The sequence below is a fragment of the Streptomyces sp. NPDC005017 genome (genome assembly GCF_042873115.1).
Classification (GTDB): Bacteria; Actinomycetota; Actinomycetes; order Streptomycetales; family Streptomycetaceae; genus Streptomyces.
Window position 1 is genome coordinate 1 of sequence record NZ_JBIALD010000010.1, and the last position, 54931, is coordinate 54931.

The following is a 54931-nucleotide window of genomic DNA, read 5'->3' on the forward strand; positions in this document are numbered from 1 at the left end:
CGGTTACATTCCGAACCCGGAAGCTAAGCCTTACAGCGCCGATGGTACTGCAGGGGGGACCCTGTGGGAGAGTAGGACGCCGCCGAACAATTATTGGAGAAAACCCCCGTACCGTAAACCGGTACGGGGGTTTTCTGCGTTTCGGATACTGTGGCCGACATGAGCTACCAGGTTCGTTCCATACGTGCCGACGAATGGCCGGCGGCCAGGAGGCTTCGGCTCACGTCGTTGCAGGATCCCGTGGCGCATCTCGCCTTTCTGGAGACCTACGAGCAGGCCAGGGCCCGGCCGGACGCCTTCTGGCAGGAGCGGGCCGCCGGTGCGGCCGAGGGTGCGACCGGGGCCCAGCAGATCATCGCCGAGGGGCCGGACGGCGAATGGGTCGGCACGCTGACCGTGCTGATCGAGGAGGCCGGCTCGACGGACTGGGCCGGTTTTCCGGTGGAGCGGAAGCAGGGGCATGTCGTCGGCGTCTTCGTGGAGGCCGCCTGCCGGGGCATCGGGCTCACCGAAGTCCTCTTCTCCGCCGGCCTGGACTGGGCCTGGGCGCAGGGCGCCGAGCGGGTGCGGCTCCTCGTGCACGAGGAGAACACGCGGGCACAGGCCTTCTACCGGAAGACCGGCTTCGTGCCCAGCGGGGTGATCGTGCAGCTGAGCGCGGCCCCCGACGAGAAGGAGCTGGAGTTCGTCATCGAACCCGGCACCGACTGACGGGTCTGACCGCCGTCAGACCGGCATCTCGTCGTGCGGCCAGCGGGAGCGGGCCTGTTCCCGGGAGCGGAGCAGGGCCAGCGTGCGCAGGCCGCGGTCGGCTCCGGTCGTGAGCAGATCCGGGAGCTGGGGGAGCGGGGCCACGGCGGCGATGTCGTCCAGGACCAGGGTCAGTGGTGGGTCGAGGCGACCGGAGGATGACCGTTCGGCCATGCGCCGGCCGCGCTCGACCACGCTTGCGACGAGGGCCGTCAGCAGGGGCATCGCGCCGGGGTTGGTCCGGGGGTCCTCGATGGACTCGCCGACCACATAGAGGCTTCCCCCTTCGGCGATGAAGGAATCCAGTGCCAGGGCGTCGGGTCGATTGGGTGTGCAGGCCTCGCGGATGTTGACCGTGGACAGTGCCGCCAGCGCCCTGCCGATCAACTCCTGTGCCATGTCACGGCGTTCGGGATGGGCCGTGAGGGCCGCCTCCAGCTCGCCGGCCGAGCCGGGCGCGGCCTTCACATGAGTACGCAGGGTGCGTACGGCTTCCTGGATCTGGGTGCCCTGGGACCAGCGGTGGACGTGGCGGACGCTGCCCTTGTCGAGGGCCGCGGCGTGCAGATAGCTGCGCAGCAGGGTTTCGGCCGTGTCGCTGACGGCCTGGTCCAGCCGGGAGGTGGGGCGGACCGGCGTGAGCAACGCCGTCGCTCTCTCCGCGGCGGTCGACTTGGTCTCGCATCCTGCCGTGGGCGACCAGTGGAGCCTGGCCGGGGTGTCGCAGCGGTGGGTGGGGTCGTAGAGGAGGGTGGGGCCCAGCTTGGCCCGTGCGTCCTTGGTGTCCTGCCAGAGCGAGGGGTTCGAGGTGACGACCAGGGTGGGGCCGTCCGCGTCCCGTACCGCCTGGGCGGCCGTCTGGTGGCGGCCTTCGCGGGGGGCCACGAGAATGCGTTCCCAACTGCCCGCCGGGTCCTGGCCGAACAGGGCTGCCGGGGTCGACAGGACTTCCGCCGCGGGCTCCTCGTGGGCGGACGCGAGTGTCGGCGGAGGCTGATCCTCGGTGAGCTGGGGAAGGGGGCTCGCCTCCATGGGCCTGCGGGTGTCCGGCCGGTGTTCCGCTCTCGGCTGCGGGACGTCGTATGGCGGCCGTTTCCCGCGGGGCTGTGCCCGCTCGGCCCTGCGTCTCGCGCGGACCGCCCGCCAGCGGGCGAAGGTGCCCAGGACGAACACCGTGAGGACCACCAGGATCATCACCTGGCCGATGAGCAGGCCCCAGAAGAGGCCGTAGCCGGATAGGGCGGCCGCCGGGGTCTCGGGCCAGGCGCCGGCGATGTCGTGGGGGCTGGTGGCGAGGTGGCGCATGGCCAGGGGCGTACGGGTGAAGGTGACCGTGCCGGGCCAGGTGCCGTGGGTGAACCAGGCGGCGAGGCCGGTCGCCGTCCAGACCAGCACGGTCATCCCGACGAGGAACGCGAGTATGCCGATCAGCAGGCCGTCGGGGATGCCGCCCTGGGCGTCCCGGCGCTGGGTCTCCGGTCTCACGCCGCCGCTCCCTACGCCACCGTCGACTCGGAGTCGCCGAGGTGCTGTTCCATGAAGGCCGCCGCCCGTTCCTCCGCCTCCAGCTCGGCCGCGTGCAGGGCGTCGTCGAGGTCGCGGGAGGACTCGGTCATCGCCCGGTCGGTGAAGACCAGCGGGCGTTCCGTCTCGGTGACCAGGTGTTTGACGACCTGGACGTTGCCGTTGACGTCCCAGACGGCGATACCGGGGGTGAGGGTCGGGATGATCTCCACCGCCCAGCGCGGCAGGCCCAGGACCCGGCCCGTGGCTCTCGCCTCGTCGGCCTTCTGGGCGTAGATCGTCCGGGTCGACGCCATCTTCAGGATCGCCGCGGCCTCCTTGGCCGCGGCGCCGTCCACGACGTCGGAGAGGTGGTGGACGACCGCGACGAAGGACAGGCCGAGCCGCCGACCGAACTTCAGCAGCCGCTGGAACAGCTGGGCCACGAACGGGCTGTTGATGATGTGCCAGGCCTCTTCCACCAGGAAGATGCGCTTCTTGCGGTCGGGGCGGATCCAGGTGTGCTCCAGCCACACGCCGACGATCGCCATCAGGATGGGCATGGCGATGGAGTTGCGGTCGATGTGGGAGAGGTCGAACACGATCAGCGGCGCGTCCAGGTCGATGCCGACCGTGGTCGGGCCGTCGAACATGCCGCGCAGGTCACCGTCGACCAGCCGGTCCAGCACCAGGGCCACGTCCAGGCCCCACGCCCGGACATCGTCTATGTCGACGTTCATCGCCTCGGCCGACTCCGGCTCGGGGTGCCGTAGCTGCTCGACGATGTCGGTCAGGACGGGCTGGCGCTCCACGATCGACTCGTTGACGTAGGCGTGCGCGACCTTGAGGGCGAAGCCGGAGCGCTCGTCCAGGCCGTGGCCCATGGCCACTTCGATGATGGTCCTGAGCAGGGCGAGCTGGCCGGTCGTGGTGATCGCCGGGTCCAGGGGGTTGAGCCGGATGCCGTGGTCGAGCGCCGCGGTCGGGTCCAGCCGGATGGGGGTTATCCCCAGCTCCTGCGCGATGAGGTTCCACTCGCCGACGCCGTCCTCGCCCTGGGCGTCCAGGACGACGACCTGCCGGTCGCGGAAGCGCAGCTGGCGCAGGACGTACGTCTTCTCCAGCGCGGACTTGCCGTTGCCGGACTCGCCGAGTACCAGCCAGTGCGGGGCCGGGAGCTGCTGGCCGTAGAGCTGGAAGGGGTCGTAGATGTAGCCCTTGCCGGAGTAGACCTCCCGCCCGATGATCACGCCAGAGTCGCCCAGCCCGGGCGCGGCCGTCGGCAGGTAGACCGCCTGGGCCTGCCCGGTCGAGGTCCGCACGGGCTGCCGGGTCGACTCGACCTTCCCGAACAGGAAGGAGGTGAAGGCGTCGGTGAGGACGGACAGCGGATCCCGCATCAGGTCCTACCTCCGGATGCCGGTGGCGAAAGGAAGAGTGTTCACGAAGGCGCGGTGGTGCTCGCGGTCGCACCACTCCAGCTTCAGGTACGACTTTCCGGCCGACGCCCTTATCGTGCGCTTGTCGCGAGCCAGGGCCTCGGGACTGCGCGAGGAGACGGTGATGTAGCCGACCAGGTTCACTCCGGCGGCGCCGCTGGCGAGGTCTTCGCCGCGCTGGTCGAGGCGGGAGTGGGCGGCCACGTCGCGCGGGTCGACGGTGCGGTTCATCTTGGCGGCGCGGGACGCCTCGGCCTCGTCGTTGGTCTTCTCGGTGAGCATGCGCTCGATGGCGATCTCGGTGGGCTCGAGGTCCATCGTGACGGCGACCGTGCGGATCACGTCCGGGGTGTGGACGAGCAGCGGGGCGAGGAAGTTGACGCCGACGGGCGTCATCGGCCACTCCTTGACCCAGGCCGTGGCGTGGCACCAGGGGGCGCGGGTGCTGGACTCGCGGGTCTTGGCCTGGAGGTACGTCGGCTCCACCGCGTCCAGTTCGGCCGGCCAGGCGTTGCGCTTGGTCATCGCCTGGATGTGGTCGATGGGGTGGTCCGGGTCGTACATGGAGTGGATCAGCGAGGCGAGCCGGCCCTGGCCGAGCGGCTGGCGTACCCGGATGTCCGCCTCCTGGAGGCGGGAGCAGATGTCGGTGAGCTCCCGGGCCATGACGACCGCGAGGCCCGCGTCCCGGTCCACCTTGCCGCCGCCGTGCGGGCGGGCGGCGCGGGCCATGGCGTTGGCCTCGGCGGCCAGCTCGCGTGTGAAGTGCATGCAGGCGACGAGGTAGGCGCGGTGCTGCTCGCTGCTGGTGGACACCATCGACTGGAGCTGGTCGTACGACTGCTGCAGCCAGGGCAGGGCCTTGTCGTCGCCGCGTACGGCGACGTCCTTGGCGTGCGCGTCGGGGTCGGCCGGGAGGGTGCGGGCGAGCATCTGGAGGCGGGTGACGAAGCCGTCGCCGTTGGCCACGTGCTTGAGCAGCGTGCCGAAGCGGTCGACCAGGGCCTCCTGGTCCTCGCTGTCGCGCAGGCCGACGCCGGGGCCCTCGATCTCGATGGCCGCGGTCACCGTACGCCGGTCGGCGTGCAGCAGGACGGCGATCTCGTCGGGGCCGAACGGGGCGGCCAGCCAGGTGATCCGGCCGATGCCGGGCGGCGGCCCGATCTCGATCTCGCGCCCGTCCAGCCGGGTGCCGGCCTCCATCACGGACGAGCGGTAGACGGTGCCCTTGCGCAGGGTGCGCTTGTAGCTGCGGTTGATCTCGAACCACCGGTAGAACGTGCGCTGTTTGTACGGCACGTAGACCGCGGCCAGGGCGAGCAGCGGAAAGCCCATGAGCAGCACGATCCGCAGGGACAGCACCGGGACGAGAAGTCCGCACATCATGCCGAGGAACGCGCCGCCGATGATGAGCGCGATCTCGCCGGACTCTCGGTTCCGGCCGACGATCGCGTTCGGCCGGGCGCGGCCGATCAGATATGTACGGCGGGGCGTGACCGGATGGGACAGATGGGACTCGGTCGTCAACGCCCTTCACCTCCCGTGCGGTTGGTACTGCTGTTGCGGGTGTTGCTGGCGTGGGGCGTGTTCACCGGGCTGCCCGAGCGGGGTGAGGGTGCGGCGGAGGGGACAGATCCGCCGCCACCGTTCGAGGTGCGCGAGCTGTGTGCGGCGACACCGCCGGCGGCCGTGTTGGCCGGGCGGGACGTGTGGGAGGACCCGCCCTGGCCGCCGTTGCTGTCGGCGCGGGTGCTGTGGGTCTTGATGCCCTGGGCGACGAGGGTCGCGGGCGAGCTGATGACGGCCGCGGCCTTGCCCTCGGCGCCCTGCATGATGCGGTTGTTGCGGGAGCTCGCGATCTCGTCGCCGAAGCCGGGGACGAAGCGGTAGATCATCGCGGACGCGAAGATGGCTAGCAGGATGATCGCGAGGCCGGAGACGACCGCGGAGAAGGCGTCGGGGCCGTCCTCGGCGGACAGGGCTCCGGCGAGGCCGAGGACGATGACGATCACCGGCTTGACCAGGATGACCGCGATCATGATGCCCGCCCAGCGGCGGACGTGGCCCCACAGGTTCTTGTCGACGAGGCCGGCGTAGACGACGGTGCCGAGCAGGGCGCCGACGTAGAGCAGGGCGGCCCTGATGACGAGCTCCAGCCAGAGCACGCCCGCGGCGAGGATGCTGACCAGCGAGACCACGATCAGCATGATCGGGCCGCCGCCGATGTCCTCGCCCTTCTTCAGGGCGCCGGAGAAGTTGCCGAAGAACACGTTCGTCTGATCGCCGGTGGTGTTGGCGAGGACCTCGCTGACGCCGTCCGTGGCGGAGACGACGGTGTAGAGGATCAGCGGGGTGAACGCGGAGGCGAGCACGGTGAGCCAGAGGAACCCGATCGCCTCCGAGACCGCCGTGGTGAGCGGCACGCCCCGGACGGCCCTCTTCGCCACGGCCAGCAGCCACAGCAGCAGGGTGAGGATCGTCGACGCCGCGAACACGACGGCGTACTGCTGGAGGAACTTCGCGTTCGTGAAGTCCACGGTCGCCGTGTCGTTCACGGCCCCGCTGAGCTTGTCGATCGTCCAGGACGCGGCGTCGGCACAGCCGCGGGCGAGGGACGAGAGGGGGTCGAGGGTGGAGGTGGGGTCTACGGAGGGGGAGTTTCCGTCGCTGCCGCCTTCGTTTCGTTCGCAGTACCTCTTGGCAGGCCCGACGATGAGGTCACAGCGGTCCTCGGAGGGCGAGGGCGACGGTGTGGGGGCTGCGGAGGCACGGGTGGCCAGCAGCACGAGCGCGGTCTGTACGACAGTGACGGCGGCGGTGGCCTTGAGCGCGCGGCGCGTGTTACCGGGCATAGCTGAAGCCTCCGTACTCCTCGACGGCCTTTGCCATTTCGTCGGCGCTGGACGCCTTGTCGTCACCCGGGACGGGTGCCGGACCGTCCTTCTGCGCGAAGCTGTCGACCTTCCAGTCGCCATCCGCCCAGCGGAGCCGGAGAGTCATGGTGAACCAGTCGCTGGTGACCGGGTTGGTCGAGGTCTCACCGGCAGTCCCGAACACTCCGGTGCACCACACCTCGACGGCTGCTGCGGTGTCCGAGTAGCTGGTGGCCTTGGTGCCGATCGGCATGGTGCGCGAGACGTACGTCTGGCCGTCCTTGGAGGTGCCGTTCTTGTCCAGGCCGATGTTGTTCAGAAAGTCCTCGGTGTACGCCTGGTCGAGCTGCTGCTCCAGAGCGGCCTGCTTGTCGGCGACGAAGACCTGCCGGACGATCTCCGAACGCCGAGCGGGCTTGAGGATGTCGGCCGAGACCAGCGCCACCGCGTAGTTGGCCGCCGCGCTCTCCGCCCCCTGCTGGTCGTGGGCGAACCCCGAAGGGACCCCCCCGCTGCCCGACTCCACCGGCTTCGTCCCCGTGGCCGCCGTCTCCGACGCCTCCGGGCCCTTCCCGCCTCCGCCCCCGCTCCCCCCGTCGGATGACGAATCGTCTCCTCCCCTGTTCGCGAAGGCGATCGCGGCGATGAGGAGGACGACGACGGCGACGACGGTGACGAGGCTGCGGGAGGAGGAGGCGCGGCGGCGTGGGCCCCCGGAGTAGGAGGTGTCCTCGGGCAGGCGGGTGCGCGTGCCCGGGTAGCCGCCGGTGTCGTGTTCGTCTCCCAGGCTCATGCGGCGTACGCCCCCTCGACGTCGTACGGGTGCACCTCGTACCGGAACACGTAGGAGTACGACGGTAGCCGCGCTGGTTCCCGCGTGGGCGTGGTGTGGTGACTCGACATCAGGGAGAGCAACCTCAGTCGGTGGGCACGACGGACGGGTGGGTGGGGAGTGCGGGCCGGGTGTGCCCGGGGACGAGGTGCTAGACCGCCATGCCGTAGACGATCGTGAACAGCGTGCCGAGCGAACCGATGATGAAGACGCCCGTGAGGCCGGCGATGATCAGGCCCTTGCCCTGTTCCGCGCTGAAGGTGTCGCGCAGGGCGGTGGCGCCGATACGTTGCTTCGCCGCGCCCCAGATGGCGATGCCGAGGCAGAGCAGGATGGCCACCGCCATCACCACCTCGATCATGATCTTCGCCTCGTTGCCCAGGCTGCCGAAGGGGCCCCAGTCCGGAGCGATCCCGCCGATGATGGTGTTGATGTCTCCCTTGTCGGCCGCAAAGAGCATGTAAGTCACCGCCCCTGGTGGGTAGTTCCGCTATCCCCTGCGGTGCGCAGAGGTCAGGCCCATTCTCGCCGACAAATGCGCTGTCGGATGTCGACTTGGCGTCATTGGTTGGCGGTTTTCGTGCGAAAGCTTGGTCACTCTGTGTATCACGGCAGGTCACGCCGGGCAATGAGGCCTGAACGGAACCTGTCGACGGTTCCGTCGTTGTCCCCTTTTACCGTTGTCGCCGGCCGATCGCCGTGTCCTGTGCGGCGTCCCGCTTGTGACGGTCCGTCGGAGTGAAGGCTATCCCCGGCGGGGTGCGAGGCCGTGCAGCAGGTGGTGGACGAGCTCGTCGAGGGAGCCGAGGGCGTCCTCGGCCGGGAGGTGCCCGGTCGTGGTGAAGGCGGCCACGCCGTGCAGGGCGGCGCCCGCCAGGAGGGTGATGTGCTCGGGGTCGCCCGCGACGATCTCGCCGCGCTCCTGGGCGTCGGCGAACACCTGGAACAGCGGTGTCATCGCGCTCGCCACGGCCGCCGCCAGCTGCTCGGAGATGTCCGGGTCGTGCTTGCGGGCGTACATCAGCTCCAGCAGGGCCGCGTTGTCGACGGCGAACCGCAGGTAGGCGCGGGCCAGGGCGACCAGGCGGGTCTCCAGCGGCAGGGCCGGGTCGTCGGCGCGGTCGATGGCGGCCGCCATGCGCTCGAAGCCGGTGAGGGCGAGGGCGTCGAGCAGGGCCTGCTTGTCCTTGAAGTGGCGGCCCGGGGCGGCGTGGCTGACGCCGGTGGCGCGGGCGAGCTCGCGCAGCGAGAGCGCGCCGGCTCCCTTCTCCCGCAGGGTGTCCTCGGCGCTCGCGAGCAGGGCGGCGCGGAGGTCTCCGTGGTGGTAGGGCCGGCTCTCGGGCATGGTCAGCATCGTAGCTCTATGTAGTCAGTGGCAGCATCGGAGCCGCCCGATCCGGTGTTGTCATTGACAGCATTGTTGTCGCTGCCTACATTTGCGGCATGCCCTCATCGCGTACGCCGGCGTCCCGGCCGGCCAAGTGGAACGTCTCCCAGCTCCCGGACCTGTCCGGCCGTACGGCCGTCGTCACGGGCGCGAACAGCGGCATCGGCCGCACCGCCGCACAGGCGCTGGCGCGCGCGGGCGCGCACGTCGTACTCGCCGTGCGCGACCCCGAGCGCGGCCGGAAGGCGGCCGTGGAGATCGGCGGCAGCACCGAGGTCCGCCGCCTCGACCTCGCCGCCCTGGACTCCGTGCACGCCTTCGCCGAGGACTGGCGGGACCGCCCGCTGGATCTGCTGATCAACAACGCGGGCGTGATGATGCTGCCGGAGCAGCGGACCGCGGACGGCTTCGAGATGCAGTTCGGCACGAACCATCTCGGCCACTTCGCGCTGACGAACCTGCTGCTGCCGTACGTCACCGACCGCGTGGTGACCGTCGCCTCCCTCGCCCACCGGTGGGGCGGCGCCCGCATCCGCTTCGAGGACCTCAACTGGGCCTCCGGCTACAACCCGCAGGCCGCCTACGCGCAGTCCAAGCTGGCCAACCTGCTGTTCACGCTGGAGCTCCAGCGGCGGCTGGCCGAGGCCGGCTCCCCGGTCCGCGCGCTCGCCGCGCACCCCGGCTGGTCCGCCACCAACCTCCAGAGCCACGCGGGCAACCCCGTGGCCCGGGTCGTCATGCAGCTCGGCAACGCACTGCTCGCCCAGTCCGACACCGCCGGGGCCCTGCCCACGCTCTACGCCGCCACGCGGGACCTGCCCGGCGCCTGCTACGTCGGCCCCGACGGCTCCGGCGAGTGGCGCGGCACGCCCACCCTGGTCAGCCGCTCCCGTGCGGCGAGCGACCCGGACGCGGCCCGCCGGCTCTGGTCGGCCTCCGAGGAACTGACGGGCGTCCGCTTCCCGACGGGCGTCGGCGCCTCCTGACCACCGGCCCCGCACGCGCGCGTGACGTATCCCTCCTGGCCCCCTCCCCAATAGGCCGAAATAATGGCCGACTCGGTGGCCACGCCGCCGAAGTCGTCATGAACAGGCCCGAGATGGGGGAGGGTTGAGCCGTGCGCAAAGTGTGGGTGATCGGCGGCGTCGCGCTCGGCATGGGCCTGAGCTTCGTGATGCTGCTCGTGATCGGGGTGTACATCGTCGCCGGGAACGTGCTGAACGGCGTCGGGGGCGGCGGCCGTGCCCTGGCCAAGGGGTCGGTGCCGGCCGCGTACCAGGGGCTGGTGCAGCGCTGGGGCAACCTCTGCCCCGCCATCAGCCCCTCGCTGCTCGCCGCCCAGCTCTACCAGGAGAGCGGCTTCAATCCCGACGCCCGCAGCCCCGCCGCCGCGCAGGGCATCGCCCAGTTCATCCCCGGCACCTGGGCCACCCACGGCCTCGACGGCGACGGCGACGGCGACCGGGACGTCTGGGACCCCCAGGACGCGATCCCGTCGGCGGCCTCGTACGACTGCTCGCTCGCCAAGTACGTCAAGGACGTGCCCGGCGACGCCACCCGCAACATGCTCGCCGCGTACAACGCGGGGGCCTACGCGGTCATCAAGTACGGCGGGGTGCCGCCGTACAAGGAGACGCAGAACTACGTGAAGAGCATCACCACGCTCCAGGCCAGTTTCGCCGCCCCCGCCAGCCGGGTCGATCCCTCCGAGCAGGCCGCCGGGGCCATCCACTACGCGCAGAAGAAGCTCGGCACCCTCTATCTGTGGGGCGGGAACGGAACGGCCGAGCAGGGTGGCCGGTTCGACTGCTCCGGGCTGACGAAGGCGGCCTACGAGAGTGTCGGGATCACGCTGCCTCGCGTGGCGAACGACCAGTACAACGCGGGGCCGCATCCGCGCCGGGACGAACTGCTGCCCGGTGACCTGGTGTTCTTCTCGGACGATCTCTCGAACTCGAGGGCCATCCGGCATGTGGGCATCTACGTCGGTGGCGGGTACATGATCGACGCGCCGCGGCCTGGCGCCGTGATCCGGTTCGACCCGGTCGACACCCCTGACTACTTCGGTGCCACCCGGGTCACCGAGGATGGCGCAAAAGCGCTGCCCACAGGTGTCTGAAGCGGACGGGACGGAGCGTGAACCCATCCCCTGAGCTGCGGCGATGGGTCTCTCTTCGATAACGTCTGAGTGATCATTCAGTGGAGTGTGGAACGAACCTGAAGGGGCCGTGCGTTCCTGTTCACGGATCCGTTCGACGGAAACGCTCGACGGGTCCGTACACACCACGGGGGTGGCAGAGCTCGGCACGCGCGTGTGCGCGAGCGGAAGGACGACGAAGGGGCCGCGGCACCATGGCTGGACTCGCGCAATCCGGGTCGAACCCCGACGTCGAGCTGCTCTACGACATCAACGGCCTGGCCAAGGACGCCCCGCACTGGTTCGACCGGGTCGTCGAGTACGTCGGCGAGTACGGACTGCTGCTCGCCATGGTGCTGCTCGTGCTGTGGTGCTGGTGGACCGTGCGTCGGCGCGCCACCGCCGACGAGGCCCCCGTCTCCGTGGCCGCGCTGGTCTGGGCGCCGCTCGCGGCCGGCATCGCGGTTCTGGTGAACGTGCCGATAAGAGGCTTCGTGGAGCGGCCCCGGCCGTTCCTCGACCACCAGGGGCTGGACGTCCTGGTGTCCGGCAAGACCGACTACTCCTTCGTCAGCGACCACGCCACCATCACCATGGCCATGGCCGTCGGTCTGTTCGTGGCCAACCGCCGCTTCGGCCTCGTCGGGATAGGACTCGCCCTCCTCGAGGGCTTCTGCCGTGTCTACATGGGTGTGCACTACCCGACCGACGTCATCGGCGGCTTCGCGCTCGGTACGGCCGTGGCCCTGCTGCTCTCCCCGCTCGCCATGGCGCTGCTCACCCCGCTGACCCGTGCGGTCGGGAACTCGCCGCGTGCGGGGAGGCTGATCCGGCGGCGTACGTCCCCTTCCGCCGGCGGTGACCCGATGGTCCCCGGTGCCCGCGCCGAGTCCACCGCCGGCACGGAGAGGGGCCTCGCGGCCTGAGACCTGCCGCGGACGTCTACAGCGCCTGGGGGAAGGTGAACATCCGCTCCGGGTCGTACTGCTTCTTCAGCTGTGTGAGTTTCGGAGCCGCGTCGCCGTAGTAGGCCCTGCGCCAGTTCGTCAGGGTCGGGTCGGTGTAGTTCTGGTAGGCGGCGCCGGACGCGTAGGGGCGCATCGCGTCATGGGCGGCGGTGAGCCAGGACTGGGCCGTGGTGCCGGAGGTGCCCGCGCGCCAGGCGCCGATGTACTGGGCCAGCATCCGCGAGCGGCGGTGCACGAACGCGGTCGCCGTGGGGGAGACCCGGTTGACCGCCCCGCCCAGCGCGGTCAGCGCGATGCTGCCGGAGCCGCCGCGCACGGCCGCGATCTGGGCCATCAGGGTGCGGATGCCGTTCGAGGACAGGGAGCGGTCGAAGAAGTCGGAGCGTGCCGCGTACGTCTCGCGGCCGAGCGCGCCCTGCGGGGAACGGCCCGGCGTGCTGCCCGGCAGATGGCACTGGGCGTCGGTGGCGAAGGACGAGCAGCCCGCGTACACCTCCATGGCCTCCTCGTAGGAGCGCCGGCGCAGCGAGACGTTCGTCGCCGAGGCGCCGATGCGGTCGGCCAGGCGGTCCACCGCGTTCTGGAGTTCGCGGTAGGTGCCGAGGGAGAACGCGGCGACGGAGACGGTCGGGGTGCCCCCGGCCGCGTTCGCCAGATGCAGGGAGGACCAGATCTCGTCGGGCTGACCCGGCCCCCACTCCTGCCAGGCCCGTATCACCGCGGCCGCCTTCGACCACGGCCAGTTCATATAGGCGGACACGGCCTGCGGGGCGGCGTGGGTGCGGAAGCGCAGCTCGGTGACGACGCCGAAGTTGCCGTTGCCCGCGCCGCGCAGCGCCCAGAAGAGGTCCTTGTTCTGCCGCGCGTTCGCGACGAGCTGCCGGCCGTCGGCGGTGATCAGGGTGGCCTGGGTGAGGCTGTCGCAGGTCAGGCCGTAGGCGCGGGAGACCACGCCGTGGCCGCCGCCGAGGACGAGGCCGGAGACGCCGACCGTGGGGCAGGAGCCCGCCGGGATGGTCACGCCCTTCGCGGCCAGCGCCCGGTAGACGTCGATCAGCTTGGCGCCCGCGCCGATCACGGCCTCGCCGCCGCTCGAGCGGACCCGGTTCAGCTTGGAGACGTCGACGATCAGCCGGCCGTTGCCCGAGGACCAGCCCGCGTAGGAGTGCCCGCCGTTGCGGATGGCCACCTTCACGGAGTGGGCCTTCGCGTAGGCCAGGACCGTGCGGATGTCGGCGGAGTGGGCGACGTAGGCGACCGCGGAGGGTTTGAGGGAGTCGAAGCGGGTGTTGTAGAGCTGCCGGGCCGCCGCCCAGGCCCGTTCGCCCGGCCGGACCAGCGGGCCGTCGAGGTCGAGGGCGAGCGCGCCGAGGCCCGCCGCGGCCGTCATCGTCGTCTTGGAGGAAGTCGAGGAAGACGAAGAGGACGCGGGGGAAAGTCTGGGGGCCGCGGACGTGCGCCTGGAGGGCTCCGCCCCGGTGCACCCGGCGGTGGCGGCCGCGGCGAGTGCGGCCGCGACGCCGCCGATCAACGTCCGTCGCTCCATGTCCGTCTCCCCTTAACGCCGCTTCTGTGGAACGAGACGGCTTCGCGGGCCACCGGGTTCCCCCGCTGACTGAGGTTCAGGCACAGCCGCTCCCTCTTGCCTTGGGGCGTGGTGTAGCGTCGGCATTCAGTGTCCGTTTTGCCCCAATAAGTAGGTCCGGCGGCCCGGGAGGGCGGGCTCGCGCCGGAACCTCTGCGTGTTCTCCCCGTAAGCATTCCGTGACCTAACCGCACCGACCACAGGGGTTCACCCGCCGTTAACTTCCGGCCATAGGCGGCTTCACCTCTTCTGCCTAATTTCGGCCTTACCCGGTGACGAGCGCGCCTCGATCGCACTCCCGCCGGCCAGACCTCGCACGCCGCCGAATCAGGACGGCGGCTCCTGGAAGGAAATTCCGAAAGTGAAGCTTCAGCGCATGAACCGGCGGGCCCTCACCCTCGGTGCTCTCGCCGTCTCCAGCGCCCTGGCCCTCACGGCGTGCGGTTCCGACGACACGGGCTCGAAGACCAACGAGAGCGGCGCTGCCACCAGTGCTGCCGCCGCCGGTGACATCAAGTGTGACGACGCCAAGGGTCAGCTCCTGGCCGACGGCTCGTCCGCCCAGAAGAACGCCATCGACGCCTGGGTCAAGGCCTTCACGCAGGCCTGCGACGGCGTGCAGATCAACTACAAGGGCGGCGGCTCCGGCGCCGGTGTCACCGCGTTCACCCAGGGGCAGGTCGCCTTCGCCGGTTCCGACTCGGCGCTGAAGCCGGAAGAGGTCACGGCCTCCAAGGAGATCTGCACGGGCGGTCAGGGCATCGACCTGCCGATGGTCGGCGGCCCGATCGCTGTCGCGTTCAACGTCCCGGGTGTCGACAACCTCGTCCTGGACGCCCCGACCCTCGCGAAGATCTTCGACAGCAAGATCACCAACTGGAACGACAAGGCCATCGCGGCGCTCAACCCCGACGCCAAGCTGCCCGACCTGAAGATCCAGGCGTTCCACCGCTCGGACGAGTCCGGCACCACGGACAACTTCACCAAGTACCTGATCGCGACCACCCCGGAGAACTGGAAGTACGAGGGTGGCAAGGCCTGGCAGGCCAAGGGCGGCCAGGCGGCCTCCGGCTCCTCCGGTGTGGCCCAGCAGGTGAAGCAGACCTCCGGCGCCATCGGCTACATGGAGCTCTCCTACGCCAAGGACGCGGGCGTCGTCGCCATCGACACCGGTGCCTCCGCGCCGGTCCAGGCCTCCAGCGAGGGTGCCACCAAGGCCATCGCGGACGCCGAGGTCGTCGGTACGGGCAAGGACCTCGCGCTCAAGATCAACTACGCCACCAAGGCCGACGGTGCCTACCCGATCACCCTGGTCACGTACGAGATCGTCTGCGACAAGGGCAACAAGGCCGACACCCTGCCCGCCACCAAGGCGTTCCTCCGCTACATCGCGAGCGAGGACGGCCAGGCCGTCCTCTCCGGCATCGACTACGCGCCGATCCCGGCCGACATCATCGCGAAGGTCCGCACGACCGTCGACGAGCTGAGCTGACCCCGGTGCGGTCCGGTCCCCACCCGGGACCGGACCGCACCGTCCGGTGCACCGCCGCCCGGGACCGTCCTCGACAGGCCGGTCCCACCGAGCCGCCCTCCCGGGGACGGCTCCGCAGACCGGAGAACCCGATGGACATAACCACCAAGAAAACCGACGCGCCTCCCCTCAGCCCACAGCCCGGCAGCAAGGAGCTCAAGCGCGCCGCGCGCGGCGCCACGCGGCCCGGAGACCGGATCTTCCTCGGTCTCTCCCGCGGCTCGGGCGTCTTCCTGCTGCTGATCATGGCCGCGATCGCGGCCTTCCTCACCTACCGCTCCGTGCTCGCCATCAGCGAGGACGAGGGCAACTTCCTCACGACCTTCGAGTGGAACACCAGTAGCCAGCCGCCGGTCTTCGGTATCGCCGTGCTGGCCTTCGGCACGATCGTCTCCTCGATCATCGCCATGGTCATCGCGGTTCCGATCGCCGTCGCCATCGCGCTGTTCCTCACCCACTACGCCCCGCGCAAGCTGAGCGGTCCCATCGCCTATGTGATCGACCTGCTCGCCGCCGTGCCGTCCATCGTGTACGGCCTGTGGGGTGCCCTGGTCCTCGTCCCGCACATGGACGGCCTGTACGGCTGGCTGGACGACTACCTCGGCTGGACCGGCATCTTCGAGTGGCAGGGCGGCGCGCCCCGCTCCATGCTCACCGTGGGCATCCTGCTCGCGATCATGATCCTGCCGATCATCACCAACGTGAGCCGCGAGGTCTTCCGGCAGGTCCCGCAGATGCACGAGGAGGCCGCCCTGGCCCTCGGCGCCACGCGCTGGGAGGTCATCCGGATGGCCGTCCTGCCCTTCGGCCGCTCCGGAGTGATCTCCGCCTCGATGCTCGGCCTCGGCCGCGCCCTCGGCGAGACCATGGCCGTCGCGACCGTGCTCTCCCCGAGCTTCCTCATCGAGACCAGCCTGCTCGACCCGGGCGGCGGTACCTTCGCCCAGAACATCGCCAGCAAGTTCAACGAGGCGACGCCCTTCGGCCGTGACGCGCTCATCGCCTCCGGTCTAGTGCTGTTCGTCATCACCCTGCTGGTCAACGGCGCGGCCCGCGCGATCATCGCCCGCCGCAAGGAGTACTCGGGGGCCAACGCATGAGCCACGCAGCCGTCTCCAGCGCCAAGCGCCCCAGCACCCTGCGCGGCGCCAGCCTGCCCAAGTGGTCCCCCTGGGCGATCGCCCTGGGCTCCGTCGCCGCCGGTGTGGGCATCAGCTTCGCCGCCGGCCTGGAGAGCAGTGTCCAGTGGGGCCTGATCGCCGCTCTGGTCTACATCCTCGGCACGTACGTCATCGCCGCCCGTGTCGAGGGCAAGCGTCAGGCCAAGGACCGCGTCGCGACCTCCATGGTCTGGGTCGCGTTCGTCCTCGCCCTGGTACCGCTCGTCTCCCTGATCTGGGAGACGGTCGTGCGGGGCGTGAAGGTCCTCGACGTCTACTTCCTGACCCACTCGATGGGGGTCGTGGCCGACAGTGAGCCCGGCGGCGGTATCTACCACGCCATCATCGGCACCCTGGAGCAGGTCGGTCTCGCCACGCTCATCGCCGCGCCCATCGGTGTGCTCACCGCGATCTATCTGGTCGAGTACGGCCGGGGCAGGCTCGCCCAGGCGATCACGTTCTTCGTCGACGTGATGACCGGCATCCCCTCGATCGTCGCCGGTCTGTTCATCCTCAGCCTGATGCTGATGTGGGACCTGCAGCCCTTCGGCTTCGCCGGCTCGCTCGCTCTCGCCATCCTGATGATGCCGGTGGTCGTGCGTTCCACGGAGGAGATGCTCAAGCTCGTGCCGAACGAGCTTCGGGAGGCCTCCCTCGCGCTGGGCGTACCGAAGTGGCGGACCATCCTGAAGATCGTCGTGCCGACGGCCATCGGCGGCATCACGACCGGCATCATGCTGTCCGTCGCGCGTATCGCCGGTGAGACCGCGCCCGTGCTGCTGCTGGTGTTCGGTAACCCGTTCATCAACAACAACCCCTTCGAGGGTGCGCAGGCGTCGCTGCCTCTGTACATCTACCAGCAGTACTCGCAGAGCGCAGGCTCCGAGGCGGCGTACGACCGTGCCTGGGCGGCGTCCCTGACGCTGATCGCCTTCGTGATGATCCTGAATCTCGTGGCCCGTGGCATTGCCCGCTGGAAGGCCCCGAAGACCGGTCGCTAAGGCGACAATCTCCGGCTCCGCCGGGCGGGGCCCCCTCAGCGACCGAGCCTGAATTTCTGGAAGTGAAGTAGACATGGCCAAGCGAATCGACGTAAGCGGACTGACCGCCTACTACGGCTCCCACAAGGCGATCGAGGACATCTCGATGACCGTCGAGCCCCGCTCGGTGACGGCCTTCATCGGCCCGTCCGGGTGCGGCAAGTCGACGTTCCTGCGCACGCTGAACCGTATGCACGAGGTCACCTCCGGTGGCCGCGTCGAGGGCAAGGTGCTGCTCGACGACGAGGACCTCTACGGGACGGGTATCGACCCGGTGTCCGTGCGGCGTGAGGTCGGCATGGTGTTCCAGCGGCCGAACCCGTTCCCGACGATGTCGATCTACGACAACGTGGCGGCGGGGCTGCGGCTGAACGGCAGCTACAAGAAGAGCGAGCTGAGCGACATCGTCGAGAGGTCGCTCAAGGGCGCGAACCTCTGGAACGAGGTCAAGGACCGGCTTCAGAAGCCGGGGTCCGGGCTGTCCGGTGGTCAGCAGCAGCGGCTGTGCATCGCCCGGGCGATCGCGGTGGAGCCGAACGTTCTGCTGATGGACGAGCCGTGCTCGGCGCTCGACCCGATCTCGACGCTGGCGATCGAGGACCTGATCGGGGAGCTGAAGGAGCGCTTCACGATCGTCATCGTGACGCACAACATGCAGCAGGCGGCGCGGGTGTCGGACCGTACGGCGTTCTTCAACCTCGCGGCGGTCGGGCAGCCCGGGCGGCTGATCGAGATCGACGACACGGAGCGGATCTTCTCCAACCCGTCGGTTCAGGCGACCGAGGACTACATCTCCGGCCGGTTCGGCTGACAGACCCCTCGCGGTGCTGCATGGCGGTGCCACCGTGAGGTAGAAGAGGGCCCGCCCCCCGGCTCCCGGGGGGCGGGCCCGTTTCTTGTTGCCGTGGTCGTGCCTGCGATGGCCTGTCGGCGGTGGTCGTGCCTGCGGTGGCCTGTCGGCGGTGGCCTGTCAGCGGTGGTCGTGCCTGCGGTGGCCTGTCGGCGGTGACGCCTGCGGTTTGTGGGTGGTGCGGGGCCGGGGCGGGGGGTGTCCGTCCTCGGTCCGCCGATACGGTCCCTTGCGGGGGTTCTGGGGTTTGACGGCGGCCGCTGCGGGCGGACACCCCCCGCCCCGGCCCCTTGCCGCCGTACGCGGCTTCCCGTCGCCCGTTGCCCGTGGCCGCGGGCTGCGCGCCGCGCCTAGCCGCGGGTATGCGTGCCGCCAGGGGCGGCACGGGTGGGCGCTGGGGGTCCCCCCTCCGGGGGAGGCACCTCGTCGCGCCGAGTTGCGCACCGCCCCGGCCTCAGCCCCCACCGGGGGCACGTCCTGACGCGGCTGCGTGCGGCCCCCGCCGCCGGGGGTATGGGGGCGCCCCCGGCGGTAGTCGTTGGGCCGGGGGCGGGGGAGAAACGTTCCCTCTGTGGGGGTGGGGCGGGGTCAGAGGAAGGCCAGGTTGACCACGCCGAAGGCGGCCGCGGCGACCAGGGCCGCTGCCGGCATGGTGATGAACCAGCCGAGGACGATGTTCTTGGCGACACCCCAGCGCACCGCGTTCACCCGTTTCGTCGCGCCGACACCCATGATCGCCGAGGTGATGACATGGGTCGTCGAGATGGGCGCCTTGAAGAGGAAGGCCGTGGTGAACATGATCGACGCGCCGGTCGTCTCCGCGGCGAACCCCTGCGGGGGATCGAGCTCGATGATCTTGCGGCCGAGCGTACGCATGATGCGCCAGCCGCCGGCGTACGTGCCCAGGGAGAGCATGACGGCGCAGACGATCTTGACCCAGACCGGGATCGGGTCGCCGTAGTCCTCGACGTCGGCGATGACGAGGGCCATCACCACGATGCCCATCGTCTTCTGCGCGTCCTGGAGGCCGTGGCCGAGGGCCATGCCGGCCGCGGAGACGGTCTGGGCGATACGGAAGCCGCGCTTGGTCTTGTGGGGGTTGGCCCGGCGGAAGATCCACATGATGGCCGTCATCACCAGGTAACCGGCCAGCAGGCCGACCAGGGGGGAGACGAACATCGGGATGATGACCTTCTCGAAGACGCCGCTCCAGTAGACGGTCGTGCCGCCCGCCAGGGCCGCGCCGACCATGCCGCCGAACAGCGCGTGCGAGGAGGACGAGGGGAGACCGAAGTACCAGGTGACGAGGTTCCAGGTGATCGCGCCGGTGAGGGCGGCGAAGAGGATGCCCATGCCCTTGGAGCCCTCGGGCGTCTGGATCAGGCCCTCGGAGACCGTCTTGGCCACGCCGGAGCCGAGGAAGGCGCCCGCGAGGTTCATCACGGCGGCCATGGCGAGCGCCGCGCGGGGGGTCAGGGCCCGGGTCGAGACGGACGTCGCGATCGCGTTCGCCGAGTCGTGGAAGCCGTTGGTGTACGTGAAGAAGAGCGCGACCCCGATGGTCACGACCAGAGCGAAGGTGTCCATGGACGTGTCTCAGGACTCCTTGACCGCGATGGTCTCCACCGTGTTCGCCACGTGTTCGAATGCGTCCGCCGCCTCTTCGAGGACGTCCACGATCTGCTTGAGCTTGAGCACCTCGATGGCGTCGTACTTGCCGTTGAAGAGGTGGGCCAGCAGCTTGCGGTGGATCTGGTCGGCCTGGTTCTCCAGCCGGTTGACCTCGATCCAGTACTCGGTGAGGTTGTTCATCGTGCGCAGGTTGGGCATCGCCTCGGCCGTCAGCTCGGCCGCGCGTGCCAGGACCTCGATCTGCTGCTCGACGCCCTTGGGCAGTTCCTCGATGTTGTAGAGGACGACCAGGTCGACGGCCTCCTCCATGAAGTCCATGATGTCGTCGAGGGACGAAGCGAGGGCGTAGATGTCCTCGCGGTCGAAGGGCGTGATGAACGAGGAGTTCAGCTGATGGAAGATCGCGTGTGTGGCGTCGTCACCGGCGTGTTCCGCTGCCCGCATACGCTCCGCGATCTCAGCCCGGGCGGAGGTGTCCGCCCCGAGCAGTTCCATCAGGAGTTTCGAGCCCGTGACGATGTTGTCCGCGGACGCGGCGAACATGTCGTAGAAGCTCGTCTCCCTGGGGGTCAGACGAAAGCGCACGTGTGGTCCTCGGGGTGCTTCGGTTTCGGTCAGGCTGATGCTAGGCGCATCATTCGGCCACGGCTAACGGGCCGTCCCCCAGTGTCGCCCATCGGGCAGAGTTGTCGGCAGGTGGGCGGGGCAAGCCTTGTTCGGGATGGTGTCGGCCACAGGGCGTCATACCCGCGAAATTCGGTATCATATACCCGCCGGGGGTATATACTGGAGAGCTCGTCTTGATTGGGAGGCCGTGATGACGACCACCGAGGCCGGAGCAGAGGCGGCCGCCGAGGCCGCGGCCGGCGACCACGACCACGGAGTGCACGGCTACCACAAGCAGAAGGACGAGCACCTCAAGCGGCTGCGCCGGATCGAGGGCCAGATCCGCGGCCTGCAGCGCATGGTCGACGAGGACGTCTACTGCATCGACATACTCACGCAGGTGTCCGCCTCCACCAAGGCCCTCCAGTCCTTCGCCCTCCAGCTGCTCGACGAGCATCTGCGGCACTGCGTCGCCGACGCGGCCCTCAAGGGCGGCGACGAGATCGACGCGAAGGTCGAGGAAGCCACCAAGGCCATCGCGCGGATGCTGCGCACCTGACGCGCCGGGCCGTGAGTCCCCGGGGGCGGGCGGCTGTTCTCAGCCGCCCGTGCCCTCTCTCAGTTCGGCCACCCGCAGCACCTCGTCGATGCTCTCCAGGCTGAGCCTGTCCTCGTCGGCCGCCGACGCGGCGATGATCAGCTCACCGCACAGTTCGATCTCGGCGAGGGCCACGTGGTCCTGCACCGCCGTACCGCCGACCGGAGCCACGCGCATCACCTCTCCTCCGCCGTCACCGACTCTCTAGAGTAGGGAGCCGTCCACGGCCCGCGCATGGCACGGACGGGCTAGTTCTCATACCGGTCCGGCGGCTCTCTACTCCTCCGCGATCCGTCCCGCGTAGATGTCCTCGTCGGCCGGCAGGCGCACGTCGGCCGGGGTTCCGAAGTCGTACAGCAGGGTCGTCGAGGCGACCGCGACGGTGTTCTCCCGGTGGCCGTTGACGAAGCTGAAACGGTGTCTGACCTTGCGGATCCGGCCCTCCTCGTCGAGGAACACGTCGAAGGGGACGACCGCCGTGGCGAACCCTTTCGCCGCCGCCGCGAGGGCCTCCCGGCCGCCCTCGGAGGCCGTTCTCGCCGCCACCTTCAGATCCGCCGTGCCCCTGTAGTGCCGGACCTCGGTGCCCGCGAGGTCCGTGAGGCCGACGAACCTCGCCGTACGCGTCCCGCGCAGCACCTCCGCCGCGGCGAAGGGGTCGGTCGCCCCGCCGGTGACCAGATTGCCGTCGGACAGGGTCGCCGTCTCCACCCGCACCCATTTGTCGGCCGGGACGCCCGCGCCCCGGTTCTTCATGAACAGCGCCCCCGGCGCCAGCAGCTCGGTGATCGGGCGGTGCTCGACGCGGCCCGCCGGGTCCTGCGGCAGCAGCACCTTCAGCCGGCCCAGCCGGCGGGTGTAGTCGTACACGCCCTCGCCGCGGATCGTGACCCGGGTGCCGCCGGTCGCCATCTCCATCGACGTGCGCGCCCGGGAGCTCTTGGCGTCCACCAGGGCGTCGGCTGCCTCGTGCAGCGTGTGCACCGGGTCCTCGGCGGCCTCGCCGCTGTCTCCGCAGCCGGAGGCGGACAGGCAGACGCAGGCCATCAGACCCGCCGCCACGACCGTCCCGCCCGCCCTGCCGTGCTGCCTCTCCGCCATCGCCTGCCGACCCCCAGCCGTAGGTCCGTCACGGGCCCCTGTCGTGACGGTTAACGACGGGTAGGGGGCGCCGTCACGCGGTTGGCGGGGTGAGCCGGGGAAGGCCATGACCCACCGTTCATCCGGTCTGGGTACCGTTGTCCGTGTGACGCAGCAGGAGCGCCTCGCGCCCACTCAGGACCACGCCGAGCACCGTACGACCACCGTCGAACAGGGGCCGTTCTGCGTGGCCCGTTGCACCTGTGGCTGGCGCGGCCCCGCCCGCCGCGCCCGCAGCCTGGCCCGCACGGACGCGGAGGGCCACGCGGCCGCTCCGTGAGTCAGCGGCCGGCGCCCTCGGTCGGGCCGATGATCCGCAGGGCGTTGGCGGCCATCCGCTTCCTGCGGGCGGTCTCGGCCGCGATGTCGTCCTGGCGCCGGGCCGTCGCCGCCTTCTCGTACCGCGCCTCCGCGGCCGACCAGACGCGGATCAGTGCGGTCTCGTGCCTGCAGGCCATGTCCGCCCGCGCGACCTTCTTCCCCCGGGTGCGGGTGCCCGGGCCGTGGGCGGATCGGTGCCCGCGTCGAGCGGGGCTCGAAGGTCACTGAGCCACAGGAGCGTGGTCGTTCCTCCGGCGTTCACCCTTCCGCTACCGGCGTTCGAACGAGCGGAGCAGCTGCTCCACGAGGTCGCCGTCGCGTGGCTGGGTCAGGCGTTCGCGGGCCGTGGCCGGGCGCAGCCAGAGGATGCGGTCCACCTCGAGGTTCGGCACGAAGCCGCCGCCGGTGGCCTCGGCCGCCCAGTAACGCACCCGCTTGGGACGCCCGTTGGCGAAGTAGTGGAGGGTGGAGAGCTCTGCGCCCGGACGGGCGGTGTAGCCCGTCTCCTCCACGACCTCGCGCAGAGCGCCCGTGAGGGCGTCCTCGCCGCGCTTCAGCTTGCCCTTGGGATGGGACCAGTCGTCGTACTTGGGCCGGTGCACCAGGCAGATCTCCAGCTCCCCGCCGAACGGGGAGAGGCGCCAGAGCACACACCCGGCCGCCTGGATCGGAGTGGCGCTCGTCGTCTGGGGTGTCACCCGTGATTCACCGCCCTCGTCAGCGCTCAGGACGTGCTCACCGTCTGCTTCTGCCAGGACTGCTGGAACGAGAAACGCGCCGCCTCGACCTCATGGCGCTGGTCGGCGTGCAGCACTCCGAGGGCGTACGCCGTCGCCGGGGCGATGCGCGGGGTGCGCGCCGCGTGGGCCGCGGCGGCGGCCGCCTCCGAGGCGTCCCGGTGCCGGTTCAGCGCCTGCCCGGCCGTGAGCAGCCGTACGTCCGCCGGGGCGTCCCGGCCGCGTCCGTGCAGCACCTCCAGGGCGTACCGGTGCAGGCGCAGCAGCAGGCGGACCTGGTGCCAGGGTCCGTCCTGCGGGTGCGGGGCCGGGTCCGGGGACAGGCCGTGGATCAGCGCCTCGGCGTTGTACGGGCTGCCCGCGGTGACCAGCGGCAGCCCGGCGATCGCGTCGTAGAGCCGCTCCTCGGCGGCCGTCGCGTGCGTGCGCAGATCGGCGTCCCGGGCCGCCGGGGTCAGCGGCACCTCGCTGGCCAGTACGGCGACCTTGTCCGCGACCGCGTGGAAACGGCTGCTGCCGAGCGCCTGGAGCGCGGTGGAGTGCGCCCGGGTGCGGGCCAGCGTCAGCTGGCGGTCGAGCAGCGCGCCCGCCTTCGCCGCGCCCACGGTGAGGTTGCCGCGCTCCGGCAGCGGTGGCGCCCCGCCCGGGGTGCCCGCCGTCTGGGCGGGCAGCGTCGCCGAGCCGGACAGCCGGTGCAGCGCGGTCAGCAGCCGCTCCAGCCGGGCCGCGCAGGCGTGCTCGGCCGCCAGCGTGCCCGACAGCCAGGCGAGTTCGGGTCGCATGCCCTCCGACCAGTCGGCGTCCAGCAGCGGACGGTACGTGTGCAGGCTGGCGCTGATGCGGCGGGCCGAGCGGCGCAGCGAGCGCGCCGCTCCGACGGACTCCTGCGGGCCGCTGTCCCCCACGCCCGGCCGGGCCCGCGCGGGGGCGCCCCCGCCGACACCTGTCTCCCGGTGCTGGCGCAGGGCGCGCAGGAACTCCGTGGCCTGGGACCGGAGATGGTCCGCGAGGGACTCTCCGGTCACCGGCTGGGCCAGGGGGTCCGTCGGTTCAAGGTGTTGCTGTGCCACGCCGGCGCCTCCGGGCGTCTATGAGCATCTCCTGGACGTTCCTCAGCGGCTGGCCCTCGGCGTCCGTCGCGTGCCGGGTCCACTCGCCGTCCGAGCCCAGGTGCCAGGAGACGGTGGTGTCGGACATGCCGGTCTCCAGCAGCCGGTTGAGCGCGGCGCGGTGGGCCGGGTCGACGACCCTGACCAGGGCCTCGATACGGCGGTCGAGGTTGCGGTGCATCATGTCGGCGCTGCCGATCCACACCTCGGGCTCGCCGCCGTTGCCGAAGGCGAAGACCCGCGAGTGCTCCAGGAAACGGCCGAGCACCGAGCGGACGCGGATGTTCTCCGACAGTCCGGCGACCCCGGGGCGCAGCGCGCAGATGCCGCGCACCCACACGTCGACCGGCACCCCCGCCTGGGACGCCCGGTACAGCGCGTCGACGATGGCCTCGTCGACCATCGAGTTGACCTTGATACGGACGTACGCGGGACGTCCGGCACGGTGGTGCTGGACCTCCTTGTTGATCCGCGAGATCAGGCCGTCGCGCAGCGACTTGGGCGCGACGAGCAGCCTGCGGTAGGTCTCGCGGCGGGAGTAGCCCGAGAGCCGGTTGAACAGGTCCGACAGGTCCGCGCCGACCTGCGGGTCCGCCGTCAGCAGGCCCAGGTCCTCGTAGAGGCGGGCCGTCTTGGGGTGGTAGTTGCCGGTGCCGACGTGGCAGTAGCGGCGCAGGGTGTCGCCCTCCTGGCGGACCACCAGCGACAGCTTGCAGTGCGTCTTCAGGCCGACCAGGCCGTAGACCACGTGGCAGCCGGCCTCCTCCAGCTTGCGCGCCCACTTGATGTTGGCGTGCTCGTCGAAGCGGGCCTTGATCTCGACCAGGACCAGGACCTGCTTGCCGGCCTCGGCGGCGTCGATGAGCGCGTTGACTATCGGGGAGTCGCCGGAGGTGCGGTACAGCGTCTGCTTGATCGCGAGGACGTCGGGGTCCTCGGCCGCCTGCTCCAGGAAGGCCTGCACCGACGTGGAGAACGAGTCGTAGGGGTGGTGCAGCAGCACGTCCCGGCTGCGCAGCGCGGCGAAGATGTCCGGCGGGGAGGCCGACTCCACCTCGGCGAGGTCGCGGTGGGTGCCCGCGATGAACTTGGGGTACTTCAGCTCCGGCCGGTCCAGGCCGTGGATGCGGAACAGGCCGGTCAGGTCGAGCGGGCCGGGCAGCGGGTAGACCTCGGCCTCGCTGATCTTCAGCTCGCGCACCAGCAGGTCCAGGACCTCGCGGTCGATGGACTCCTCGACCTCCAGGCGCACCGGCGGCCCGAAGCGGCGCCGCATGAGCTCCTTCTCGAGGGCCTGGAGGAGGTTCTCGGCGTCGTCCTCCTCGACCTCGAGGTCCTCGTTGCGGGTGATGCGGAAGGCGTGGTGCTCCAGCACCTCCATGCCGGGGAACAGTTCCTCCAGGTGCGCCCCGATGACGTCCTCGATGGGGACGTAGCGGCCGGGGCTGGACTCCAGGAAGCGGGAGAGCAGCGGCGGCACCTTCACCCGGGCGAAGTGCTTGTGGCCGCTGACCGGGTTGCGCACCACGACGGCCAGGTTCAGGGACAGGCCCGAGATGTACGGGAAGGGGTGCGCCGGGTCGACCGCCAGCGGGGTGAGCACGGGGAAGATCTGGTGCCGGAACAGGGTGAACAGGCGGGCCTGCTCCTTCTCCGTCAGCTCGCTCCAGCGGACCAGGTGGATGCCCTCCTCCGCCAGTCCGGGGGCGACGTCCTCGTGGAAGCAGGCGGCGTGCCGTGCCATGAGCTCGCGCGAGCGCGCCCAGATCATCTCCAGCACCTGGCCGGGCTGCAGTCCGGAGGCGGAGCGGGTGGCGACACCGGTGGCGATACGGCGCTTCAGACCGGCCACCCGGACCATGAAGAACTCGTCGAGGTTGCTGGCGAAGATCGCGAGGAAGTTCGCACGCTCCAGCAGGGGCGTGTTCGGGTCCTCGGCGAGTTCCAGAACCCGCTCGTTGAACGCGAGCCAGCTGCGCTCCCGGTCCAGGAACCGGCCCTGCGGCAGCTGGACCCTGTCGTCCTGCGACTCCTCGTACGCGTCGAGATCCGCGTCGAGGTCGGGTTCCAGATCGGAGACCGTGGCCGCCACGGTGTGCGGGCGGTGCGCGGCTATGGAGCCCACGGGGGGCTGTACGTGCTGGACCTCTGCCTGGGCGTTCTGCTGACTCATGGACCCATTCTTCCGCGCCATGAGCGATACGGGCGCGTCGGACGACGCGGGCGGGAGCGCGGCGGCGGCCCTGAACGGGTGCGGCGAGTGCTCGGGCTCGGCGGCTGGGTTCATTGGCCGAGCGTCGCAAGAGCGTCTGAACCAATGGTTACGGCGACATGGCGTACGGGATAGCGGGGAACGGATCGCGGGCGTCTGCGTACCTCCGCCCGGCGTGCGAGAAGCCGGGTGGAGGTACGTACGGCCCCTCTTCGCCCCCGCGAGGGAGTACGCCGTCCGGGCGAGGACCCGTTTGACCGGTTTCCGCCCGCCGGGGTGCCGTGGGGCGGGCGACACGGGTCGGACGCCGCGGGGCGGGCGATGCCGGGCGGGCGGGGATACGGCGACGGGCCTCGCGTGTGGCCCCGGCAGAGGTCAGCCCGTGCGGCGGCGTATCAGCCAGAAGGCGGCCGCGGCCGTCGCGGCGGTCAGGGCCAGGACGATGCCGGTCTCCACGAGCTGGAGGGGCCAGAAGTGCGAGGAGGGGTGGTGGTCGGCGTAGTGGCCCACGATGTCGTGCCGGGCGATGCAGCCGGGCTCCTCGACGCAGGAGCCGTGCACCCGCGAGCCGTCGGCTCCGAAGGCGCCCTCGTCGACCCTCATACCGTCGTAGGAGGGATACTCGTCGACCGGCGTCGTGATCGTCACCGACGGCCACAGATACGGGCGAAGCGTGCCCAGGGCGAGCGTCAGGCCGAACTGGGCGAGGACCGCGCCGCCGATGGCCGGCACCGCGCGTCCGGCGATCAGTCCGGCGAGAGCGCCGACGGCCAGGCCGAGGAGCGGGTAGACGGTGGCGAGAGGGCCGTTGGCCTGGAAGGTGACCGGGTCGTGCCAGGCGTACCAGCCGAGGTCGGACAGCAGGGGCGCGTCCGACTCCCAGACGGCGCGGTGCAGCAGGGTGAGCAGCAGGGTGCCCGGGATCAGCAGGGCGGCGGGCACCACCAGCCTGGCCGCCAGCCAGCGGGTGGGGGAGACGGACTGCACCCAGGCCAGCCGCGCGGTGCCGCTCTCCAGCTCGCGGCCGATCAGCACGCCGCCCGCCCAGCCCGCGATGATGGGCGGCAGGACACCGAGCAGTGCCGCCGACAGGGACACGGCCAGTTCGTAGCGCACGTACTCGGGGCCGCCGACATAGTCGCAGGCCAGGTCCCAGCGGGCGCCGCAGGCCATCCCGGTGTACTGGCGCCAGGCGGCGTCGCCGCCCGGGCCGTACGCCCACAGCAGCGCGGCGGCGGCCAGGGCGAACAGCAGGATCCAGAAGCGCAGGGCCACGCGGTGCAGCCGCAGCACGGCCCACACCATGCCGCGCGGGCCACGGCGCCGGTGCCCGGCGTCGGCGGGTGAGGGCGCCTGGGGGGTCGCGGTGGTGGTCATGCGGCGGCCTCCCGCGTCTCGTCGAGCAGCAGTGCGGGCGCCTCGGGGGCCCGCAGATGGGCGAGGACCAGCTCCTCCAGGGACGGCTCGGCGGTCTCCCAGCCGGTGTCGACGGGCCCGCTCGGCCGCACCAGCGCGGTGAGCAGGCGGCCGCCGGTGCGGGACTCGACGACGGTGTGCGGCGCGAGGTCGCCGATGCGGCCCGTGACCACGCGGTGCGCGGCGAGCAGGTCCTCCAGCGGTCCGGCCAGCCGGACGCGGCCGCCGCCGAGCAGCAGCAGGTGGTCGCAGGAGCCTTCCAGCTCGGCGACGACGTGCGAGGACATCACGACGGTGGTGCCGTGGTCGGCGACATCGGCCATCAGCGTGCCCATCAGCTGGTGCCGGGCGAGCGGGTCGAGGTCGGCCGTCGGCTCGTCGAGCAGCAGCAGCTCGGGCCGCTTGCCGAGGGCCAGGGCCAGTGCCACACGGGTGCGCTGGCCGCCGGACAGGGTACGGATCCTGGCGCCGGGGTCGAGGTCGCCCTGGCCGACGACCGCCTCGGCGACGGCCGCATCCCAGCGACGCGGGTTGAGCTCGCGGCCCAGGCGCAGGGTCTCGGCCACGGTGAGCTGCGGGTGCAGGGGCTTGTCCTGGGCGACGTACGCCAGGCGCTCGCGGGCGGCGGCCGGGGTGGTGCCGAGGACGGTGAGGGTGCCGTGGGTCGGGCCGAGCAGCCCGGCCGCCAGGGCGAGCAGGGTGGACTTGCCGGCGCCGTTCGGGCCGACGAGGGCGCAGATGCGGCCCGCCGGGAGGCGGAAGGCGCAGTCCCGGAGCGCGGGCCGGGCGCGGCGTCCGAACCCTCTGCCCAGCCCGGCCGCCTCGATGGCGGTGCCGGTCATCGCCTGCCCCCTCGCCCCGCGCGCGGTGCCCGCAGCGCGGGCGGTCCCCCGATGGCGTTCATTCCCTCTCCCCCTCGAAGTGCTGCTCCAGTACGGATGTGAAGAGCGCGGCCACGTCGTCGCGCTCCAGCCCGGCCGCGCGGGCCCGCCGTGCCCAGTCCTCCAGCTCGGTGCGCAGCGGGGAGTCGGCGGGGGCGGCGCCCAGGGAGCGCCGCACGAAGGTGCCGAGTCCGCGCCGGGCCTCGACCAGTCCCTCGCGTTCCAGTTCGCGGTAGGCCTTGAGCACGGTGTTCGGGTTGATGGCGGTGGCTTCCACGACCTCGCGGGCCGTGGGGAGCTTGTCGCCGGGTTCCAGCAGGCCGAGGCGCAGGGCCTGTTTGGTCTGCTGGACGATCTGGACGTAGGTGGCGATGCCGCTGCGCCGGTCGATGCGGTACTCGATCACTGTCCGGTCACTGGTCGTCCGGCCACGTTCGAATCACCCTTTCACTACTTGATTAGTTAAAGGGTGATGGAAGAGAAGGGGCGGTGTCAAGGTCACCGCCCCTTGGGGGTGAAGCAGGCCTCAGGTGTTGACGCCCCGACGCGAGCGCCACCGGGCTGCGCCCGGGCGTCTCAGGCTGCCGACGGATGCACGCCTGCGCCCAGGAGTCTCGGGCCGCCGACGGGGGTGCCGCACGCCTGCGCGCCCAGGCGTCTCACGCCTGGGCGCAGCCGTCTCAGGCCTGCGCTCAGACGCATCCCGCCTGCGCCCGGACGCATCCCGCCTCCGCCAGGCTTCCCGCGTCTCCGCCAGGCTTCCCGCGTCTCCGCCCAGGCGTCTCAGCCGCCGCTCAGGCGCGAAAGACCTCCGCCCAGGTGCGGAAAGATCTACGCCAGGCGCGAAGGCCTCCGCCCCGTCGCCTCACGTCTCCGTCCGGTACATCAGATCCACCTCGTGGGTCGCGAACCCCAGCCCCTCGTACACCGCCACGGCCGCCTTGTTGTCGGCGTCGACGTAGAGCATCGCGGTCGGCAGCGTCTGGGCCGCCAGGTGATTCAGGCCGATCGTGGTGAGGGACCTGCCCAGGCCGCCGCCCTGGGCGTCGGGCGAGACGCCGAGGACGTACACCTCGCCGATCTGCTCCTCGGCGTGGACCTTGGTCCAGTGGAAGCCGATCAGCTCCCCGCCGCGGACCGCGAGGAAGAACCCGGCCGGGTCGAACCACGGCTCGGCCTTGCGGTCGTCCAGGTCGCGCTGGGTCAGTGAGCCCTGCTCGGGGTGGTGGGCGAAGGCGGCCGCGTTCACCGCGAGCCAGGCGGCGTCGTCCTCGCCCGGCACGAACGTACGGACCGTCACGCCCTCGGGCAGCACCGGCTCCGGCAGCTCCAGGCCGGTCAACGGCCTTCGCATCTGCCGCAGTTCGCGGAACAGGGTCAGCCCCAGCACCTGCGCGAGATGGCGGGCGGCCGGGTGGCCGCCGTGCGCCCACACCCGCAGCCGCTTGCCGGAGGCGGCGAGCAGCGCGGAGCCGAGCGCGCGGCCGTGCCCGTGCCCGCGGTGCGAGGGGTGGACTACCAGCTCGGCGGCCGGCGCCTCCACCGGGTCGGTGTCCTCCAGCTGGGCGTAGCCGACGAGTTCGGCGCCCGCGGCGAGCAGCAGATGGGACACGCCGTCCCGCTCGCCGCCGCGCAGCTGGAGCCTGCCCTGTTCGGAGACCGCCTGCTGGCCGTCGTTGCGGGCGGCCTCCGCGAGCAGTGCGAGCACGGCGTCGGTCTGCTCCGCGTCGAGCGCGGCGAAGGTCTCGATGGAACGGGAGCGGCCGGGCCGTGCCAAGTCGTCGCTGGTCATGCCTACGAGGGTAAAGGCCCGCACTCGCGAAACGTCGGCAAAGGGAAACCCAGATGTAACCATGAACCCCCTGTCGCGCTACGCGCGTTGACTCTAGGCTGCGCCCGGACCGAGACATACCTTCACATGCACCACAGGGGGGCGCATGCCTGCCACACCTCAGCCGCACCACCGCAGACGCCGTACGCACCGGCTCCTCGCCGCGGCCGCCGCAGTCGCGACCGTCGGCGCCCTCGCCGCCGCGCTGCCCGGTACCGCGAACGCCGACGAGGCGCAGCGGACCGGCAAGCACCCTGGCCGCTACCAGGACGTGCAGCTGCTGTCCTTCAACGACCTGCACGGCAACCTGGAGCCGCCGGCCGGCTCCTCCGGCCGGGTCACCGAGGTCCAGCCGGACGGCACCGTGAAGACCATCAACGACGTCGGCGGCGTCGAGTACCTCGCCACGCACCTGCGCAAGGCGCGCGAGGGCCACAAGTACTCCGTGACCGCGGCCGGCGGTGACATGGTCGGCGCCTCCCCGCTGCTCTCCGGCCTGTTCCACGACGAGCCCACCATCGAGGCGCTGAACAAGCTCGAGCTCGACGTCACCTCGGTCGGCAACCACGAGTTCGACGAGGGCCCGGCCGAGCTCAAGCGCCTGCAGTACGGCGGCTGCCACGCCACCGACGGCTGCTACGGGGACGAGGAGTTCCAGGGGGCCGACTTCCCCTACCTCGCCGCGAACGTCCTGAACGAGAAGACCGGCCGCCCGATCCTCAAGCCGTACTCCGTCTGGCAGAAGAACGGCGTGCGGATCGGCTTCATCGGCGTGACCCTGGAGGGCACCCCGGGTGTCGTCACCGCCGAGGGCGTGAAGGGCCTCAAGTTCAAGGACGAGGTCGAGACGATCAACAAGTACGCCAACATCCTGCAGAAGCAGGGTGTGAAGTCGATCGTCGCGCTGATCCACGAGGGCGGCGCGCCGGCCTCCGCCTCGTACAACTACAACTGTGACTCCCCGGGCGCCGGCGACGGGATCTCCGGCCCGATCGTCGACATCGCGAAGAACATCTCGCCGAAGGTCGACGCGCTGGTCACCGGCCACACCCACGCGGCCTACGTGTGCACGGTCAACGACCCGGCGGGCAACCCGCGCATGGTCACCTCCGCCGCGTCCTTCGGCCGCCTCTACACCGACACCACCCTGACCTACGACCGCTGGACGGGTGACATCGCCCGTACGTCGGTGAAGTCGGCGAACCACGTGGTCACCCGGGACGTCGCCAAGGCGGCCGACCTGACCACGCTGATCGGCAAGTGGAACGTGCTCGCCGCGCCCATCGGCAACCGTGCCATCGGCTACATCTCCGCCGACATCAACAACACCGGCACCGAGTCCCCGCTCGGCGACCTCATCGCCGACGCCCAGCTCGCCTACGGCAAGGAGCTGGACCCGGAGACCGACCTGGCCCTGATGAACCCCGGCGGCATCCGCGCGCCCCTGACCTACGCGGCCAAGGGCTCCGAGGGCGACGGCGTCGTCACCTACGCCGAGGGCTTCACCGTCCAGCCGTTCGCCAACCTGGTCAACCTCCAGGACCTCACCGGCGCCCAGCTGATCCAGGTCCTCAAGGAGCAGGTCAGCGGTACCAACGCGGCCTCCCCGAAGATCCTCCAGATCTCCTCGGGCCTCACCTACACCCTGGACCTGACGAAGACCGGCGCCGACCGCGTCGTCACCGACTCCGTCAAGCTCAACGGTGCCCCGGTCGACCTGACCGCCACCTACCGCGTCGCCACCAACAACTTCCTCTCCGGCGGCGGCGACGGCTTCCCGACCATCGCGCTCGGCACCAACGACCTCCTCGGCGCCGACGACCTCACGGCCCTGGAGAAGTACCTCCTGGCCAACTCCACCCCCACCACCCCGCTGGCCCCGCCGGCAGCGAACCGGATCACGATCGTGAAGTGACTCCGGTCTGACCCCGAAAGGGCCCGGGAGGCACGCGACGCCGCGCCTCCCGGGCCCTTTGTCACCTTCCGTCGCGCGATTGCCCCTTCCGGTGGCATATTCGCGCGGCGATCACTCTTAGTAGTGATCATCCCGCTCGCCCCGGGATCGTCGCCCGGTATGAAGGACGCCCGCCGTCGCGGAACAGCCCTCACAGGAGACGATCACCATGAAGAAGGCGACACGCACCCGCGCGGAGCGCAGTACTTCTGCCGCGCTCGCCGCACTGGCCCTCGCCCTGACGACGACAACGGCTGGAGCGACCTCCTCCTCCCACACCGTCGGACTCCCGGGCGGCAACCGGATCACGATCAACGCCTGGCACTGCGGCGTCTACGTCAACGCCTGCGACTGGAAAGCGTCCACCAAGATGTCGGGCGAGCGGCCCAGAACGGCGCGCTGGATCCAGAACCGTGCCGAGCTCGAGGCCCACGGGGTCAGCGTCTCGCTCGCCGTGTCCAAGAACCCCGAGGCCACTCTCACGATGGTCAGCAGGTCCCTGGGCGTGGTGCGCTGGCGGAACACCAACGCGAGCATCTCTGACACCTATGGCCAGATGCGGCCCAGCAGGGGCACGGTCTACGTGTCCACCCGCAGCTGTGGCTCCGCCCAGGTCAACGGTGCGATCAAGGTGAGCGAGAAGTGCGCCTACGCGGGCGCTTCCTGACCGCCGCGACGGCGGTGGTGTGCGGTGCGGTGCTGAGCGCCTGCGGGGCACCGGCCAGGCCCGCTGCGGCCGCCGCCCCCGCCGCCGCCCGCCAGTTCGACCTGCTGGTCAGCAGCCAGAACGGCTACCACTATCCGCCGTTCCTGCGGGAACGCCCGGCTCCTCCCGAGGCGCAGTCCCACGCGCTGCGGACGCTGACAGAACTGGACCGGGCCCCCAGGGTCCGGCCGGCCGCGACACGCGTCGCGTCGATGCGCCGGGACGCCCTGGCCTCGTCCCCGCTGTGGGGACGGACTTGGCTGATCCCGCTGCGGCGCGCGGGCGTCGAGGGGGCGCTCGGCCCGGACGACACGAGAGCCGTGGACAGACTGCGGGCCGAGGGCGGCTGGTACGTGGATCCCGCCCTCGGCGACGAAAGCGACGCGGCGCGGCTCGGCGGGACATGGGCAGCCCTCGACGTGCTCGGCGCACTCGGTGAGCTCGACGACCTGCCGTCCCCGCACCGCGCCGCCACCGTCGGCTGGCTCCGCTCGCTGGCCGGCTCACCGCGCCCGGTCGCCGAACGCGCCGCGCTGGCCCACTCCTTGCATCTGCTCCGGCAACCCGTGCCCGCCGCTCTCTCCGACGCGGCTCCGCCGCGCACCGACGACTGGCAGGCGCTCACCCCGGACGAGAGGGCGGACCTGCTGGGTCAGGTCCACGACGATGTCCTGGTTCGCGAAGCCGCCGGGCAGCGGCCCGAGATCGACCGCGCGCACTGGGAAGCGGTCCTGACCCGAGGGGCGCTCTCACTGCCGTACGAGCAGCTCCAGCCGCTGGTGCACATCCTGAAGGCGGCTGGATCTCCCGAAAAGGTGTTCGTGCCGGTGATCGCCCGGCTGGAGAGGGCGCGCCTGGGCGACGGAACCGTACGGGACCCGGACTCCTACCTCGGTGACCCGCAGAGCTCGCTCTTCGTCGAGCGACTGCGGGGTCTCGCCGGCTGGCCCCGCCGAGACCCCGGTCTGCTCGACGCTCTCGACCGGGAGAAGGACCGGAGCGGCACGCCGCAGGACAGCGCCGAGCGCCTGAGCCGGGCGGCCCTGGCGAAGGCGGCCGGCGGCGGAACGGACGGCCGGGCCGCGCGGCTGTGCGCCGATCCCGAGGTGCTGCCCGGTGCCGTCACCGAGCACGACGTCACCCGCTGGCAGCGCACCGCCCTCGACTGCGTCGACGCGGGTGCCGCGGTCGGCACTCCTGAAGTACGGCCATGGGCCCTGGACGACCCGGACGCCGTGGCCGCGGCCGCCACCCTGGCCGTCGGGCTGGCCGACACGGGCCAACGGCACCGGATCCCCCCATGGATCACGCCGCGTGTTCTGGAGCGCCGGTCCCACGAGCCGGGCCGGTTCGCGTCCGTCTACGACTACAGCCTCGTCGTACGAGCCCACCTGCTGCTCGGTGGAGACCTGGACGCGCCGCTGCGTGCGGCCCTCGGCCGGGTCGTGACACCGCATCGGGGCTGCCCGGGACTGCCCGACCTGTTCCGGGTCGGCGGCGGGGATCCCGCCTGCGACCTCAAGACCACCTGGGGTGTCTGGACGTTGGACCGGCAGGCGCACGGCGCCCTGGGCTGGCTGCCCGGTCGCACGGACGCCGCCATCGAGACCGGAGAGCGAGCGGAGGAGCCATGACTGTGCTGTTGCGGGCCGACGGTGTGGGCAAGACCCATCGGACGCGGGGGAGAAGAGTCGAGGTGCTGGACGGCGTCGACCTGGAGGTCGCAGCAGGGCAGGTCACCGCTCTGGTGGGGCACTCCGGTTCCGGGAAGAGCACGTTGCTGCACATTCTCGGCCTGCTCAGCCCACCGGACCGGGGCCGGGTGTTCGTCGAGGACGTGGACACGTCGGCGCTCGGGGACAGAGGGCGTGCCGACCTGCGGCGGAGTCGGCTGGGGTTCGTGTTCCAGTCCTTCAACCTGCTGCCTCAGCACTCGGCCCTGCGCAATGTCCTGGTGCCGCATGCCGGCCGCCGCGCCGAGGGAGAGGAACGGGCCCGGTCGCTGCTGGACCGGGTCGGGCTCGGGGAGCGGCACGGGCACCGTCCCGGTGAGCTGTCAGGAGGCGAGCAGCAGCGCGTCGCGCTCGCACGCGCGCTGGTCAACGACCCGCCTGTGGTGCTGGCGGACGAGCCGACCGGGAACCTGGACACCGACAGTGAGGCGGCGCTGCTCGCGTTGTTCCGGGGGCTCGCCGACGAAGGACGGGCGGTGCTGCTGGTGACGCACAACCCGGTCGTGTCCGAAGCGGCCGATGTGGTCCACCGGTTGAAGAACGGCCTCGTGGAGACAGAGCGGAGCGCCGCATGAGCGTCCTGGCCCTGGCCTTCGCCAACGTCCGTGCCTTACGCCGACGGCTGTACGGCCTGGTGACCATGGTCGCCCTGGCCGGTGCCGTGTGCACGGCCGCGCTGGGCATCGCCGACCACGCGCAGAGTGCGGCCGACTCAGGCGTCCGGGAGAGCGTGGCCAACCGCAGCGTCACCGTCGACCGCCCCGACGACCGACCGGACACCGCCCCGTTGACGGACCGCACCGAGGACCGGCTCGCCGGGCTGCCCCACGTCGAGTCCGTGCAGCATCGCGCCCAGGTGTCCTTCGGCATCGTCGCACCGGAGGGCGACACCGCCCTGCTGTACGCCACGACGTACCGCCCCGCGCTGGCCCCGCCGGTCACCCGCTCCGTCCGCGCGCGGGTCTTCCCCCTGCGCCCCGGCGAGATCGTCGCCCCGGCCAGGTCCCAGGGCCTCGACCTGCGCAAGCTGCTGGGACAGCGGATCGAGCTGGAGACGATCCGCTATGTACGCCCCGGCGAGGGCACCGGGGTCAGGCGCGAGGCCCGGCTCGTCGCCGTGTACGACCCGTCGTGGCAGATGGACGGCCCGGACGCCGCCTATGCGGCGGACACGGATGTGGTTGCCTGGGCCGCCGCACGGACCGGACAACCCGCGGACCGCTACCCGGCCACCGTCGGTTACGACCAGCTGACCGTCGTCGCCCGCAGTGCCGACGACGTCCCTGCCGTGCTCGAGTCGGTCCAGGACCTGGGCTACCCGGCTGTCACCCTCCGCCAGCAACTCACCACGCTTCCCGCGGTCCTGGAGCTCGTCGAGGTGTCAGGCCGGCTGCTGCTCGGCGTCCTCGGCGTGCTGGCTTTCACCGGAGCGGTGACGGTGACGGGGGCGCTCGCGCGCCGGCGCGCCCAGGAGATCGGCATCCTCAAGGCGGTCGGTTTCCGCACCGGGGCCGTCCTGACCCTGTTGGTCACCGAGATGGCCCTGGCCGGGGCGGTCGCCGCCCTGTTCGGTGCCGTCCTCGGCATGCTCCTCGGCGGCGCCGGGGCGGCGCTGCTGCGTGGCAGCCCCGATCTGGCGCCGTACGCCGTGAGCCGACTGCCGCTGCCCTCGCCGGGCACGTTCGTGCTGCTTCTCGCCCTGACGGTGCTGGTCGTCGCGGCGGGGGCGCTGCTTCCCGCCCGCCGGGCCGCCACCATGGCGCCGACGGACGCGATGCGGGACTGGTGACGAACGAAACCGCGCACACCCCGTCCCGTTCATGTGAAGCGGACTGCGATGAGTGCGTGGAGTCCTCTGCTGGCGTTGGCGCTCGCCGGGTGTGGGGTGGGGGGTGAGGAGGTCTCGGGCGAGGGGTCCTGCGTGTACCTCGTGACGTTCGAGGGGCGTCGGTACGTGGGCGGTGCGCCGGAGGACTTCGAGGTCGGGGAGCGGCTCGGCGGCGCCGTCCTGGCGGGCTGTGACGACACGGGAGGTGACTCCGACGATCCCGGTGCGCCGGACGAGCGGGTGACCGCCTATGCGATCGAGGGGGTGGACCCGGACCTGGCCGTCGTGCTGGACCCGGTCGCGCCGGACGTGGTGCTGGTGGCGTCGGAGTCCGGCGCGACCCTGCCCGGGGAGCTGCGGGGCGTGGTGGGGCGGGGCTGACCCCAGCCGGCGGCCGGAGCCCTGACGGACCTCTGTGGCATCGCGCCGGAGGGGCCCTGAAATCGGGCCTGCCCCCCCACGACGCCTGGCACGCACGCCCTAGACAGCCTCCGTCGGAGGCGGCGTCGGCGCCCCCGGGAGCCGGACCGTCGCCACCGTGCCGCCGCCCGGGGCCGGGGAGAGGGTCACCTCACCGCCGGAGCGGTGGACCGTGCGGGCGACGATCGAGAGGCCGAGGCCCGAGCCGGGCAGGGAGCGGGCCGAGGGGGAGCGCCAGAAGCGGTCGAAGACATGGGGGAGTTCGTCCGCGGGGATGCCGGGGCCGTGGTCCCGGACCGTCAGGACGCCCTGGTGCAGGGCCACCTCGACCGTGCCCGCCCCGGGGCTGAACTTCACCGCGTTGTCGAGGATGTTGACCAGGGCTCGTTCCAGCGCTGAGGGCTCCGCGCGGACGTACCAGGGGGACAGGTCGGCCGTGATCGTCAGCTCGGGGCCGCGCAGCCGGGCCCGGCGCACCGCGGTCCCGACGGTGTCCTCCAGGGACACGACCTGGACCCGCTCGCCCCGCTGGCCCTCCGCCCGGGACAGCTCCTGAAGATCGCCGATCAGCGCGGCCAGCTCCGTCATCTGCGCCTTGACCGAGGCCAGCAGCGCCTTGCGGTCCGCCTCCGGCAGCGGGCGTCCGGTCTCCTCGCTGCGGGTGAGCAGCTCGATGTTGGTGCGCAGCGAGGTGAGCGGGGTGCGCAGCTCGTGGCCGGCGTCGGCGATCAGCTGCTGCTGGAGGTCCCGCGAACTGGCCAGGGCCGTGGTCATCGCGTTGAAGGAGCGGCTGAGACGGGCGATCTCGTCCTCGTCGTCGTCCGCCACGGGGATACGGACCGTCAGGTCCTCGGTGCGCGCCACGTGTTCCACGACCTCGGCCAGTCGGTCCACCGGCCGCAGGCCCGACCGCGCGACGGCCAGGCCCGCAGCCCCCGCGCCGACCACGCCGATGCCGGAGACGGCCAGCAGGATCCAGGCCAGGGAGCTCAGCGGCTCGGTGACCTCCGAGAGCGGCTTGGCCACCGACACCGCGACACCGCGCTGCACCGCGCGGGTCTCACGGTCGAAGACCGGCCGGGTGAGGACGCGTACGGCGGTGCCGTCGGTGGTACGGCCCGAGTGCAGCGCCTCCTCCTTCTCACCGTCGGCCACCGCCAGGTCGACGGACTGGACCTTGACCTCCGGCGCGTCGGGGATGGCGCAGGTGGAGCCGTCCGAGTAGAGAATCGTGACGGTGGGGGAGCCCGGCGGCAGGCCGAGCTGCCGAGGCTCGGGCTGCCGGCAGTTGGCCAGCATGGTGCTGAGCAGCAGGCCGGAGACCTCCTCGCTGCGCAGCTCGTCGTCGAGCTGGTGGTAAAGCTGTCCCTTCACCAGGAACCAGCACGTCACCGACACCGCCGCCACGGCGAACGCCACCGCCGCCGCCACCAGCAGCGCCAGCCGGGAGCGCAGGGGCAGGGAGCGCAGCCGCCGTACCGCCTTGTTCACTCCGCGCCGCCCTGCCGGAGCACGTACCCCACCCCGCGCACGGTGTGGACCAGGCGCGGTTCGCCGCCCGCCTCGGTCTTGCGGCGCAGGTACATGACGTAGACGTCGAGGGAGTTCGACGAGGGCTCGAAGTCGAAGCCCCAGACCGCCTTCAGGATCTGCTCACGGGTGAGGACCTGGCGCGGGTGCGCCATGAACATCTCCAGCAGCGTGAACTCCGTACGGGTCAGCTCCACGGTGCGCCCGCGCCGGGTGACCTCCCGGGTCGCCAGGTCCATGCGCAGGTCGGCGAAGGTCAGCGCCTCGTCCTGCGGGGCGTCGGCGCCCGCCACCGCCACCGCGTACGAGCTGCGGCGCAGCAGCGCGCGGATCCGGGCGAACAGCTCGTCCAGCTCGAAGGGCTTGACCAGGTAGTCGTCGGCCCCGGCGTCCAGGCCGGTGACCCGGTCGCCGACGGTGTCGCGGGCGGTGAGCATCAGGATCGGGGTGGTGTCGCCCGCGCCCCGGATGCGGCGGGCGGCGGTCAGGCCGTCCATGCGGGGCATCTGGATGTCGAGGACCACCAGGTCAGGACGGTACGCGGTGGCCTTCTCCAGCGCGTCGATGCCGTCGACGGCGACCTGGGTGTCGTACCCCTCGAAGGCGAGGCTGCGCTGGAGTGCCTCGCGCACCGCCGGCTCGTCGTCGACGATGAGGATGCGCTGGGGGTCACGGTCGCCTTCGACGGGGCTCATGGGTGTCGGGTTCCTCTGGTTCCTCGGACGGGGACGGGGAGTGCTGCCCACGGGGGCGTCTCGCGACGGGCCCGGCGACTGCGGCGGGTCCCCGGCGGAGCCGCCCGCCGGGGACCGCTCTCGATTCTCAGCCTCGCACGTTCCGTGCCGTACGGAGTCGGCCCGGCGCGGCGACCGGCTGCCGGGGTCAGTCGGTGGAGCCCGACCGCAGCGTGTCGAGGTCGGCCTTGACGGTGTTGACGGGGATCGCGAAGCCGAGGCCGACGCTGCCCGCGTCGGACGCACCCGAACCCGAGCCCGAACCGGACGAGTACATCGCCGAGTTGATCCCGATGATGTTGCCGTTCATGTCGATCAGCGCGCCGCCGGAGTTGCCCGGGTTGAGGGACGCGTCCGTCTGGAGCGCCTTGTACGTCGTCGTGGACGAGCCGGTGTCGCCGTTGAACTCGCGGCCGCCGAACTCGAAGGGCCAGCCGCCGCCCTGCTGCTGCGGCTGCTCGCCCTCCCCGGTGGAGACGGTGACGTCGCGGTCGAGGGCGGAGACGATTCCGCTGGTCACCGTGCCGGTCAGGCCCTCGGGCGAGCCGATCGCGACGACCTGGTCGCCGACCTGGACGCCGTCGGAGTCGCCGAGGGTGGCCGCCTTGAGGCCGGAGGCGCCGGTCAGCCTGATCAGCGCGAGGTCCTTGCCGCTGTCGGTGCCGACGAGCTCGGCGGTGTACTCCTTGCCGTCGCTGGTCCTGGCCTTGATCTCGGAGGCGCCGGCGACGACGTGGTTGTTGGTGACGATCTCGCCGTCATCGGTGATGATCACGCCGGAACCGGTGGAGGCCCCGCCGTTCCCCGTCGCGCTGATCTCCACGATGCTCGGGCTGACCGCCCTGGCGACCCCGGAGACCGTGCCCTTCTGGCTGGAGGGGACCACGTTGGTGCTGGTCGCGCTCGAGGAGACCGTGTCGGAGCCGCCGGTCAGCTCCTGGATGCCGTAGGCCGTGCCGCCGCCGATGGCGGCCGCGACGATCGCGACCGCGGCCAGCAGCGCGAGCGGACCGCGGTCGCGCCTGCGCGGCCTCGGCCCGGGGACGACGGCGGCCGTCTCCGGCGCGTACGGCGGCGGGGGCGGCCACTCGGGGTTCACCGGGTTCACCGGGGCCGCGGGGTGCACGGCGGTGACCGGCTCGGCCGGGTGCGCCGGGCCCGCGAAGCTTCCTGAAGGAGCGGCGGGAGGCGCGGCGGGGTACCGCCCGCCGTCGGTGCCGCCCGGACGCGGGTGCCCGCCACCCGCGTAGGGGTGCGCGCCGCCCTGGTACGTGGTCTCGTACTCGCCGTCTCGGCGGTTGCTCTCGGTCATGGACATGAGCTTGGCGCCCGTCCATGAGAGCTCCCTGAGTGCTGTCTGAGAAGCCCGGCAGAACCTCGTATGCCCGATATAAAGACCCGGTCCGCGGGGGCGGGGCTACTTGCAGCCGCAGGACCGCCGTGGCGTCAGCCGTGAGGGGAACACCTTCAGCCGCTCGCGGCGGGAGCCCGCGACGCGCAGTCCGTCGTCGAGCACGAGGTCGACCGCCGCACGGGCCATCGCCGAGCGGTCCGAGGCGACCGTGGTGAGCGGCGGGTCGGCCAGCGCCGCTTCCTTGATGTCGTCGAAGCCGGCCACGGCCAGCTCACCGGGAACGTCGATCCGCAGTTCGCGCGCCGCGCGCAGCAGGCCTATCGCCTGGTCGTCGGTGGAGCAGAAGAACGCGGGCGGACGGTCCGGCCCGGACAGCACGTCGAGCGCGATCCGGTAGGCGTCGTAGCGGTTGTACGGCGCCTCGAACAGGCGGCCCTCGGTGGACAGGCCCGCCTCGTCCATCGCGCGCTTCCAGCCCTCGACGTGGTCGGAGACCGGGTCGCCGACGGCCGGGGTGTCGGCGGTGCCGCCCATACAGGCGACGTACTCGTAGCCGTGCTCCAGCAGATGGCGGACGGCGAGCTCGGCGCCGCCGAGGTCGTCCGTGACGACGGCGACGTCGTCGATGGACTCGGGCCGCTCGTGCAGCAGCACCACCCGGGCGTCCCAGGCCTCGATCTCGGCGGCGGCCAGGTCGTTCAGCGCGTGGGAGACGAGGATGAGGCCCGAGACCCGCATGCCGAGGAAGGCGCGCAGATAGTGGACCTCGCGCTCGGCCACATAGTCGGTGTTGCCGACCAGGACCATCTTTCCGCGCTCGGAGGCGGCCTGCTCGACCGCGTGCGCCATCTCCCCGAAGAAGGGCTGACGGGCGTCCGGGATGATCAGGCCTATGAGGTCGGTGCGCCGCGAGGCCATCGCCTGGGCCACCCGGTCGGGCCGGTAGCCCAGCTCCTTGATGGCGGCGAGGACACGCTCGCGCGTGGCCGGGGCGACCGGCCGGGGTCCGTTGTTGATGACGTAGCTGACGACCGCGGTGGAGGTCCCCGCCAGTCGTGCCACGTCATCCCGAGTCACCTTGGCCACGCGCGGAGTCTACGCGGATGGAACGCCTCTGGGCAGGGCGTGAAGGAGCCCGGCAGAGGTCCCGGAGTGCGGTCGTGACGCCCCGCCCGTGCGTCCGTCACGCGTCGGCCGTGACCTCGGAGGCCTCGAGGACGGCCTCGTTGTCCGCATCTTCCGCCTTTGCCCGCCCGGCCTTGGCCTTCGCCTCGTCCGAGTGACGGTCGCCCTTTTCGGGAGTAACGAATCGATAACCGACGTTCCGGACGGTCCCGATCAGCGACTCGTGCTCGGGGCCGAGCTTGGCTCGAAGCCGCCGTACGTGCACGTCCACGGTCCGGGTGCCGCCGAAGTAGTCGTAGCCCCAGACCTCCTGGAGCAGCTGGGCGCGGGTGAAGACGCGGCCCGGGTGCTGCGCGAGGTACTTCAGGAGCTCGAACTCCTTGAAGGTCAGGTCCAGGACCCGGCCCTTGAGCTTGGCGGAGTACGTCGCCTCGTCGACCGAGAGGTCGCCGTTGCGGATCTCCATCGGGGAGTCGTCGTTGACGATCTGCTGCCGGCCCATCGCCAGGCGCAGCCGGGCCTCGACCTCGGCGGGTCCTGCCGTGTCCAGCAGGACGTCGTCGATGCCCCAGTCGGCGGTGACGGCGGCCAGGCCGCCCTCGGTGACGACGAGGACGAGCGGGCAGCCGGGGCCCGTGGAGCGCAGCAGCTGGCAGAGGCTGCGGACCTGGGGCAGGTCGCGGCGGCCGTCGACGAGGATCACGTCGGCGCCGGGGGTGTCGACGAGCGCGGGCCCCTCGGCCGGGGCGACCCGCACGTTGTGCAGGAGCAGGCCGAGCGCGGGCAGCACCTCCGTCGACGGCTGGAGGGCGTTGGTCAGGAGCAGCAGAGAACTCATACGTCTGGTTCCTCCTCGGTCCCTGCGAGGACATTGCGGTACGGAACTGCTCTGCGATCCCGGGGCCCCGTACAACCGGCGGTCACCTGAGGTTTCCCGCTTCGTATACAACGCTTCCGAAAGCACAAAAGGACCCGGGGGCAACGCTGCCCGAGTCCTCTGCCCAGCAGAATAGCCGACATGAGCGACGGTCCGGCAGGTCATGTGGCACGATCCACCGTTCGTCCGCATGCCGAGACGAGTGGAAGCGCACCATTGCGGACGTATCTCCGCACGGCAGACGGAATCACCCTCGATTCCGTATACGATCCGGGGTCCGCTGTATACGACTTCTCCGTGTCACCTGTCGTCGACCTCGCGTTCGTCGTCGCGCACGGTTTCACGGGCGACGTGGACAAGCCCCATGTCCGGCGGGTGGCCGCCGCGCTGCGGCGGTACGGGGCCGTTCTCACCTTCTCCTTCCGCGGGCACGGCCGTTCGGGTGGCCGTTCCACGGTCGGCGACCGGGAGGTCCTCGATCTGGCCGCCGCGGTCGACTGCGCGCGCGGCCACGGGCACACCCGGGTGGTCACCGTCGGCTTCTCCATGGGCGGCTCCGTCGTCCTGCGGCACGCGGCCCTGCGGCCCGGCACGGCCGACGCCGTGGTGTCCGTCAGCGCGCCCGCCCGCTGGTACTACCGGGGCACCGCCCCGATGCGGCGCGTGCACTGGCTGATCACCCGGCCCGAGGGCCGGCTGGTGGGCCGCTACGGCTTCCGCACCCGTATCGGTCACAAGGAGTGGGACCCGGTCCCGCTGTCGCCCGTCGAGGCGGTGCCGCGGATCGCGCCGACCCCGCTGCTGATCGTCCACGGCGACCGCGACTGCTACTTCCCCCTCGATCACCCCCGGATGCTGGCCGAGGCCGCCGGGGAACACGGTGAGCTGTGGCTGGAGCCCGGCATGGGGCACGCCGAGAACGCCGCCGACGACTCCCTGCTGGCCAGGATCGGGGACTGGGCGCTGTCCCGGGCGGGCTAGCCTGGGCCTGTTCACTGCCGAACCGACTTGAGGGACGAGATGGCAAAGGTCACGGTCCGCTACTGGGCCGCCGCCAAGTCCGCGGCCGGGGTCGCCGAGGAGCCGTTCGAGGCCGCGACGCTCGCCGAGGCGCTCGAAGCGGTGCGCTCGCTCCACCCGGGCGAGCTCACCCGGGTCCTGCTGCGCTGTTCGTTCCTCGTCGACGGTGATCCCGTCGGGACGCGCGCGCATGAGACGGTACGGCTGGCCGAGGGCGGCACGGTCGAGGTGCTCCCGCCGTTCGCAGGAGGGTGACCGGAGCATGACCAACCAGCCGTACCAGGGGCCGTACGACGGCTCCCACGACCCCTATGCGCAGCAGTCCGGGCAGCAGTGGCCCGGACAGCAGCAGCCGTATCCACAGGGTTCCGAAGAGGCGCAGTACACCCAGCAGTGGCAGGGGCAGACCTGGGAGACCCAGATGCAGGCCCCGGTCGCCCCCGTGCCGAGCACCACCGAGACCGCTTATCTGCCGCCGCAGCAGGACGCGTGGGCCGGACCGGCCCACGCGGCGGCAGGCCACCCGGGGCAGGGCGTCCCCGCCCACGACCCGACGGGCCACGCCGCCGCGTCCGGCCATGGGCAGCCCGCCCCGTCGGGCGCCGAGCCCGGGCGCCATGCCGCCCCGTCGGGCGCCGAGCCCGGCCATGCCGCCCCGGCTGGCAGCGAGCCCGGCCGCCATGCCGCTCCCTACTCCTCCTACTCCTCATACGGTCAGGACGCCGGGACCGGGGCGGGGCCCGCGCAGGGCCCGGCCGGGGCGCCGGCAGCCCCGGGCCCGACCGCGGCCGGAGCCGCACCCACCGCCGGTGGCGCGCCCGCCGGCGCGGCCGCGCCCGGCGGCCCGGCCTACGGTCCCGCCACCCTGGCCGGCAACTCCCGGATCACCGACGCCCAGCGGGCCCGGCTGGAGGGCCGGTCGCCGATCATCGAGCCCGGGATGCAGCCGGCCGCGCTCACCGCGCTGCTCGGACTGCTGCTCTCGGCCGCCGCCGCCGTCGGCTCGTACGCCCTGCTGGTGCCGCTCGTCGTGCTCCAGGGCCTGACCGCCGCCGGCTGGTTCCGGCTGAACGGCATGTGGCCCGCCCGCCAGGGCATCGCGCTCGCCTTCGCCGGGGCCCTCGCCGCGGACGCGGCGCTGCTCGTGGCCGGGCGGGACGACGCTCCCGCTGCGATCCTCGGCACCCTCGGGGTGTGGGTGCTGCTCACGCTGGTGCTACAGCTGCGCTCGCACGCCGAGCCCGACGAGCGGATGTACGGCCTGATGGCCACCGTCGTCTCGGCGGCGCTGGCGGTCCTCGCGGCCGGTCACCTCGCGGCGGAGCCGGACGCGACGACGATCGGCGCGGCCGCGGTCGCGGTGGCCGTGCTCGCGAGGGCGCTGCCGCTGCCGACGCCCGCCTCCGTGGTGGTGTCGCTGCTCGCGGCGGCCGGTGCGGGTGTCGCGGTCGGCGGCATGACAGGGGTGGGCGCGCGGGGTGCCCTCGTCGGCGGGGCCGCGGCCGCGTGCGCGCTGATCGGACACCGGGTCGCGAGCTACGACTACCCCTCGCGGTTCGTGCACTTCACGGCGGGCGTCGCCCTGCCGCTCGCGGCCGCCGCACCCGTGCTGTGGGTGCTGGGCCGGGGACTCTAGGGCTGCTTCGAAAGTCGCGTCCGCCTCGCGACGCCTGGCACGCACTCCCCCGGAGGGGGACCCCCAGCCGCGTTGCCGAAACGCCCGAACAGCTCCGCTGTCAGGGCGCTCCGGCGCCTTGCGATCGTACGCACCGGACGCCGCGGGGCCCGCCCCTCGGGCGGACGACGGGACTTTCGAAACACGCCCCGGGGCCCTTCCGGCGGATCTCCGCGGCGTCGCCGGCAGGGCCCTGGCCCAGGTCGGGGCGGCGCGCCCCGCGGGAGCCGCGCCTGTCACAGGTGATCGACAATCTCGCGGCTCCCACCTCCGGCGGGGTTACCGTGGCTGGCGACCGGATCGAACGCAGAGGTGGGGGAACATGCGAGCGCTGCGCATAGTGCTGATCGTCGCCGTGGTGCTGGGCGGGCTCTTCGTCGTCGCCGACCGCCTCGCCGTGCACTTCGCCGAGGGCGAGGCGGCCGACCAGCTGCGCGCCAGCGAGGGCCTCGCGCAGACGCCGGACGTGTCGATCAAGGGCTTCCCGTTCCTGACCCAGATGGCCGGCGGCGAGCTGGACGACGTCGAGGTCGGCATCGAGGACTACGAGGCGCCCACCGGCAAGGGCTCGGAGAAGATCCGGATCGCCGACCTCCAGGCGAACATGAAGGGCGTCCGCTTCTCCGGCGACTACAGCTCCGCCACCGCGGCCTCCGCCACCGGCACCGCGACGATCTCCTACGACGAACTGCTCAGGACCGCGACGGGCAGGACCACCCGGGTCGGCCCCGGGGTCACCGCACGGGTCGTCGGGCTCTCCGACGGTGGCAACGGCAAGATCAAGTCCTCGGTCGAGGTGTCGGTCCTGGGCAACAAGCTGCCGCAGCCGGTCACCGTGCTCAGCACGGTCATGGTCGACGGCGACACCGTCAAGGTGAAGGCCGACGCTCTGCCCGAGTTCGGCGGGGTCAGCATCGCCGAGGACCGGGTCCGTGAGATCACCGACTTCGACCAGGCCATCGCACAACTGCCGGGCGGCATCGAGCTGGACAAGGTGGAGGCGGCGGAGGACGGCGTACGCATCACCGTCCAGGGTTCGAACGTCAGCCTCGCCGGGTAGGTAGCCGGTCGCCGGACTGGGGTCCGGTGCGGCGGACACGGGTCCGGTTCGACGGACGGCTGTCCGAACGGCGTTCCGAAGGGCGAGACGGCCCCGTCCGCCCCTCAGCCGCCGATGGCGCATTCCGGACCCGGAACCCTTGCGGGGACTGGCTCGCCAGTCATGTCATCCCGGCATTCGGACGATCGCGTCTCAACATACGACACGCCGGTGACATGTCCCGCTGTGCGTCCCTACGATCGAGCCATGAAGCGACAGGCGGACCTCACGAAGCGGCGGGCAGTAGACCTGTGCCGCGTCGCCGCCATGCTCTGTCGCCCCTTCTGAGCGGCACCGGCACCGCCGCCGGCCGCATTCTCCAGCCGCCCTGCCCCAGGGCACTCGTGCGCGCTGCCGCATGCCCGGCCGCGCACCCACTCTTCACGCACACCCCCGCCGCAACTGCCCCGGAGGAGAACGAGCATGAGCCGCAACGACGTCCTGGTCGACGCCGACTGGCTTCAGGAGAACCTGGACGACCCGACGATCGCCATCGTCGAGGTCGACGAGGACACCTCCGCCTACGAGAAGAACCACATCAAGAACGCCATCCGGATCGACTGGACCAAGGACCTCCAGGACCCGGTCCGCCGTGACTTCGTCGACCAGGAGGGCTTCGAGAAGCTCCTGTCGGAGAAGGGCATCGCCAACGACCACACCGTGGTCCTCTACGGCGGCAACAACAACTGGTTCGCCTCGTACGCCTACTGGTACTTCAAGCTCTACGGCCACGACAACGTCAAGCTCCTCGACGGCGGCCGCAAGAAGTGGGAGCTGGACGCCCGCGAGCTGGTCGACGGCACCGAGGTGCCCGCCCGCCCGGCGACCGAGTACAAGGCCAAGGCGCAGGACACCTCCATCCGCGCGTTCCGCGACGACGTCGTGGCCGCGATCGGCAGCCAGAACCTGGTCGACGTGCGCTCGCCCGACGAGTTCTCCGGCAAGCTGCTCGCCCCCGCGCACCTGCCGCAGGAGCAGTCGCAGCGTCCGGGCCACGTCCCGAGCGCCCGCAACATCCCGTGGTCGAAGAACGCCAACGACGACGGCACCTTCAAGTCGGACGACGACCTCAAGGCCCTCTACGAGGAGGAGCAGGTCGACCTGGCGAAGGACACCATCGCCTACTGCCGCATCGGCGAGCGCTCCGCGCTGACCTGGTTCGTGCTGCACGAGCTGCTCGGTGTGGAGAACGTCAAGAACTACGACGGTTCCTGGACCGAGTACGGCTCCCTCGTCGGCGTGCCGATCGAGCTCGGCGCCAACAAGTAAGACCACCGACCTTTACCCCTCAAGGAGTTCAACATGTGCGGAGCGAAGGCCGGCGGCCCCGACGCCTCGACGATCAAGCCCGGTGAGACCACCATCCAGGGCCAGGTGACCCGCGGCGGCGAGCCGGTGCAGGGCTATGTGCGCCTGCTCGACTCGACCGGCGAGTTCACCGCGGAGGTCCCCACCTCCGCCACGGGCCAGTTCCGCTTCTACGCGGCCGAGGGCACCTGGACCGTCCGCGCGCTGATCCCCGGCGCCACCGCGGACCGTACGGTCGTCGCCCAGCAGGGCGGCCTCGCCGAGGTCGCGATCGCCGTCTGACGGCACGGAACACCGTAGGGCCGCGGTTCCCGGGTTGGACGCCTGAGCCGCGGCCCTTCGGCATGCCCGGGAACCCGGCCGTCTCCTGCCCCCTCACCCCGGCGTGCCGGATCTACCCTGGACCTATGTACGCACGGCGACGGCACGTGGCCCCGTTCTGACGCGTCCCTCGCACCGCTTCGCGGGCTTCGGGGCCGCTGCGTCGGCCTCCGGCCGTCGGCTCCGGGCCGGGGTCGGGGTGTGGCGCTGATGCCTCGGCTGATGATCTCCGGTGTCGGGGGCCGCGGATCTACCCTGGACCTATGTACGCACGGCGACGGCACGTGTACTTCGCCATGATGGGGGTCTGCCTGGGACTCTTCGTCCTGGCCTGGGCCGTCGTGCGGCTGTGGTCCGTGCCGGTGGCCGTGGGGATGTGCGTGGTGGCCATGGTGATCCCGCCCGTCGCCGCGATGGTGGCGAACCGGCGGGGGCCCGAGGACCGCTGGTGGGACGACCCCTCCGGGGACCCGCAGTCCGACGAGTGGTGGGACGAACTGGACGGCAGGAAGCGGCCGCGATAGGAAGACGGGCATGGTTGCGGCCCGCCTGTCCACGGTGGTCCTTGACGCGCACGACGCCCATGAACTGGCCGGTTTCTACCGGCGGCTGCTCGGCTACGAGGTGCGCGCCGAGGCACCCGACTGGGTGCTCATCGGCCCCCGCCCGGCACCGAGGGCCTCGCGCTCGCCTTCGAGACCGAACGGGAGTACGTACGCCCCGTCTGGCCCGCCCGCGCCCCCGGTGACCAGCGGATGATGCTGCACCTGGACGTCGAGGTGGACGACCTGGCGGCCGAGACCGCGCGGGCGCTGGCGGCGGGGGCCACGCTCGCGGAGTACCAGCCGCAGGACGACGTACGAGTCCTGTTCGACCCGTCGGGGCACCCGTTCTGCCTGTGGGTGCAGCCTCCCGCCGCGGATCAGTAGACGAGCGCCTGGGTGTCGTCGGCCAGCGACTCCTGGACGAACACCTGCGCCCCCGCGATCCGGACGCCCTCGATGACGTCCTTCTCCGTGATGTCCCGGCGGGCCGCGCACTGCGTGCACAGCGTGAGGCGGCCGCCCGCCAGGATCGACTCGATCAGGTCCGGCAGCGGCGCCGCGTGCGGCAGTTCGAACTCCGCGGCCCGGCCCGGCAGCGCGAACCACGCCGACTCCCCGGTCAGCCACAGCGAGACGTCCACACCGCTCGCCACGGCCACCGCCGCGACCGTGAACGCCTGCGAGCACCGCTCGGGCGCGTCCGCGCCCGCCGTCACCTTGATCACGAGCTTCTTCGCCATGCGGGCAGCGTAATGCGTCCGTCCGCCGGAGCGGGCGCGGGCCGGAGGCCGTCGGCGGGCACGCGACGCCCGCCACCGTGAGGAGGCGGCCCCGGCGGGACGGGGAGAATCTGAATCGTGATCAACGCTCGTGCAACTTCATGCACGAGCCATGGGTCTCCTGTGCGCGCGGATAGGGAATTCGTGCCTCAGGTTCCACGGGAGACGATTTGGAAGAGCGAGAAGAGCCGCCCCGAGGGCGCGGGCGCACCGCCGCACTGCTCGCCGCGGCCGTAGCGCTCGGGCTCGTCGCCGGCACCTGCGTCGGCTACCTCGTACAGGCCGACCGCGAGCCCAGCCCGCTGCCGCCGCTGTCCCAGCCGGTGCTCGCGCAGGCGCAGGGGAAGGGGCCGGAACCGCTGTCGGTCCTCGGCGACCACAAGGTGCTCGCCGACGGCGACCTGACCGGGCTGCTGCTGAGCAAGCCGCCCGCGGCGAAGGAGGTCGACTGGCTGCCCGCCGAGGGCGCGTGGATGGACGCGGCGTCCTACGCGGGCTACTTCGGGTCCCCCGACCGGGCGTTCGAGTGGCTCGTCGCGGACGAGTTCCGCCGGGCCGCGGTCACCGGCTGGGACACCGGCTCCCACATCGTGGAGATCCGGCTCATCCAGTTCCGCCAGCGGGAGTCCGTCGCGGCCGCCGAAACCGTCCTCGAGTCCCAGAGCTACGCGGACCAGGCGCGTGACACCGACAGCTGGCCGATTCCCGGCACGGGCAACGGCTGGGCCTACGTCCACAACCGGCCCGAGAGCGAGCCGGGATTCGAGCCGCAGTACAACGCGCGGGCCCATGCCTGGCGCGGGGACATCGCGATGGAGGTCTGGGTGTCCGGGGACCGGCCGGTCCCCAAGAAGACGATCATCGATGTGGCCGAGCGCCAGATGGAGCGGCTGTGAGCACGACCGAAACCTCTGAGGAACTTCCCCAGGAGCCGGCCGGGGCCGACGGGCGCGGGTCCGCGCGTCGGAGGCGGACGGCATTCGTGGCGGGCTGCGCGCTGATGGCGGCGGCGGTCCTCTCCGGTGTCGGCGCGACCGCCGTGACCGTGCGGGACGCCGACCGCTCCGCCGGTCCCCCGACCTGGAAGTTCCCGAAGACCAGGTACAGCGAGGACACCGCGGCCGGTACGGCCAGCAGGGCCGGAGGCGCGAAGCCGGACAGCGAGGAGGCCCGGGCCGCCGCGGCGCTCACCGCCCTGCTCACGCCGTACGCCTCCGAGGGCTATGTACCAGGGCCCGACATCGAGGAGTTCTCGTACGAGGCCGAGCTCACCGGCAACGAGGCCACGGCCCGGCTCGGCCACTTCCTCGACGCTCTGCCCCGCTCCGCGCGCAAGAGTATGGAGCGGATGATCGAGAAGCGCGACATCCGGGCCAAGGCGATGCGCAGCTACGTCAGCCAGGACACGTCCCGCTTCGCGCGGGACGGCGTCTTCACGGCCACCGTCGAACTCACCCAGCTCGGGAACAGGGCTGCGGTACGCGGCTACCTCGAGACCGTGCGCGCCCTCGCGGGGCTGGACGCGGTCGACGAAGGGCCCGAGATCAAGGGCCACAAGGACGCGGAATGCCTGCGCGGGCCCCTCGACGAGGACGAGAAGCTGGAGATGGTGCTCTGTGCCGCCACCGTCGGCGACATCGTCGTCGCCATCACCGCGCAGGGCGTGAAGGCACTCGACGACGACGAAGTCGCCCGGTTCGTGCGCACACAGCTCGACCGGATCGACGCACCCGGGAAGACGATATGACCGAGCAGACGAGCGGGGCGATGGGCGCGGCCGGCACCGCCGCCGAGGCCGAGGCGAGAGAAGCGGCCGAGGCGACGGAGGCGACAGCGGCGGCTGAGGCTGTGGAGGCCGCCGTGGCTCCACCCCGCCCCCCGGCGGAGGCGACCACCGCGTCGGCCGGTTCGGAGGGGGCGTCCGAGACCGCCGGGGCACTTGGTGAGGCAGGGCCGTCCGACGGCCCCGAACCGTCCGGCGCGCCGGACCTGTCCCCCGTTCCGCAGGCGGAGCCCGCACCCGGGCCCCAGCCGGTACCGGAAGCCGCCGCATCCGCACCCCGCGACCGTCGCGTACTGCGCGCCGTGACGCGCTGGGTCGCCGCCGTCGCCGTCTTCGCGGCCGTCGGCACCGGCACGGCGTACGGCGTCGCCGCCATGGAACGCGGGGACGTCCCCGGTCTGGCCACCGAGCGGGACGAGCGATGGGACTACCCCGAGCTGAGGCTGCCGCCGCTGCCCGCCGGAAGCCCGAGGCCCTTCGCCGACGGCAACAAGGACAACGCCCACTACGCCGACCTGCGCGCACTCGTCCTGCCCGCCCCCGCCGGGGCGAAGGAGGACAAGGCCTTGCGTGGTGAGGACGGCTGGCTGGAGACCGAGGACTACCTGGCGGAGTACCCCGACGCGGCGGACCGCGACCAACTGGGGAAGAAGCTCGTCGACACCGGCCTGCGGCACATCGCCGCCCGCGGCTGGACCACGCCGGACGGCGTCAGCACCCGGATCTACCTGCTCCACTTCGCCACGGCGGAGATGGTGGACGCACAGATCGCGAGCGACACCGTCTCCTACAGCACCCCCGCCTACCTGGTGCGCGGCGTGCACGACGCCGTACACGACGAGGAGTTCCCCGAGGCGGCCGCCGTCTCCGGCATCAAGCGCGTCGCCTACACCGAGCCAGCCCCCCACGGCCCCGAGCACGTCCGGCTGGGTTACCTCTCCGCGGGCGACGTCTACGCGGTGGTCATCCAGTCGCGCAAGGGCGGCGAGGTCCCGGCCGTGCCGTTCCAGCAGACCGTGGTGCTCCAGAGCCAGCTGCTCGGCTGACGCCGTGGAGGCGCGACTCCTCCGCCGATGCCGTTGAGGCGTACCTCGCAGGGAATGCCGGGCCCCGGCCGCGTAAGCTGGGGCCCGGCCATGCGCACCCGAACCCTCCGCTCACCAAGGAGCACCCCGTGATTGCCTTCTTCGAGATCCTGCTGGTCCTGGTCTGTGTCGGCGTGCTGGCCTTCGCCGGACTGGCCGTGAAGAAGCTGTACCAGGGCCAGCGCTGACCTCTCCCCGTCCAGCCGTACGAGACTGCTGAGCTGATCATGATCGAGATCCCGTCCGACCTCCACAAGGACCTCGTGCCCCTCGCGTTCCTGCTGGGCAGGTGGGCCGGCGCCGGTGTGCACGACTTCCCCGGCTCCGAGAAGTGCAACTTCGGGCAGGAGGTGTCCTTCACGCACGACGGACGCGACTTCCTCGAGTACCACTCCCGCACCTGGGTGCTCGACAACGACGGCAACAAACTGCGTCCCCTGGAGTCCGAGACCGGCTACTGGCGTATCGACGCGGCCCGCAAGGTCGAGGTCACGATGACCCGTGACGACGGCGTCGTGGAGATCTGGTACGGCGAGATGGCCGACAAGAAGCCGCAGATCGACCTGGTCACGGACGCGGTCGCGCGTACGGCCGCCTCACGGCCCTACTCCGGCGGCAAGCGCCTGTACGGCTACGTCAAGAGCGACCTCATGTGGGTCGGCGAGAAGCAGACCCCCGAGGTCGAGCTGCGCCCCTACATGTCCGCCCAGCTGAAGAAGGTCGTCACCCCCGAGGAGGTCGAGCGCTGGGCCAAGGCCCTGCCCGACGACCTGCCGGACGACGGGGTGGCCTTCTTCAAGTAGGCCGGTTCCGCGGTGGCCCGCCGCCCGGGTGGTTCTAGACTCGTCGGTGTGGTGAGCACCGACTGGAAGAGCGACCTCAGGCAGCGCGGCTACCGGCTGACGCCGCAGCGGCAGCTTGTCCTCGAAGCCGTGGACACCCTGGAGCACGCGACCCCCGACGACATCCTCGCGGAAGTGAGGAGAACGGCGTCGGGGGTCAACATTTCCACCGTCTACCGGACGCTGGAGCTCCTGGAGGAGCTGGGCCTCGTCTCGCACGCCCATCTGGGGCACGGCGCGCCCACCTACCACCTCGCCGACCGGCACCACCACATCCACCTGGTGTGCCGGGACTGCACCAACGTCATCGAGGCCGATCTGTCCGTCGCCGCCGACTTCACCGCCAAGCTGCGGGAGGAGTTCGGCTTCGACACCGACATGAAGCACTTCGCGATCTTCGGCCGGTGCAGGGACTGCTCCCTGAAGAGTTCAAGTACCGAGTCGTAGGCTTGAGCACATGAAGAGCCCCCTGCTGTCCCTTCCCGGCGCGGTCCCCGCCGAGGGCGTGGACGAAGGCGTCGCCGCCCACTACGGCGACCTGTTCCGTGAGCAGCGCGCCCTCGCCGACGGCGCCGGATTCGTGGACCTCTCCCACCGCGGAGTGGTCACGGTGTCCGGCGACGACCGGCTCGGCTGGCTGCATCTGCTGCTCACCCAGCACGTCAGCGACCTCCCGGCCGGGCAGGCCACCGAGGCGCTGATCCTCTCCGCGCACGGACACATCGAACACGCGCTGTATCTCGTCGACGACGGCACCACCGTCTGGGCCCATGTCGAGCCCGGCACCCAGGAGGCGCTGATCGCCTATCTGGAGTCGATGAGGTTCTTCTACCGCGTGGAGGTCGCCGACCGGACCGGTGACATCGCCGTCGTCCACCTGCCCGCCGGGTCCATCGCCCCGGTGCCCGACGGGGCGGTCGTCCGCGAGACGCCCTTCGGACGCGATCTCTTCCTCCCGCGCGACGGCCTGGAGGCGTACGCCGGGCAGGTCGGCTCCCCGGCCGGCATCCTCGCCCACGAGGCGCTGCGCGTGGAGCAGCAGCGGCCCCGGCTCGGCTTCGAGACCGACCACCGCACCATCCCCCACGAGCTGGGCTGGATCGGCGGCGCGGTGCACCTCCAGAAGGGGTGCTACCGGGGGCAGGAGACCGTCGCCCGGGTGCAGAACCTGGGCAAGCCGCCCCGCCGGCTGGTCTTCCTGCACCTGGACGGCAGCGAGGTGCATCTGCCACCGCCCGGCACGGAGCTCCGGGTCGCGGACGAGGGGGCCGACGGCCGGAAGATCGGGTTCGTGACGACGTCGGTACGCCATCACGAGCTGGGACCGGTGGCGTTGGCGCTGGTCAAGCGGAACGTGCCGGTGGACGCGCGGCTGTTGGCCGGGGAGACGGCCGCGGCTCAGGAAGTCGTCGTCGAGCCCTAGGGCCGTGGCCGGTGGATTCCCGCCCGCCCGGTGGATTCCCGTTCGCCGGGCGGCGGCTTCACATCTCCAGCAGGACCGTGAACGGGCCGTCGTTCGTCAGGGACACCCGCATCTGGGCACCGAAGCGGCCGGTGGCCACCGTGGCGCCCAGGGCGCGGAGTCGGGCGACGACCTCGTCGACCAGCGGCTCCGCCACGTCGCCCGGGGCGGCCGCGTTCCAGGTGGGGCGGCGGCCCTTGCGGGCGTCGCCGT

The 54931-nt window shown here is 71.5% G+C and carries 56 protein-coding genes, 1 rRNA gene and 1 pseudogene (1 of these 58 cut by a window edge); 31 read left to right on the forward strand and 27 right to left on the reverse strand.

The genetic code is table 11. The features are described 5' to 3' along the window. Both rrf and ACFYR0_RS16875 read left to right on the forward strand, forming a co-directional pair. Positions 1–88: ribosomal RNA gene (rrf, locus tag ACFYR0_RS16870) — 5S ribosomal RNA — on the forward strand; the annotation flags it as partial. Between the two features lie 71 nt (positions 89–159). Next, entirely contained in the window at positions 160–711 is a 552-nt protein-coding gene (locus ACFYR0_RS16875) for a GNAT family N-acetyltransferase (protein WP_389327768.1), read from the forward strand. A 15-nt stretch (positions 712–726) separates the two neighbouring features. Here ACFYR0_RS16875 and ACFYR0_RS16880 read toward each other — a convergent pair whose 3' ends face one another. The 7 genes from ACFYR0_RS16880 to ACFYR0_RS16910 form a co-directional block, all read right to left on the reverse strand. Beyond that, entirely contained in the window at positions 727–2235 is a 1509-nt protein-coding gene (locus ACFYR0_RS16880; RefSeq protein ID WP_389327771.1) for a TraM recognition domain-containing protein, read from the reverse strand. Positions 2236–2246: 11 nt separating this feature from the next. Further along, positions 2247–3653: an ATP-binding protein gene (locus ACFYR0_RS16885; protein ID WP_389327774.1), complete on the reverse strand. Its 1407-nt coding sequence runs from the start codon at positions 3651–3653 to the stop codon at positions 2247–2249. Positions 3654–3659: 6 nt separating this feature from the next. Then, positions 3660–5219, reverse strand: a complete 1560-nt coding sequence (locus tag ACFYR0_RS16890; RefSeq protein WP_389327777.1) for an SCO6880 family protein — start codon at positions 5217–5219, stop codon at positions 3660–3662. Next, complete coding sequence (locus ACFYR0_RS16895; RefSeq protein ID WP_389327780.1) at positions 5216–6544, reverse strand: hypothetical protein; 1329 nt, start codon at positions 6542–6544, stop codon at positions 5216–5218. Before ACFYR0_RS16895 ends, ACFYR0_RS16890 begins: the two co-directional genes overlap by 4 nt. Beyond that, positions 6534–7358: a hypothetical protein gene (locus tag ACFYR0_RS16900; RefSeq protein ID WP_389327783.1), complete on the reverse strand. Its 825-nt coding sequence runs from the start codon at positions 7356–7358 to the stop codon at positions 6534–6536. The genes ACFYR0_RS16895 and ACFYR0_RS16900 overlap by 11 nt, the downstream gene beginning before the upstream one ends. 190 nt (positions 7359–7548) lie before the next feature. Next, entirely contained in the window at positions 7549–7857 is a 309-nt protein-coding gene (locus ACFYR0_RS16905) for a hypothetical protein (protein ID WP_356688907.1), read from the reverse strand. Positions 7858–8142: 285 nt separating this feature from the next. Then, the gene (locus ACFYR0_RS16910; RefSeq protein ID WP_389327786.1) at positions 8143–8751 is read right to left on the reverse strand and encodes a TetR/AcrR family transcriptional regulator; all 609 of its coding nucleotides are present in this window, start codon (positions 8749–8751) and stop codon (positions 8143–8145) included. A gap of 89 nt (positions 8752–8840) precedes the next feature. Here ACFYR0_RS16910 and ACFYR0_RS16915 point away from each other — a divergent pair, with 89 nt between their 5' ends. The 3 genes from ACFYR0_RS16915 (at position 8841) to ACFYR0_RS16925 (ending at position 11847) form a co-directional block, all read left to right on the forward strand. Continuing rightward, positions 8841–9770, forward strand: coding sequence for an oxidoreductase (locus ACFYR0_RS16915; RefSeq protein ID WP_389327789.1), 930 nt, complete (start codon positions 8841–8843; stop codon positions 9768–9770). Between the two features lie 170 nt (positions 9771–9940). Beyond that, a complete protein-coding gene (locus ACFYR0_RS16920; protein WP_386387147.1) occupies positions 9941–10903 on the forward strand; it encodes an NlpC/P60 family protein in 963 nt (320 codons plus the stop codon). 233 nt (positions 10904–11136) lie between these two features. Next, positions 11137–11847: a phosphatase PAP2 family protein gene (locus tag ACFYR0_RS16925; protein WP_389327792.1), complete on the forward strand. Its 711-nt coding sequence runs from the start codon at positions 11137–11139 to the stop codon at positions 11845–11847. Between the two features lie 16 nt (positions 11848–11863). Here the strand turns inward: ACFYR0_RS16925 and ACFYR0_RS16930 are convergent, their stop codons facing one another. After that, positions 11864–13435 (reverse strand): FAD-binding oxidoreductase, encoded by a 1572-nt coding sequence (locus tag ACFYR0_RS16930; RefSeq protein WP_389327795.1) that lies wholly within the window; start codon positions 13433–13435, stop codon positions 11864–11866. A 400-nt stretch (positions 13436–13835) separates the two neighbouring features. Here ACFYR0_RS16930 and pstS point away from each other — a divergent pair, with 400 nt between their 5' ends. From pstS to pstB, 4 genes are all read left to right on the forward strand, one after another. After that, positions 13836–14966 carry a phosphate ABC transporter substrate-binding protein PstS gene (gene pstS / locus ACFYR0_RS16935; protein WP_389327798.1) on the forward strand — a complete coding sequence of 377 codons (1131 nt, stop codon included), beginning with the start codon at positions 13836–13838 and terminating at the stop codon, positions 14964–14966. A 131-nt stretch (positions 14967–15097) separates the two neighbouring features. Then, positions 15098–16105, forward strand: coding sequence for a phosphate ABC transporter permease subunit PstC (pstC, locus tag ACFYR0_RS16940; protein WP_389327801.1), 1008 nt, complete (start codon positions 15098–15100; stop codon positions 16103–16105). Next, positions 16102–17166 (forward strand): phosphate ABC transporter permease PstA, encoded by a 1065-nt coding sequence (pstA, locus tag ACFYR0_RS16945; RefSeq protein ID WP_389327804.1) that lies wholly within the window; start codon positions 16102–16104, stop codon positions 17164–17166. Before pstC ends, pstA begins: the two co-directional genes overlap by 4 nt. Before the next feature lie 73 nt (positions 17167–17239). After that, positions 17240–18016: a phosphate ABC transporter ATP-binding protein PstB gene (pstB, locus tag ACFYR0_RS16950; RefSeq protein ID WP_389327806.1), complete on the forward strand. Its 777-nt coding sequence runs from the start codon at positions 17240–17242 to the stop codon at positions 18014–18016. A 627-nt stretch (positions 18017–18643) separates the two neighbouring features. Here the strand turns inward: pstB and ACFYR0_RS16955 are convergent. After that, on the reverse strand, positions 18644–19642 hold the full coding sequence (locus tag ACFYR0_RS16955; protein WP_389327809.1) for an anion permease: 999 nt from the start codon (positions 19640–19642) through the stop codon (positions 18644–18646). Positions 19643–19651: 9 nt separating this feature from the next. Further along, entirely contained in the window at positions 19652–20272 is a 621-nt protein-coding gene (locus tag ACFYR0_RS16960) for a DUF47 domain-containing protein (RefSeq protein WP_386377839.1), read from the reverse strand. Positions 20273–20504: 232 nt separating this feature from the next. Here ACFYR0_RS16960 and ACFYR0_RS16965 point away from each other — a divergent pair, with 232 nt between their 5' ends. Beyond that, positions 20505–20852, forward strand: a complete 348-nt coding sequence (locus ACFYR0_RS16965; RefSeq protein ID WP_389327812.1) for a metal-sensitive transcriptional regulator — start codon at positions 20505–20507, stop codon at positions 20850–20852. Positions 20853–20891: 39 nt separating this feature from the next. Here the strand turns inward: ACFYR0_RS16965 and ACFYR0_RS16970 are convergent, their stop codons facing one another. Together ACFYR0_RS16970 and ACFYR0_RS16975 are read right to left on the reverse strand one after the other, a co-directional pair. Further along, positions 20892–21068 (reverse strand): hypothetical protein, encoded by a 177-nt coding sequence (locus tag ACFYR0_RS16970; RefSeq protein WP_386377837.1) that lies wholly within the window; start codon positions 21066–21068, stop codon positions 20892–20894. A 99-nt stretch (positions 21069–21167) separates the two neighbouring features. Then, a complete protein-coding gene (locus tag ACFYR0_RS16975; RefSeq protein ID WP_389327815.1) occupies positions 21168–21992 on the reverse strand; it encodes a hypothetical protein in 825 nt (274 codons plus the stop codon). Between the two features lie 145 nt (positions 21993–22137). Here ACFYR0_RS16975 and ACFYR0_RS16980 point away from each other — a divergent pair, with 145 nt between their 5' ends. Then, positions 22138–22311, forward strand: a complete 174-nt coding sequence (locus ACFYR0_RS16980) for a hypothetical protein (protein WP_389327818.1) — start codon at positions 22138–22140, stop codon at positions 22309–22311. Between the two features lies 1 nt (position 22312). On the opposite strand, the gene ACFYR0_RS16985 is transcribed toward ACFYR0_RS16980, so the two are convergent. The 8 genes from ACFYR0_RS16985 to mshD form a co-directional block, all read right to left on the reverse strand. Next, entirely contained in the window at positions 22313–22489 is a 177-nt protein-coding gene (locus tag ACFYR0_RS16985) for a hypothetical protein (RefSeq protein WP_389327821.1), read from the reverse strand. Between the two features lie 132 nt (positions 22490–22621). After that, a complete protein-coding gene (locus ACFYR0_RS16990; RefSeq protein ID WP_389327824.1) occupies positions 22622–23050 on the reverse strand; it encodes an NUDIX hydrolase in 429 nt (142 codons plus the stop codon). A 26-nt stretch (positions 23051–23076) separates the two neighbouring features. Beyond that, positions 23077–24159: a CHAD domain-containing protein gene (locus ACFYR0_RS16995; protein WP_389327827.1), complete on the reverse strand. Its 1083-nt coding sequence runs from the start codon at positions 24157–24159 to the stop codon at positions 23077–23079. Next, positions 24140–26371 carry an RNA degradosome polyphosphate kinase gene (locus ACFYR0_RS17000; protein ID WP_389327831.1) on the reverse strand — a complete coding sequence of 744 codons (2232 nt, stop codon included), beginning with the start codon at positions 26369–26371 and terminating at the stop codon, positions 24140–24142. The genes ACFYR0_RS16995 and ACFYR0_RS17000 overlap by 20 nt, the downstream gene beginning before the upstream one ends. 414 nt (positions 26372–26785) lie before the next feature. Further along, the gene (locus tag ACFYR0_RS17005) at positions 26786–27787 is read right to left on the reverse strand and encodes an ABC transporter permease (RefSeq protein ID WP_389327834.1); all 1002 of its coding nucleotides are present in this window, start codon (positions 27785–27787) and stop codon (positions 26786–26788) included. Further along, complete coding sequence (locus ACFYR0_RS17010) at positions 27784–28668, reverse strand: ABC transporter ATP-binding protein (protein ID WP_389327837.1); 885 nt, start codon at positions 28666–28668, stop codon at positions 27784–27786. The genes ACFYR0_RS17005 and ACFYR0_RS17010 overlap by 4 nt, the downstream gene beginning before the upstream one ends. Before the next feature lie 58 nt (positions 28669–28726). Then, on the reverse strand, positions 28727–29113 hold the full coding sequence (locus tag ACFYR0_RS17015) for a GntR family transcriptional regulator (RefSeq protein WP_386377828.1): 387 nt from the start codon (positions 29111–29113) through the stop codon (positions 28727–28729). Positions 29114–29572: 459 nt separating this feature from the next. After that, positions 29573–30499 (reverse strand): mycothiol synthase, encoded by a 927-nt coding sequence (gene mshD / locus ACFYR0_RS17020; RefSeq protein ID WP_389327840.1) that lies wholly within the window; start codon positions 30497–30499, stop codon positions 29573–29575. A gap of 145 nt (positions 30500–30644) precedes the next feature. On the opposite strand from mshD, the gene ACFYR0_RS17025 reads away from it, so the two are divergent. From ACFYR0_RS17025 to ACFYR0_RS17050, 6 genes are all read left to right on the forward strand, one after another. Next, positions 30645–32453: a bifunctional metallophosphatase/5'-nucleotidase gene (locus ACFYR0_RS17025; protein ID WP_389327843.1), complete on the forward strand. Its 1809-nt coding sequence runs from the start codon at positions 30645–30647 to the stop codon at positions 32451–32453. 208 nt (positions 32454–32661) lie between these two features. Then, positions 32662–33159, forward strand: a complete 498-nt coding sequence (locus ACFYR0_RS17030) for a hypothetical protein (protein ID WP_389327846.1) — start codon at positions 32662–32664, stop codon at positions 33157–33159. Continuing rightward, positions 33135–34832 (forward strand): hypothetical protein, encoded by a 1698-nt coding sequence (locus tag ACFYR0_RS17035; RefSeq protein ID WP_389327849.1) that lies wholly within the window; start codon positions 33135–33137, stop codon positions 34830–34832. Before ACFYR0_RS17030 ends, ACFYR0_RS17035 begins: the two co-directional genes overlap by 25 nt. Further along, positions 34829–35506: an ABC transporter ATP-binding protein gene (locus tag ACFYR0_RS17040; RefSeq protein ID WP_389327852.1), complete on the forward strand. Its 678-nt coding sequence runs from the start codon at positions 34829–34831 to the stop codon at positions 35504–35506. Before ACFYR0_RS17035 ends, ACFYR0_RS17040 begins: the two co-directional genes overlap by 4 nt. Beyond that, positions 35503–36720, forward strand: coding sequence for an FtsX-like permease family protein (locus ACFYR0_RS17045; RefSeq protein ID WP_389327855.1), 1218 nt, complete (start codon positions 35503–35505; stop codon positions 36718–36720). Before ACFYR0_RS17040 ends, ACFYR0_RS17045 begins: the two co-directional genes overlap by 4 nt. Positions 36721–36768: 48 nt before the next feature. Next, a complete protein-coding gene (locus tag ACFYR0_RS17050; RefSeq protein ID WP_389327858.1) occupies positions 36769–37140 on the forward strand; it encodes a DUF6281 family protein in 372 nt (123 codons plus the stop codon). 99 nt (positions 37141–37239) lie between these two features. On the opposite strand, the gene ACFYR0_RS17055 is transcribed toward ACFYR0_RS17050, so the two are convergent. The 5 genes from ACFYR0_RS17055 to ACFYR0_RS17075 form a co-directional block, all read right to left on the reverse strand. Then, complete coding sequence (locus ACFYR0_RS17055) at positions 37240–38670, reverse strand: sensor histidine kinase (protein WP_389327861.1); 1431 nt, start codon at positions 38668–38670, stop codon at positions 37240–37242. Further along, positions 38667–39404 (reverse strand): response regulator transcription factor, encoded by a 738-nt coding sequence (locus ACFYR0_RS17060; RefSeq protein WP_389327864.1) that lies wholly within the window; start codon positions 39402–39404, stop codon positions 38667–38669. Before ACFYR0_RS17060 ends, ACFYR0_RS17055 begins: the two co-directional genes overlap by 4 nt. A gap of 187 nt (positions 39405–39591) precedes the next feature. Further along, on the reverse strand, positions 39592–40761 hold the full coding sequence (locus ACFYR0_RS17065) for a S1C family serine protease (protein ID WP_389327867.1): 1170 nt from the start codon (positions 40759–40761) through the stop codon (positions 39592–39594). Positions 40762–40860: 99 nt separating this feature from the next. Then, complete coding sequence (locus ACFYR0_RS17070) at positions 40861–41883, reverse strand: LacI family DNA-binding transcriptional regulator (protein WP_389327870.1); 1023 nt, start codon at positions 41881–41883, stop codon at positions 40861–40863. Positions 41884–41980: 97 nt separating this feature from the next. Next, on the reverse strand, positions 41981–42760 hold the full coding sequence (locus tag ACFYR0_RS17075; protein WP_389327873.1) for a winged-helix domain-containing protein: 780 nt from the start codon (positions 42758–42760) through the stop codon (positions 41981–41983). A 180-nt stretch (positions 42761–42940) separates the two neighbouring features. Between ACFYR0_RS17075 and ACFYR0_RS17080 the strand changes: the two genes are divergently transcribed. The 8 genes and pseudogenes from ACFYR0_RS17080 to ACFYR0_RS17115 all read left to right on the forward strand — a co-directional run bounded on the left by ACFYR0_RS17080 (position 42941) and on the right by ACFYR0_RS17115 (position 49151). Further along, positions 42941–43780, forward strand: coding sequence for an alpha/beta hydrolase (locus tag ACFYR0_RS17080; RefSeq protein ID WP_389327876.1), 840 nt, complete (start codon positions 42941–42943; stop codon positions 43778–43780). Positions 43781–43819: 39 nt separating this feature from the next. Further along, positions 43820–44074 carry a MoaD/ThiS family protein gene (locus ACFYR0_RS17085; RefSeq protein WP_389327879.1) on the forward strand — a complete coding sequence of 85 codons (255 nt, stop codon included), beginning with the start codon at positions 43820–43822 and terminating at the stop codon, positions 44072–44074. Positions 44075–44081: 7 nt separating this feature from the next. Continuing rightward, positions 44082–45455: a hypothetical protein gene (locus ACFYR0_RS17090; protein WP_389327882.1), complete on the forward strand. Its 1374-nt coding sequence runs from the start codon at positions 44082–44084 to the stop codon at positions 45453–45455. Positions 45456–45816: 361 nt separating this feature from the next. After that, entirely contained in the window at positions 45817–46554 is a 738-nt protein-coding gene (locus ACFYR0_RS17095; RefSeq protein WP_389327885.1) for a DUF2993 domain-containing protein, read from the forward strand. 462 nt (positions 46555–47016) lie between these two features. Next, on the forward strand, positions 47017–47862 hold the full coding sequence (locus tag ACFYR0_RS17100) for a sulfurtransferase (RefSeq protein ID WP_389327888.1): 846 nt from the start codon (positions 47017–47019) through the stop codon (positions 47860–47862). Between the two features lie 33 nt (positions 47863–47895). Beyond that, the gene (locus tag ACFYR0_RS17105) at positions 47896–48183 is read left to right on the forward strand and encodes a DUF1416 domain-containing protein (protein ID WP_389327891.1); all 288 of its coding nucleotides are present in this window, start codon (positions 47896–47898) and stop codon (positions 48181–48183) included. Between the two features lie 302 nt (positions 48184–48485). Next, positions 48486–48746, forward strand: a complete 261-nt coding sequence (locus ACFYR0_RS17110) for a DUF3099 domain-containing protein (RefSeq protein ID WP_386377810.1) — start codon at positions 48486–48488, stop codon at positions 48744–48746. Positions 48747–48756: 10 nt separating this feature from the next. Continuing rightward, positions 48757–49151 (forward strand): annotated as a pseudogene (locus tag ACFYR0_RS17115) (VOC family protein). On the opposite strand, the gene ACFYR0_RS17120 reads toward ACFYR0_RS17115, so the two are convergent. Next, the gene (locus ACFYR0_RS17120; protein WP_386377809.1) at positions 49145–49507 is read right to left on the reverse strand and encodes a DsrE family protein; all 363 of its coding nucleotides are present in this window, start codon (positions 49505–49507) and stop codon (positions 49145–49147) included. The pseudogene ACFYR0_RS17115 and the gene ACFYR0_RS17120 sit on opposite strands and share 7 nt — an antisense overlap. Positions 49508–49716: 209 nt before the next feature. Here ACFYR0_RS17120 and ACFYR0_RS17125 point away from each other — a divergent pair, with 209 nt between their 5' ends. The 6 genes from ACFYR0_RS17125 (at position 49717) to ACFYR0_RS17150 (ending at position 54679) form a co-directional block, all read left to right on the forward strand. Continuing rightward, positions 49717–50442, forward strand: a complete 726-nt coding sequence (locus tag ACFYR0_RS17125; protein WP_389327894.1) for a hypothetical protein — start codon at positions 49717–49719, stop codon at positions 50440–50442. After that, positions 50439–51293, forward strand: coding sequence for a hypothetical protein (locus ACFYR0_RS17130; protein WP_389327897.1), 855 nt, complete (start codon positions 50439–50441; stop codon positions 51291–51293). Before ACFYR0_RS17125 ends, ACFYR0_RS17130 begins: the two co-directional genes overlap by 4 nt. A gap of 20 nt (positions 51294–51313) precedes the next feature. Beyond that, entirely contained in the window at positions 51314–52375 is a 1062-nt protein-coding gene (locus tag ACFYR0_RS17135) for a hypothetical protein (protein WP_389328456.1), read from the forward strand. Between the two features lie 266 nt (positions 52376–52641). Next, positions 52642–53217, forward strand: a complete 576-nt coding sequence (locus ACFYR0_RS17140; protein WP_389327900.1) for an FABP family protein — start codon at positions 52642–52644, stop codon at positions 53215–53217. A gap of 48 nt (positions 53218–53265) precedes the next feature. After that, entirely contained in the window at positions 53266–53703 is a 438-nt protein-coding gene (locus ACFYR0_RS17145; RefSeq protein ID WP_389327903.1) for a Fur family transcriptional regulator, read from the forward strand. A 10-nt stretch (positions 53704–53713) separates the two neighbouring features. Continuing rightward, positions 53714–54679: a YgfZ/GcvT domain-containing protein gene (locus ACFYR0_RS17150; protein WP_389327906.1), complete on the forward strand. Its 966-nt coding sequence runs from the start codon at positions 53714–53716 to the stop codon at positions 54677–54679. 58 nt (positions 54680–54737) lie between these two features. Here the strand turns inward: ACFYR0_RS17150 and dtd are convergent, their stop codons facing one another. Continuing rightward, a protein-coding gene (dtd, locus tag ACFYR0_RS17155; RefSeq protein ID WP_389327909.1) for a D-aminoacyl-tRNA deacylase crosses the window boundary here: on the reverse strand, positions 54738–54931 show its final stretch. It continues 232 nt past the right edge of the window; the window shows 194 of its 426 coding nt (coding positions 233–426); the start codon falls outside the window, past its right edge — the gene reads right to left on this strand; the stop codon is at positions 54738–54740.

What these genes read in the sequence shown, in the direction of transcription:
- ACFYR0_RS16930 (WP_389327795.1), bottom strand. Translation starts at nt 13,435, where the DNA reads ATGGAGCGACGGACGTTGATCGGCGGCGTCGCGGCCGCACTCGCCGCG.
- ACFYR0_RS17025 (WP_389327843.1), top strand. Translation starts at nt 30,645, where the DNA reads ATGCCTGCCACACCTCAGCCGCACCACCGCAGACGCCGTACGCACCGG.
- ACFYR0_RS17110 (WP_386377810.1), top strand. Translation starts at nt 48,486, where the DNA reads ATGTACGCACGGCGACGGCACGTGTACTTCGCCATGATGGGGGTCTGC.
- ACFYR0_RS17010 (WP_389327837.1), bottom strand. Translation starts at nt 28,668, where the DNA reads ATGACCGGCACCGCCATCGAGGCGGCCGGGCTGGGCAGAGGGTTCGGA.
- ACFYR0_RS17065 (WP_389327867.1), bottom strand. Translation starts at nt 40,761, where the DNA reads ATGTCCATGACCGAGAGCAACCGCCGAGACGGCGAGTACGAGACCACG.
- ACFYR0_RS17095 (WP_389327885.1), top strand. Translation starts at nt 45,817, where the DNA reads ATGCGAGCGCTGCGCATAGTGCTGATCGTCGCCGTGGTGCTGGGCGGG.
- ACFYR0_RS16920 (WP_386387147.1), top strand. Translation starts at nt 9,941, where the DNA reads ATGGGCCTGAGCTTCGTGATGCTGCTCGTGATCGGGGTGTACATCGTC.
- pstC (WP_389327801.1), top strand. Translation starts at nt 15,098, where the DNA reads ATGGACATAACCACCAAGAAAACCGACGCGCCTCCCCTCAGCCCACAG.
- pstA (WP_389327804.1), top strand. Translation starts at nt 16,102, where the DNA reads ATGAGCCACGCAGCCGTCTCCAGCGCCAAGCGCCCCAGCACCCTGCGC.
- ACFYR0_RS16955 (WP_389327809.1), bottom strand. Translation starts at nt 19,642, where the DNA reads ATGGACACCTTCGCTCTGGTCGTGACCATCGGGGTCGCGCTCTTCTTC.
- ACFYR0_RS16970 (WP_386377837.1), bottom strand. Translation starts at nt 21,068, where the DNA reads ATGCGCGTGGCTCCGGTCGGCGGTACGGCGGTGCAGGACCACGTGGCC.
- ACFYR0_RS17075 (WP_389327873.1), bottom strand. Translation starts at nt 42,760, where the DNA reads ATGAGTTCTCTGCTGCTCCTGACCAACGCCCTCCAGCCGTCGACGGAG.
- ACFYR0_RS17040 (WP_389327852.1), top strand. Translation starts at nt 34,829, where the DNA reads ATGACTGTGCTGTTGCGGGCCGACGGTGTGGGCAAGACCCATCGGACG.
- ACFYR0_RS17135 (WP_389328456.1), top strand. Translation starts at nt 51,314, where the DNA reads ATGGGCGCGGCCGGCACCGCCGCCGAGGCCGAGGCGAGAGAAGCGGCC.
- ACFYR0_RS16900 (WP_389327783.1), bottom strand. Translation starts at nt 7,358, where the DNA reads ATGAGCCTGGGAGACGAACACGACACCGGCGGCTACCCGGGCACGCGC.
- ACFYR0_RS17140 (WP_389327900.1), top strand. Translation starts at nt 52,642, where the DNA reads ATGATCGAGATCCCGTCCGACCTCCACAAGGACCTCGTGCCCCTCGCG.
- mshD (WP_389327840.1), bottom strand. Translation starts at nt 30,499, where the DNA reads ATGACCAGCGACGACTTGGCACGGCCCGGCCGCTCCCGTTCCATCGAG.
- ACFYR0_RS16875 (WP_389327768.1), top strand. Translation starts at nt 160, where the DNA reads ATGAGCTACCAGGTTCGTTCCATACGTGCCGACGAATGGCCGGCGGCC.
- ACFYR0_RS17005 (WP_389327834.1), bottom strand. Translation starts at nt 27,787, where the DNA reads ATGACCACCACCGCGACCCCCCAGGCGCCCTCACCCGCCGACGCCGGG.
- ACFYR0_RS17090 (WP_389327882.1), top strand. Translation starts at nt 44,082, where the DNA reads ATGACCAACCAGCCGTACCAGGGGCCGTACGACGGCTCCCACGACCCC.
- ACFYR0_RS17000 (WP_389327831.1), bottom strand. Translation starts at nt 26,371, where the DNA reads ATGAGTCAGCAGAACGCCCAGGCAGAGGTCCAGCACGTACAGCCCCCC.
- ACFYR0_RS16885 (WP_389327774.1), bottom strand. Translation starts at nt 3,653, where the DNA reads ATGCGGGATCCGCTGTCCGTCCTCACCGACGCCTTCACCTCCTTCCTG.
- ACFYR0_RS17030 (WP_389327846.1), top strand. Translation starts at nt 32,662, where the DNA reads ATGAAGAAGGCGACACGCACCCGCGCGGAGCGCAGTACTTCTGCCGCG.
- ACFYR0_RS16895 (WP_389327780.1), bottom strand. Translation starts at nt 6,544, where the DNA reads ATGCCCGGTAACACGCGCCGCGCGCTCAAGGCCACCGCCGCCGTCACT.
- ACFYR0_RS16965 (WP_389327812.1), top strand. Translation starts at nt 20,505, where the DNA reads ATGACGACCACCGAGGCCGGAGCAGAGGCGGCCGCCGAGGCCGCGGCC.
- ACFYR0_RS16905 (WP_356688907.1), bottom strand. Translation starts at nt 7,857, where the DNA reads ATGCTCTTTGCGGCCGACAAGGGAGACATCAACACCATCATCGGCGGG.
- ACFYR0_RS17150 (WP_389327906.1), top strand. Translation starts at nt 53,714, where the DNA reads ATGAAGAGCCCCCTGCTGTCCCTTCCCGGCGCGGTCCCCGCCGAGGGC.
- ACFYR0_RS17085 (WP_389327879.1), top strand. Translation starts at nt 43,820, where the DNA reads ATGGCAAAGGTCACGGTCCGCTACTGGGCCGCCGCCAAGTCCGCGGCC.
- ACFYR0_RS17105 (WP_389327891.1), top strand. Translation starts at nt 47,896, where the DNA reads ATGTGCGGAGCGAAGGCCGGCGGCCCCGACGCCTCGACGATCAAGCCC.
- ACFYR0_RS16985 (WP_389327821.1), bottom strand. Translation starts at nt 22,489, where the DNA reads ATGGCCTGCAGGCACGAGACCGCACTGATCCGCGTCTGGTCGGCCGCG.
- ACFYR0_RS17060 (WP_389327864.1), bottom strand. Translation starts at nt 39,404, where the DNA reads ATGAGCCCCGTCGAAGGCGACCGTGACCCCCAGCGCATCCTCATCGTC.
- ACFYR0_RS16910 (WP_389327786.1), bottom strand. Translation starts at nt 8,751, where the DNA reads ATGCTGACCATGCCCGAGAGCCGGCCCTACCACCACGGAGACCTCCGC.
- ACFYR0_RS17080 (WP_389327876.1), top strand. Translation starts at nt 42,941, where the DNA reads ATGAGCGACGGTCCGGCAGGTCATGTGGCACGATCCACCGTTCGTCCG.
- ACFYR0_RS17050 (WP_389327858.1), top strand. Translation starts at nt 36,769, where the DNA reads ATGAGTGCGTGGAGTCCTCTGCTGGCGTTGGCGCTCGCCGGGTGTGGG.
- ACFYR0_RS16975 (WP_389327815.1), bottom strand. Translation starts at nt 21,992, where the DNA reads ATGGCGGAGAGGCAGCACGGCAGGGCGGGCGGGACGGTCGTGGCGGCG.
- ACFYR0_RS17100 (WP_389327888.1), top strand. Translation starts at nt 47,017, where the DNA reads ATGAGCCGCAACGACGTCCTGGTCGACGCCGACTGGCTTCAGGAGAAC.
- pstB (WP_389327806.1), top strand. Translation starts at nt 17,240, where the DNA reads ATGGCCAAGCGAATCGACGTAAGCGGACTGACCGCCTACTACGGCTCC.
- ACFYR0_RS17120 (WP_386377809.1), bottom strand. Translation starts at nt 49,507, where the DNA reads ATGGCGAAGAAGCTCGTGATCAAGGTGACGGCGGGCGCGGACGCGCCC.
- ACFYR0_RS16915 (WP_389327789.1), top strand. Translation starts at nt 8,841, where the DNA reads ATGCCCTCATCGCGTACGCCGGCGTCCCGGCCGGCCAAGTGGAACGTC.
- ACFYR0_RS16925 (WP_389327792.1), top strand. Translation starts at nt 11,137, where the DNA reads ATGGCTGGACTCGCGCAATCCGGGTCGAACCCCGACGTCGAGCTGCTC.
- ACFYR0_RS17045 (WP_389327855.1), top strand. Translation starts at nt 35,503, where the DNA reads ATGAGCGTCCTGGCCCTGGCCTTCGCCAACGTCCGTGCCTTACGCCGA.